This window comes from Brevundimonas halotolerans (assembly GCF_003730275.1).
GTDB lineage: Bacteria > Pseudomonadota > Alphaproteobacteria > Caulobacterales > Caulobacteraceae > Brevundimonas > Brevundimonas halotolerans.
The window spans coordinates 109,332-164,568 of record NZ_QTTA01000017.1 but is presented as its reverse complement, the minus strand read 5'-3'; the positions used below and the strand labels follow the sequence as shown (position 1 = coordinate 164,568).

At 67.5% G+C, this 55,237-nt stretch carries 55 protein-coding genes, 3 tRNA genes and 1 other RNA gene (2 of these 59 only partly in view); 40 read left to right on the top strand and 19 right to left on the bottom strand.

Annotation, left to right across the window (positions count from 1 at the left end):
• A protein-coding gene (locus tag EG854_RS08430; RefSeq protein ID WP_123287666.1) for a Crp/Fnr family transcriptional regulator crosses the window boundary here: on the top strand, positions 1-382 show its 3' portion. Its footprint begins 356 nt before the window's first position; only the last 382 of its 738 coding nucleotides appear in the window; its start codon lies off the left edge, out of view; its stop codon occupies positions 380-382.
• Here the strand turns inward: EG854_RS08430 and EG854_RS08425 are convergent.
• Positions 317-2,005 (bottom strand): amino acid ABC transporter ATP-binding/permease protein, encoded by a 1,689-nt coding sequence (locus EG854_RS08425; protein WP_241153185.1) that lies wholly within the window; start codon positions 2,003-2,005, stop codon positions 317-319. The genes EG854_RS08430 and EG854_RS08425 overlap by 66 nt on opposite strands.
• The gene (gene cydD, locus EG854_RS08420; protein ID WP_241153184.1) at positions 2,002-3,597 is read right to left on the bottom strand and encodes a thiol reductant ABC exporter subunit CydD; all 1,596 of its coding nucleotides are present in this window, start codon (positions 3,595-3,597) and stop codon (positions 2,002-2,004) included. Before cydD ends, EG854_RS08425 begins: the two co-directional genes overlap by 4 nt.
• A 137-nt stretch (positions 3,598-3,734) precedes the next feature.
• Here cydD and EG854_RS08415 point away from each other — a divergent pair, with 137 nt between their 5' ends.
• The 3 genes from EG854_RS08415 to cydX are packed head-to-tail and all read left to right on the top strand — an operon-like array spanning position 3,735 to position 6,630.
• Complete coding sequence (locus EG854_RS08415; protein ID WP_123287761.1) at positions 3,735-5,309, top strand: cytochrome ubiquinol oxidase subunit I; 1,575 nt, start codon at positions 3,735-3,737, stop codon at positions 5,307-5,309.
• 23 nt (positions 5,310-5,332) lie between these two features.
• The gene (gene cydB, locus EG854_RS08410; protein WP_123287664.1) at positions 5,333-6,481 is read left to right on the top strand and encodes a cytochrome d ubiquinol oxidase subunit II; all 1,149 of its coding nucleotides are present in this window, start codon (positions 5,333-5,335) and stop codon (positions 6,479-6,481) included.
• 17 nt (positions 6,482-6,498) lie between these two features.
• On the top strand, positions 6,499-6,630 hold the full coding sequence (gene cydX / locus EG854_RS08405) for a cytochrome bd-I oxidase subunit CydX (protein WP_123287663.1): 132 nt from the start codon (positions 6,499-6,501) through the stop codon (positions 6,628-6,630).
• 67 nt (positions 6,631-6,697) lie between these two features.
• Here the strand turns inward: cydX and EG854_RS08400 are convergent.
• Both EG854_RS08400 and cpdR read right to left on the bottom strand, forming a co-directional pair.
• Positions 6,698-6,772, bottom strand: a tRNA-Val gene (locus tag EG854_RS08400).
• 99 nt (positions 6,773-6,871) lie between these two features.
• On the bottom strand, positions 6,872-7,228 hold the full coding sequence (cpdR, locus tag EG854_RS08395; RefSeq protein WP_123287662.1) for a cell cycle two-component system response regulator CpdR: 357 nt from the start codon (positions 7,226-7,228) through the stop codon (positions 6,872-6,874).
• A gap of 141 nt (positions 7,229-7,369) precedes the next feature.
• On the opposite strand from cpdR, the gene EG854_RS08390 reads away from it, so the two are divergent.
• Positions 7,370-8,251, top strand: coding sequence for an N-formylglutamate amidohydrolase (locus EG854_RS08390; protein ID WP_123287661.1), 882 nt, complete (start codon positions 7,370-7,372; stop codon positions 8,249-8,251).
• A gap of 240 nt (positions 8,252-8,491) precedes the next feature.
• On the opposite strand, the gene EG854_RS08385 is transcribed toward EG854_RS08390, so the two are convergent.
• On the bottom strand, positions 8,492-9,202 hold the full coding sequence (locus tag EG854_RS08385) for a DUF599 domain-containing protein (RefSeq protein WP_123287660.1): 711 nt from the start codon (positions 9,200-9,202) through the stop codon (positions 8,492-8,494).
• Between the two features lie 128 nt (positions 9,203-9,330).
• Between EG854_RS08385 and ppa the strand changes: the two genes are divergently transcribed.
• Both ppa and cobT read left to right on the top strand, forming a co-directional pair.
• On the top strand, positions 9,331-9,882 hold the full coding sequence (gene ppa / locus EG854_RS08380; RefSeq protein ID WP_123287659.1) for an inorganic diphosphatase: 552 nt from the start codon (positions 9,331-9,333) through the stop codon (positions 9,880-9,882).
• Positions 9,883-10,343: 461 nt separating this feature from the next.
• A complete protein-coding gene (cobT, locus tag EG854_RS08375; protein ID WP_123287658.1) occupies positions 10,344-12,224 on the top strand; it encodes a cobaltochelatase subunit CobT in 1,881 nt (626 codons plus the stop codon).
• Here cobT and EG854_RS08370 read toward each other — a convergent pair.
• Together EG854_RS08370 and EG854_RS08365 are read right to left on the bottom strand one after the other, a co-directional pair.
• The gene (locus EG854_RS08370; protein WP_241153191.1) at positions 12,221-12,745 is read right to left on the bottom strand and encodes a demethoxyubiquinone hydroxylase family protein; all 525 of its coding nucleotides are present in this window, start codon (positions 12,743-12,745) and stop codon (positions 12,221-12,223) included. The two genes, cobT and EG854_RS08370, sit on opposite strands and share 4 nt — an antisense overlap.
• A gap of 85 nt (positions 12,746-12,830) precedes the next feature.
• Positions 12,831-13,367, bottom strand: coding sequence for a disulfide bond formation protein B (locus tag EG854_RS08365; RefSeq protein ID WP_123287656.1), 537 nt, complete (start codon positions 13,365-13,367; stop codon positions 12,831-12,833).
• Positions 13,368-13,455: 88 nt separating this feature from the next.
• Between EG854_RS08365 and EG854_RS08360 the strand changes: the two genes are divergently transcribed.
• The 11 genes from EG854_RS08360 to EG854_RS08310 all read left to right on the top strand — a co-directional run bounded on the left by EG854_RS08360 (position 13,456) and on the right by EG854_RS08310 (position 21,055).
• Positions 13,456-14,121, top strand: coding sequence for an exopolysaccharide biosynthesis protein (locus tag EG854_RS08360; protein WP_123287655.1), 666 nt, complete (start codon positions 13,456-13,458; stop codon positions 14,119-14,121).
• Positions 14,122-14,242: 121 nt separating this feature from the next.
• Positions 14,243-15,346, top strand: coding sequence for a 4-hydroxyphenylpyruvate dioxygenase (hppD, locus tag EG854_RS08355; RefSeq protein WP_123287654.1), 1,104 nt, complete (start codon positions 14,243-14,245; stop codon positions 15,344-15,346).
• Positions 15,339-15,512, top strand: coding sequence for a hypothetical protein (locus EG854_RS13145; RefSeq protein WP_164461968.1), 174 nt, complete (start codon positions 15,339-15,341; stop codon positions 15,510-15,512). Before hppD ends, EG854_RS13145 begins: the two co-directional genes overlap by 8 nt.
• 23 nt (positions 15,513-15,535) lie before the next feature.
• Positions 15,536-16,693 carry an isoaspartyl peptidase/L-asparaginase family protein gene (locus EG854_RS08350; RefSeq protein ID WP_123287653.1) on the top strand — a complete coding sequence of 386 codons (1,158 nt, stop codon included), beginning with the start codon at positions 15,536-15,538 and terminating at the stop codon, positions 16,691-16,693.
• A gap of 3 nt (positions 16,694-16,696) precedes the next feature.
• The gene (locus tag EG854_RS08345) at positions 16,697-17,191 is read left to right on the top strand and encodes a methyltransferase family protein (protein WP_241153183.1); all 495 of its coding nucleotides are present in this window, start codon (positions 16,697-16,699) and stop codon (positions 17,189-17,191) included.
• The gene (locus EG854_RS08340) at positions 17,188-17,457 is read left to right on the top strand and encodes a hypothetical protein (protein ID WP_241153182.1); all 270 of its coding nucleotides are present in this window, start codon (positions 17,188-17,190) and stop codon (positions 17,455-17,457) included. Before EG854_RS08345 ends, EG854_RS08340 begins: the two co-directional genes overlap by 4 nt.
• Positions 17,458-17,530: 73 nt before the next feature.
• A complete protein-coding gene (locus tag EG854_RS08335; RefSeq protein ID WP_164461967.1) occupies positions 17,531-18,235 on the top strand; it encodes a hypothetical protein in 705 nt (234 codons plus the stop codon).
• Positions 18,236-18,297: 62 nt separating this feature from the next.
• Positions 18,298-19,308: a fumarylacetoacetate hydrolase family protein gene (locus EG854_RS08330; protein WP_123287651.1), complete on the top strand. Its 1,011-nt coding sequence runs from the start codon at positions 18,298-18,300 to the stop codon at positions 19,306-19,308.
• On the top strand, positions 19,305-20,045 hold the full coding sequence (locus tag EG854_RS08325) for a hypothetical protein (RefSeq protein ID WP_123287650.1): 741 nt from the start codon (positions 19,305-19,307) through the stop codon (positions 20,043-20,045). The genes EG854_RS08330 and EG854_RS08325 overlap by 4 nt, the downstream gene beginning before the upstream one ends.
• 3 nt (positions 20,046-20,048) lie before the next feature.
• Positions 20,049-20,876 carry an energy transducer TonB gene (locus tag EG854_RS08315; protein WP_164461966.1) on the top strand — a complete coding sequence of 276 codons (828 nt, stop codon included), beginning with the start codon at positions 20,049-20,051 and terminating at the stop codon, positions 20,874-20,876.
• A 94-nt stretch (positions 20,877-20,970) separates the two neighbouring features.
• Positions 20,971-21,055: transfer RNA gene (locus EG854_RS08310), tRNA-Leu, on the top strand.
• A 6-nt stretch (positions 21,056-21,061) separates the two neighbouring features.
• On the opposite strand, the gene EG854_RS13140 is transcribed toward EG854_RS08310, so the two are convergent.
• The gene (locus EG854_RS13140) at positions 21,062-22,006 is read right to left on the bottom strand and encodes a class I SAM-dependent methyltransferase (protein WP_164461964.1); all 945 of its coding nucleotides are present in this window, start codon (positions 22,004-22,006) and stop codon (positions 21,062-21,064) included.
• Positions 22,007-22,156: 150 nt separating this feature from the next.
• Between EG854_RS13140 and EG854_RS08300 the strand changes: the two genes are divergently transcribed.
• The 3 genes from EG854_RS08300 to EG854_RS08290 all read left to right on the top strand — a co-directional run bounded on the left by EG854_RS08300 (position 22,157) and on the right by EG854_RS08290 (position 26,240).
• Positions 22,157-23,392, top strand: a complete 1,236-nt coding sequence (locus EG854_RS08300; protein ID WP_311716953.1) for a multidrug effflux MFS transporter — start codon at positions 22,157-22,159, stop codon at positions 23,390-23,392.
• A 99-nt stretch (positions 23,393-23,491) separates the two neighbouring features.
• Positions 23,492-25,456, top strand: coding sequence for a M1 family metallopeptidase (locus EG854_RS08295; protein WP_123287646.1), 1,965 nt, complete (start codon positions 23,492-23,494; stop codon positions 25,454-25,456).
• A 262-nt stretch (positions 25,457-25,718) separates the two neighbouring features.
• Complete coding sequence (locus EG854_RS08290; RefSeq protein ID WP_123287645.1) at positions 25,719-26,240, top strand: porin family protein; 522 nt, start codon at positions 25,719-25,721, stop codon at positions 26,238-26,240.
• A 70-nt stretch (positions 26,241-26,310) separates the two neighbouring features.
• On the opposite strand, the gene EG854_RS08285 is transcribed toward EG854_RS08290, so the two are convergent.
• The 6 genes from EG854_RS08285 to EG854_RS08260 form a co-directional block, all read right to left on the bottom strand.
• Complete coding sequence (locus EG854_RS08285; protein WP_123287644.1) at positions 26,311-26,592, bottom strand: hypothetical protein; 282 nt, start codon at positions 26,590-26,592, stop codon at positions 26,311-26,313.
• 103 nt (positions 26,593-26,695) lie between these two features.
• Complete coding sequence (locus EG854_RS08280; RefSeq protein WP_164461962.1) at positions 26,696-27,829, bottom strand: beta-ketoacyl-ACP synthase III; 1,134 nt, start codon at positions 27,827-27,829, stop codon at positions 26,696-26,698.
• Between the two features lie 29 nt (positions 27,830-27,858).
• The gene (locus tag EG854_RS08275) at positions 27,859-29,898 is read right to left on the bottom strand and encodes a capsular polysaccharide biosynthesis protein (RefSeq protein WP_123287642.1); all 2,040 of its coding nucleotides are present in this window, start codon (positions 29,896-29,898) and stop codon (positions 27,859-27,861) included.
• Entirely contained in the window at positions 29,895-30,752 is an 858-nt protein-coding gene (locus tag EG854_RS08270) for an HpcH/HpaI aldolase/citrate lyase family protein (protein WP_123287641.1), read from the bottom strand. The genes EG854_RS08275 and EG854_RS08270 overlap by 4 nt, the downstream gene beginning before the upstream one ends.
• 5 nt (positions 30,753-30,757) lie before the next feature.
• Positions 30,758-31,438 carry an SDR family NAD(P)-dependent oxidoreductase gene (locus tag EG854_RS08265; RefSeq protein ID WP_123287640.1) on the bottom strand — a complete coding sequence of 227 codons (681 nt, stop codon included), beginning with the start codon at positions 31,436-31,438 and terminating at the stop codon, positions 30,758-30,760.
• A 66-nt stretch (positions 31,439-31,504) separates the two neighbouring features.
• Positions 31,505-32,011, bottom strand: coding sequence for a GAF domain-containing protein (locus tag EG854_RS08260; protein WP_123287639.1), 507 nt, complete (start codon positions 32,009-32,011; stop codon positions 31,505-31,507).
• Between the two features lie 292 nt (positions 32,012-32,303).
• Here EG854_RS08260 and EG854_RS08255 point away from each other — a divergent pair, with 292 nt between their 5' ends.
• Complete coding sequence (locus tag EG854_RS08255; protein WP_241153181.1) at positions 32,304-33,725, top strand: tetratricopeptide repeat protein; 1,422 nt, start codon at positions 32,304-32,306, stop codon at positions 33,723-33,725.
• A 15-nt stretch (positions 33,726-33,740) separates the two neighbouring features.
• Positions 33,741-35,249, top strand: coding sequence for a right-handed parallel beta-helix repeat-containing protein (locus tag EG854_RS08250; protein ID WP_123287637.1), 1,509 nt, complete (start codon positions 33,741-33,743; stop codon positions 35,247-35,249).
• Here EG854_RS08250 and EG854_RS08245 read toward each other — a convergent pair.
• A tRNA-Ile gene (locus EG854_RS08245) sits at positions 35,244-35,319 on the bottom strand. The genes EG854_RS08250 and EG854_RS08245 overlap by 6 nt on opposite strands.
• A 934-nt stretch (positions 35,320-36,253) precedes the next feature.
• On the opposite strand from EG854_RS08245, the gene EG854_RS08240 reads away from it, so the two are divergent.
• Positions 36,254-37,003: an SIMPL domain-containing protein gene (locus EG854_RS08240; protein ID WP_123287636.1), complete on the top strand. Its 750-nt coding sequence runs from the start codon at positions 36,254-36,256 to the stop codon at positions 37,001-37,003.
• A 164-nt stretch (positions 37,004-37,167) separates the two neighbouring features.
• Here the strand turns inward: EG854_RS08240 and panD are convergent, their stop codons facing one another.
• Complete coding sequence (gene panD, locus EG854_RS08235; RefSeq protein WP_123287635.1) at positions 37,168-37,524, bottom strand: aspartate 1-decarboxylase; 357 nt, start codon at positions 37,522-37,524, stop codon at positions 37,168-37,170.
• 216 nt (positions 37,525-37,740) lie between these two features.
• Here panD and sppA point away from each other — a divergent pair, with 216 nt between their 5' ends.
• From sppA to murG, 15 genes are all read left to right on the top strand, one after another.
• Positions 37,741-39,522, top strand: coding sequence for a signal peptide peptidase SppA (sppA, locus tag EG854_RS08230; protein ID WP_123287634.1), 1,782 nt, complete (start codon positions 37,741-37,743; stop codon positions 39,520-39,522).
• A gap of 117 nt (positions 39,523-39,639) precedes the next feature.
• Positions 39,640-39,987 carry a hypothetical protein gene (locus EG854_RS08225; RefSeq protein WP_241153180.1) on the top strand — a complete coding sequence of 116 codons (348 nt, stop codon included), beginning with the start codon at positions 39,640-39,642 and terminating at the stop codon, positions 39,985-39,987.
• A gap of 6 nt (positions 39,988-39,993) precedes the next feature.
• Positions 39,994-40,755: an N-acetylmuramoyl-L-alanine amidase gene (locus tag EG854_RS08220; RefSeq protein WP_277424049.1), complete on the top strand. Its 762-nt coding sequence runs from the start codon at positions 39,994-39,996 to the stop codon at positions 40,753-40,755.
• Positions 40,756-40,758: 3 nt separating this feature from the next.
• Positions 40,759-41,241 carry a DUF6678 family protein gene (locus EG854_RS08215; RefSeq protein ID WP_123287633.1) on the top strand — a complete coding sequence of 161 codons (483 nt, stop codon included), beginning with the start codon at positions 40,759-40,761 and terminating at the stop codon, positions 41,239-41,241.
• Between the two features lie 38 nt (positions 41,242-41,279).
• An RNA gene (gene rnpB / locus EG854_RS08210) (RNase P RNA component class A) lies at positions 41,280-41,658 on the top strand.
• A gap of 409 nt (positions 41,659-42,067) precedes the next feature.
• Entirely contained in the window at positions 42,068-42,544 is a 477-nt protein-coding gene (locus EG854_RS08205) for a division/cell wall cluster transcriptional repressor MraZ (protein WP_123287632.1), read from the top strand.
• Entirely contained in the window at positions 42,541-43,497 is a 957-nt protein-coding gene (rsmH, locus tag EG854_RS08200; protein ID WP_123287631.1) for a 16S rRNA (cytosine(1402)-N(4))-methyltransferase RsmH, read from the top strand. The genes EG854_RS08205 and rsmH overlap by 4 nt, the downstream gene beginning before the upstream one ends.
• Positions 43,494-43,856, top strand: coding sequence for a cell division protein FtsL (gene ftsL / locus EG854_RS08195; RefSeq protein ID WP_123287630.1), 363 nt, complete (start codon positions 43,494-43,496; stop codon positions 43,854-43,856). Before rsmH ends, ftsL begins: the two co-directional genes overlap by 4 nt.
• Positions 43,853-45,586: a peptidoglycan D,D-transpeptidase FtsI family protein gene (locus EG854_RS08190; protein ID WP_123287629.1), complete on the top strand. Its 1,734-nt coding sequence runs from the start codon at positions 43,853-43,855 to the stop codon at positions 45,584-45,586. The genes ftsL and EG854_RS08190 overlap by 4 nt, the downstream gene beginning before the upstream one ends.
• On the top strand, positions 45,586-47,049 hold the full coding sequence (locus tag EG854_RS08185) for a UDP-N-acetylmuramoyl-L-alanyl-D-glutamate--2,6-diaminopimelate ligase (protein ID WP_123287628.1): 1,464 nt from the start codon (positions 45,586-45,588) through the stop codon (positions 47,047-47,049). Before EG854_RS08190 ends, EG854_RS08185 begins: the two co-directional genes overlap by 1 nt.
• Entirely contained in the window at positions 47,042-48,454 is a 1,413-nt protein-coding gene (locus tag EG854_RS08180; protein ID WP_123287627.1) for a UDP-N-acetylmuramoyl-tripeptide--D-alanyl-D-alanine ligase, read from the top strand. Before EG854_RS08185 ends, EG854_RS08180 begins: the two co-directional genes overlap by 8 nt.
• A 12-nt stretch (positions 48,455-48,466) precedes the next feature.
• On the top strand, positions 48,467-49,573 hold the full coding sequence (gene mraY / locus EG854_RS08175; protein ID WP_123287626.1) for a phospho-N-acetylmuramoyl-pentapeptide-transferase: 1,107 nt from the start codon (positions 48,467-48,469) through the stop codon (positions 49,571-49,573).
• A 3-nt stretch (positions 49,574-49,576) separates the two neighbouring features.
• Positions 49,577-50,941 (top strand): UDP-N-acetylmuramoyl-L-alanine--D-glutamate ligase, encoded by a 1,365-nt coding sequence (murD, locus tag EG854_RS08170; RefSeq protein WP_123287625.1) that lies wholly within the window; start codon positions 49,577-49,579, stop codon positions 50,939-50,941.
• Positions 50,938-52,125, top strand: a complete 1,188-nt coding sequence (ftsW, locus tag EG854_RS08165; RefSeq protein ID WP_123287624.1) for a putative lipid II flippase FtsW — start codon at positions 50,938-50,940, stop codon at positions 52,123-52,125. The genes murD and ftsW overlap by 4 nt, the downstream gene beginning before the upstream one ends.
• Positions 52,126-52,133: 8 nt before the next feature.
• Entirely contained in the window at positions 52,134-53,219 is a 1,086-nt protein-coding gene (murG, locus tag EG854_RS08160) for an undecaprenyldiphospho-muramoylpentapeptide beta-N-acetylglucosaminyltransferase (protein ID WP_123287623.1), read from the top strand.
• A 6-nt stretch (positions 53,220-53,225) separates the two neighbouring features.
• Here the strand turns inward: murG and EG854_RS08155 are convergent, their stop codons facing one another.
• The 3 genes from EG854_RS08155 to EG854_RS08145 all read right to left on the bottom strand — a co-directional run bounded on the left by EG854_RS08155 (position 53,226) and on the right by EG854_RS08145 (position 54,678).
• Positions 53,226-53,618: a hypothetical protein gene (locus tag EG854_RS08155; RefSeq protein ID WP_123287622.1), complete on the bottom strand. Its 393-nt coding sequence runs from the start codon at positions 53,616-53,618 to the stop codon at positions 53,226-53,228.
• Between the two features lie 93 nt (positions 53,619-53,711).
• On the bottom strand, positions 53,712-54,101 hold the full coding sequence (locus EG854_RS08150; protein WP_123287621.1) for a hypothetical protein: 390 nt from the start codon (positions 54,099-54,101) through the stop codon (positions 53,712-53,714).
• 109 nt (positions 54,102-54,210) lie between these two features.
• Positions 54,211-54,678: a surface-adhesin E family protein gene (locus tag EG854_RS08145; protein WP_123287620.1), complete on the bottom strand. Its 468-nt coding sequence runs from the start codon at positions 54,676-54,678 to the stop codon at positions 54,211-54,213.
• 65 nt (positions 54,679-54,743) lie between these two features.
• On the opposite strand from EG854_RS08145, the gene EG854_RS08140 reads away from it, so the two are divergent.
• Positions 54,744-55,237 carry the 5' portion of a WecB/TagA/CpsF family glycosyltransferase gene (locus tag EG854_RS08140; RefSeq protein ID WP_241153179.1) on the top strand. It continues 343 nt past the right edge of the window, so 494 of the gene's 837 nt are visible here — the first part of the coding sequence; the start codon lies at positions 54,744-54,746; the stop codon falls past the right edge of the window.

Genomic DNA, 55,237 nt, shown 5'->3' with positions numbered 1-55,237 from the left:
CCGGTTCGCCATCGGGGACTATCGCACCCTGGTTCGTCAGTCCCCGAAGCTGGAGGCGGTCCTGCTGGAGCGCGCGGGCCATGAACTGACCGAGGCCCGGGCCCAGATCCTGCTGCTGGGTCGCAAGACGGCCGAAGAAAAACTGGCCTCCTTCCTGCTCAATCTCGCAGACCGGGATCCCATGCGTCCGCACGCCGAGGGTCAGTTGCGCCTGCCCATGAGCCGCACCGAAATCGCCGACTATCTGGGCCTGACCATCGAGACCGTCAGCCGCGTCCTGGGGCGCTTCAAGACCGCCGGCATCGTGCAGCTGGTGTCAGTCTCCGAGCTGCGCATCTTGCGACCGGAACGTCTGACCCAGCTCGCAGACGGGGAGAGCTGACGCCGCGGCTTCAGCCCCACCGTCAACCTCAAGGACCACATCGCACAGGGCCACACCGGCCGGGCGATGACTGATCATCACCAATCCTTGACCCGTGCGGTCCAGTCGGGCTCTCAACCGGTGCAGGACCTTCTGTTCGGTTCGCGCATCCAGCCCTTCGGTCGGTTCATCCAGCACCAGCCACGGCGCCGTCCGCAGATACGCCCGCGCCAGCGTCAGCCGCCGCCGCTCACCCCCGGACAGAAACGCCCCGCCCGGCCCGATCGGCATGTTCAGCCCCTTGGGCGCGGTGGCGACCCGCTCGGCCAGCGCCGCCTCTTCCAGAACCTCCCACAGTCGGGCCTCGGGCGCCTTCGGGTCGGCCAGCCTCAGGTTTTGGGCCACCGTCCCGTCCAGCAGTGACACCTCCTGCGCCGCATAGGCGAACAGGCCCCTGACATCGACATCGCTCCGGGCGGGGTCCAGCCCGCCGGCCGACATGCGGCCCTCCACATCGACCCTCAGCCCCATCAGCTGCTCGATCAGGGTGGTCTTTCCGATCCCCGACGGACCACTCAGCCGCACCCGGGCCCCGCCCGGAATCTCCGGTCGATCCGGAAACAGGCCCAGCGCGGTCCCGGCGGGGGTCTGCATGCGGGCCGCCTCGACCTCACCCATCAGGGGCTCCAGACGCGCGCTAGCCGCGCGGGCGGCTCCGGCATCGCGCAGGGCGACCACCAGGGCCAGCGCCGCTTCCATACCCGCCGCAGTCGCCAGCGCCGCCACGGCCATCAGGGGCGTTGCGGGCGGCACCGGCGACAGGATCAGGGGCAGACCCACGACCCCGGCCAGCGTCAATCCCGTCACCGCGCCCGCCCAGCTCATCAGGGAGCCAGCCCGCCGGGCCAGCGTCACAGCGGCAGCGTCTGCCGCATCGGCCACCCGGGCGACCTCAGCGGTGGCCCAGCCTTCCAGAGACCAGGCCTTCAGCTCGGGCGTCGCGGCCTCCAGCTCAGCTAGCCGGGCCTTCAACTGCCCCTGTGCGGCCTGTCGGTCCCCCGCTGCGGGCCGTACCCACCGCTCGGAGATCCAGCGGCTGCCCAGCACCAGCACGGCCGCACCGACGACAAGCGCGACTGCCGAAGCGACATGGGCCAGTGCCGCCATCCCGGCCGAGACCAGCAGTCCTGCGCCCAGCGCCCAGGGCGCCGACAGGCGGATAAACCGCGTCTGAATGGCGTCCACATCTTCGATCAGCCGCGATGAGGCCTCACCTGCCGCCAGCGTCTTCACGGCCCCCCGACCCTCGGCCAGCCGGGCATAGAGGCGCGGTCTGAGCCGCCCCAGTCCCTGCAGGGCAGCCTCGTGCCCTGCGACCCGTTCGACGTAGCGCGAGCCGGTCCGCACAATCGCCAGCAGCCGGATCAAGGCGCTGGGGATCATATAGTTGAAGGCATGGGCGACCGCCGGTCCGGCCAGTCCGGCCAGCGCCGCTGCTGTGATAAACCAGCCGGACAGGCCCAGCAGCAGCGCCGCCCCGCAGGTCACGCCGATGGCCGCGATCGTCGCAACCATCAGGCGCGGACGCTGCGCCCGCACCTCGGCCCGGATCAACTGCTCAAGAGGAGACAGGGACCGGCTCACAGCGCCACCACCCGGTCGGCCAGCGCCATCACGGCGCGGGAGTGGGTGGCGATCAGACAGGTCCGCCCCTTGATGGCGGCAGCCAGCGCCGGGATCAGCGCCGCTTCGGCATCGGCATCCAGATGGGCGGTCGGCTCATCCAGTAACAGCAGGGGGGCCTGTTTCAGCATGGCGCGCGCCAGCGCCAGCCTGCGCCGCTCGCCGCCCGACAGACCCCCGCCGCGTTCGTCGATCCGGCGATCGAGGTCCAGCGTCAGGCCTGCCTGTTCTGCGGTCGCGCGGATCAGGTCGCGCGAGGCGTCCGGCTGCGACAGGGCGATGTTGTCGGCCAGGGTGCCCGGCACGACCACGGTGGACTGTCCCATCCAGCCGATCTGTCCGCACCAGTCCCCGTGTCGCGACAGGGGATGGCCATCGACCTCGACCTCGCCTGCCGACAGCGGCGACAGGCCGAGGAACAGGTGCAGCAGGCTGCTCTTGCCCGTACCGCTGGCGCCCGTCAGGGCGATGACCTGACCGGGGCGAATTTTCAGATCGAACCCGGAGACGACAGGCGGCGCGTCGCCATAGGCAATGTCGACACCCCGAAAGCTCACGGTCGGGCTCTTGCCGAGACGCGGCGCGGGCAGGAGGGTCGGGGCGTCACGGCGTTCCAGGGTCGGCACCACGGCCTCGGCAGCCTGCCGGTCGTGATAGGCGGCGGCCATCCGGCGCAGCGGCGCATAGACTTCGGGTGCCAGCACCAGGGCGAACACGGCCCGGCCCAGATCCAGTGGTTCGGGGATCGGTACCGGCATCAGGCCCAGCAGCTGAAAGCCGCAATAGACGGCGACCAGCGCCACCGCGAGCGCCGAGAAAAACTCCAGTATGCCCGAGGACAGGAAGGCGATCCTCAACACCCGGGCCGTGCGTTTGGCCAGGGCGTCTGACGCGCGTTCAACCTCCGATGCCACCGTGTCCGAGGCCTGAAAGGCCGCAACGGCCGGCAGGGCCCGGATGCGATCCAGAAACAGTCCTGACAACCGCTCCAGCGCCTGAAACTGGTTGCGACTTTCGGCCGCCGCCGCCGTGCCCGCGAGCCACAGGCTCAGGCCAAAGGGGATCAGGGTCAGGGCCAGAATCAACGCCGACACCGGACTGGCCGTAGCAATGGCGATCAGCACCAGCACCGGGGCGGCGACCGCTGCCATTCGCGCGGGCTCGAACCGGGCATAGTGGCCCTCCAGCCGGTCCACACCCTCGACCGCAGCGATCAGCCCACCTCCGGAGGGACGTAGCCCCGCGAACAGGTCGGCCACGACACCGCGACGCACCTGCCCCTTGATCCCCGCAGCCGCCCGCGCGCCGACGTCGGCCGCCCGCTGCGACACCAGGCCACGCACCACAAACGCCGCTGTCATCAGCAGAATTCCGGTCACGATCGCGCCCGACCGGTTCGGCCACGCCGTCAGGGTCAGGGCCAGTCCCGCCGCGAACCCTGTGGCCGGCAGCACATCAGCGGTGGTCATCAGGGCCGCGAGACCCAGGCCCCGCCTCTGCGGGCGGCCGGCTTCGCGCAACCAGTGTCGCAGGGTCAGGGGGGAGGGGGGCACGGCGGTCACCCGGGCCTTATACGGGTTTTCGATCCGTCGAGCCCTTGATCCAGATCAAGGCGCGACTCGCCCCATGGTTTAGGGCGGCATCACATCCGGCCAATCCGGCCATGACCAAGGGAGTGTTCGGTTCCATGATCGATCTGGCGGTCGTTGACCTGTCCCGCCTTCAGTTCGCGCTGACGGCCCTCTACCACTTCCTGTTCGTGCCCCTCACGCTGGGCCTCGCCTTCATGCTGGTCATCATGGAGTCGATCTATGTGATGACCCGCCGCCCCATCTGGCGGACCATCACCAAATTCTGGGGCACGCTGTTCGGCATCAACTTCGTGCTGGGGGTCGCCACCGGCCTGACCATGGAATTCCAGTTCGGTATGAACTGGAGCTATTACAGCCACTACGTCGGCGACATCTTTGGGGCCCCTCTGGCGATCGAGGGTTTGATGGCCTTCTTCCTCGAGGCCACCTTCGTCGGGCTGATGTTCTTTGGCTGGGACAAGCTGAAGCCTGTGACCCACCTGTTCGTCACCTTCCTCGTGGCGTTGGGCACCAATCTGTCGGCCCTGTGGATCCTGATCGCCAACGGCTGGATGCAGAACCCGGTCGGCTCGACCTTCAACCCGGACACCATGCGGATGGAGGTCACGGACTTCATGGCCGTGCTGTTCAACCCGGTGGCCCAGGCCAAGTTCGTGCACACCGTTTCGGCCGGGTATGTCATCGCCGCCGTCTTCGTCCTGGGCATCTCCGCCTTTTATCTGCTCAAGGGCCGCCACAAGGGCTTTGCCAAGCGGTCGATGACCGTGGCCGCCGCCTTCGGCCTGGCCTCCTCCCTGTCGGTCGTCGTGCTGGGTGACGAGAGCGGCTATGCCCTGACCGACAACCAGAAAATGAAGCTGGCCGCTATCGAGGCCATGTGGGAGACCGAGCCCGCCCCCGCCGGCCTGACCGCCGTCGGCCTGCCGAACATGGTCGACCACCGCACCGACTATGAGATCAAGATCCCGTATGTTCTGGGCCTGATCTCGACCCGCAGTCTGGACGGCCAGGTCGAGGGCATCCTGCCCCTCGTCGCCGTGGCCGAGACCCGGATCGAATCCGGCATGCTGGCCTATGACGCGCTCGAGCGGATCAAGGCTGATCCGGAGGACGTCACGGCCCGCGGCGACTTCGAACTGCGCCGCAACGACCTGGGCTATGGTCTGATGCTGCGCCGCTTCGTGGGCGACCCGCGTGAGGCCACCCCCGAACAGGTCCGTGCCGCCGCCTGGGCGACGGTGCCCAATGTCCCGGTCATGTTCTGGTCGTTCCGCATCATGGCGGGCATCGGCTTTTTGATGATCGGTCTGTTCGCCACGGCCTTCATCCTGTGCACCCTGCGCAAGCATGAGACGAAGTGGTTCCTGCGCCTCGCGGTGCTGGCCATTCCCCTGCCGTGGATCGCGGCCGAACTGGGCTGGATCGTGGCCGAGGTCGGTCGTCAGCCCTGGGCCGTCGAAGGGGTCCTGCCGACCTTCCTCGGCGCCTCCAGCCTGACCGTGCCGCAGCTGTGGGGCACCATCATCGGCTTCACCGTCCTGTATGGCGCGCTGGCCGTGGTCGAGGTCGGCCTGATCCTGCGCACCATCAAGAAGGGGCCCTTCGCCGGACATGGCGATTCAGACTCCGAACCGGGATCGCCCTCAGGCGAGACCGAACCCGCCACCGCCTGACCCGACAGACCCGGAGATCCGTCATGGAACTGCCTCTCGATTTCGCCACCCTCCGTGTCATCTGGTGGGGCCTGCTGGGCGTGCTGCTGATCGCCTTTGCCCTGACCGATGGCTTTGACCTCGGCGTCGGCGCCCTGCTGCCGTTCGTCGCCAGGACCGACGAGGAACGCCGTATGGTGATCAACACCATCGGCGCCACCTGGGAGGGCAACCAGGTGTGGTTCATCCTCGGCGGGGGGGCCATCTTCGCCGCCTGGCCGTTCGTCTATGCGGTCAGCTTCTCGGGCTTTTACCTCGCCATGTTCCTGGTGCTGTCCGCCCTGATCCTCAGACCCGTGGCCTTCAAATACCGGTCCAAGCGGCCCTCGCCCAAATGGCGCAGCTTCTGGGACTGGTGCCTGTTCATCGGCGGCTTTGTGCCTGCCCTGGTGTTCGGTGTCGCCGTCGGCAATGTGTTGATCGGCGCCCCCTTCCGGCTCGATAGTGACCTGCGCTCCTTCTATGAGGGCGCCCTGCTGGGCCTGTTCACCCCGTTCGCCCTGCTGTGCGGCCTGCTGTCGGTCACCATGCTGGTCCTGCACGGCGCCACCTGGCTGGGGCTCAAGGCCGAGCGCGGTCCGGTGCAGAAACGCGCCTTTGCCATCGGCACCGTCGCGGGCCTGCTCAGCCTCGTGCTGTTCGCGGCGGGCGGTGCCTGGGTGGCGTTCGGTGACCTCGGCTTCCGCATCGTCAGCGAGGTTGACCCCAACGGCTTCTCCAACCCCCTGCGCTCGACGGTCGAGGCCGCCGGCGGGGCATGGATGGACAACTATGCGACCTACCCGTGGATGCTGATCGCCCCGGCGCTGGGCTTCCTCGGCACCGCCGCGGCCTTGCTGGGCCTGTGGCGCAAGTCCGAGCCCGTGGCCTTCATCGGCTCCTCGGCGGCGACAGTCGGCATCATCTCGACCGTTGGCCTGTCGATGTTCCCCTTCATCCTGCCCAGCTCGATTGATCCGGGCTCCAGCCTGACGGTCTGGAATGCCTCGTCCAGCCATCTGACGCTGTTCATCATGCTGGGGGTGACGGTGGTCTTCCTGCCGCTGATCCTGATTTACACTGCCTGGGTCTACAAGGTGCTGTGGGGTCGTTCGACCACCGCCGCGCTCAAGACCAACCCCGACCTCTACTGACCGGAAAGAGCTGCGCCATGTGGTATTTCGCCTGGATCCTCGGCCTCGGCCTCGCCGTCGCGTTCGGCATCCTCAACGGCCTCTGGCACGAGTTCCGCCTGTTCGACGAAGGCGACACCGGCGAGTCCGTGCCCGACCCGGAGGAGTGACCCCCACGATATAAACCCGCTCGGTCACCCGGGCGGGTTTTGTGATTGCGCATTGTCTGGAAAGGAATGGTGGACGCGACAGGGATTGAACCTGTGACCCCCTCGATGTCAACGAGGTGCTCTCCCGCTGAGCTACGCGTCCGCCGGGGCGGGGCCGGCAGGTGCCGGTCCGGGAAGGCGCGGGGTATAACCCGTCTCCGCGCGAGACTGCAAGCCCCTCACGGCCTTGTCAGAACGCTTATCAGGCGGCGATCATCTTCTCGACTTCGCCGACCAGGTCGCGCAGGTGCACAGGCTTGGCCAACACCTTGGCCTGGGGGGTGCTCTGGGCGGCGGTCAGAGCCACGGCGGCAAAGCCGGTGATGAACATGATGCGCAGGCCCGGCTGGCGGGCGGCGGCCACGCGGGCCACCTCGATGCCGTCGGCACCCGGCATGACGATATCGGTCAGCAGCAGGTCATAGGGGCCGTCCTCAAGCGCATCGATGGCGTCATCGCCATTCTCGCAGTCGACGACCTCGTGACCGGCCCGCTCCAGCGCCCGGGTCAGAAAGCCCCGCAGTGATCCATCGTCTTCTGCCAGAAGAATGCGTGCCATCGATTGGTCCCCAAAGCCGTCAGCCCGAACGGCCGTTTTACTCACTTGTGGAAAAGGTTAAGGCGACAAGCGTAAACCGGCCATGAAAATCAGTGATCCGTGTCCACAGGGATTCGACGGGCGGGCCAAAGGGGAGGGCGTATGTCGGGTGAAGACGGGGATCTGCAGGCCCAGGCCCCGTTTCGCCTGCTGTCCCCTGTCGGGGAGGCCACCAGCCCGCTGGTGTTCGCCTCGCCGCACTCGGGCCGCCTCTACCCGAAGTCGGCGGGCTTTGACCCGGACCTGTCCGAGCTGTCGCTGCGCAGCGCCGAGGATGCCCTGGTCGACCGCCTGATCGAGGGCGCGCCCGGGCACGGCATCCCGCTGCTGCTGGCGACCCATGGCCGGGCCTGGCTCGACCTGAACCGGGCCCCGACCGACCTCGATCCCACCCTCATCGACGACCTGCCGACAGGATCGGAGGGCGGGCCACGGGCCCAATCGGGCTATGGCGTGGTGCCGCGCTTGACCGGCGACGGGCGCCCCCTCTACCGCGATCGCATCAGCCTCGCCGAGGTCACCGGCCGCATCAAGGAAGCCCATGGTCCTTATCACGCGACGCTGGACACCCTGATGGAGCAGACCCGCGCCCGGCACGGTGTAGCCGTTCTGATCGACTGGCACTCCATGCCCGGGCCGCGCGCCAGCCCGCCAGCCAAACGCCCGGTCGCCACCTTCCCCCAGATCGTACTTGGCGACCGCCACGGCGTGGCCTGCGCGACCGCCATGACCCGGCGCGTGGCGGCCCTCCTGCGCGGCGAAGGGCTCAGGGTGGCGCTGAACCAGCCCTATGCCGGGGGCTGGACGACCGAGCGCTGGGGCCACCCGGGCGAGGGCTTCCACGCCCTCCAGATCGAGATTTCCCGGGCGCTATATCTGGATGAGGCGCTTATGCAGCCGGGCCCGGGCTGGGCGCGCTGCCAAGGCATCATCACCCGCCTGATCGACAGCCTGGCGCGGGAGGCGAGCGACCTCGTACCCTGACCCCTCGGACAGAAAAAATGCCGCGCCCGGAGGCGCGGCATGAAAGTCTATAGGGAGGAAACGCCCAGGAAGGGCAAGACGCCCGAAGGCGTCAAGGTCAAGTTAGGTTGCAGTGCACAAATCGTCAAGCAGGTATTTTTCACCCGTCGTCACGCATTGTAACACTCAAGCGGTATTTTTGGCCGATGTAACCGTTTCAACGTCAAAAAATATCCCATTAAGGGCCGCAACTGCTCAGTATCAGGGCGCAGGCGGGCCCTTGCCCGACTCCGATTCCAGAACTGCCCGCACCTTGCGGATGGCCCGGGCTGCGGGCGACCCCTCCTGCCGCCAGATCAGCAGGGCGAAGGCCGCGATCACCCCCGCGCCCAGCCACAGCGGCCCCATCAGCCAGGCGGCCGCCGCGAGGGCGAAATAATAGGCTCGCACCCCCTGACTGAATGACGCCAGCGCCGGATTGATCAGATCGCCGGCCGCCCGGCCCAGCGCGGCCCGATCCAGCGCCTCGTCCTGCTCGGGCACCGAGCCGATCACCGCAAGGGTGTAGTTGAGCTGGCGAATCGACCAGATGAAATCCAGCAGGCCCCGCACCAGACACGCCAGAATCAGCGCCAGCTTGGCCTCCAGCAGCGGCAGGGGCACGGCCTCCGCCCCCACGGCGGCAAAGCCTCTCAGCGCTGCCTCTCCGCCGAACAATATGCCCGCCACCGCCGCGATCAGTAGCAGATTGGTCGAGGCAAAGAACGACGCCGAATTGATCGAATGACCCATCAGTTGGCTGTCGACCAGCCGGATCTCGCGCCGGGTCATCACCGACATCCACACCTGCCGGACCAGCTCCATGTCCTGATTCAGGGTGCCGAACCGTCGCGACAGCACGCGCAGGACCGGCTCATAGCCCAGCCAGCACAGGATGAAGAGAGCCACTGCGGCCCAGTCGAGGGAGCTCATGTGCGACGCCTCATGGAGAATGCCCTTGCCGCCCCATCCGTCGGGCCCTGCGCGGAACGCTTGCTACTGGTGCCGGGTTTGCCTATCACGCGCGCCTCCCCGTTTCGCAAGTGCACAATAGACCCGTCATGAACATTGATGCCATCCCCGTCGGCCCCAATCCTCCCTGGGACCTGAACGTCATCATCGAAATCCCGCAAGGGGGCCTGCCGGTGAAATATGAGATGGACAAGGCGTCGGGCGCCCTGTTCGTCGACCGCTTCCTGCATACGGCCATGTATTATCCCGCCAATTACGGCTTTGTGCCCCACACCCTGTCGGCCGATGGCGACCCCTGCGATGTGCTGGTGCTGAACCCGACGCCGGTGGTGCCCGGCTGCGTCATCCGCTCGCGCCCGATCGGCGTGCTGATCATGGAAGACGAAAAGGGCATGGACGAAAAAATCCTCGCCGTGCCCGTTGACGCGCTCCACCCCTATTACACCGACGTCGCCAGCTATCGTCAGCTGCCGGCCATCATGATCGACCAGATCCAGCACTTCTTCACCCGCTACAAGGACCTGGAGAAGAACAAGGAAACCGCCGTCAAGCGCTGGGGCGACGCCGGCGAGGCCGCCGAATTGATCGCCCAGGGCATCCGCGCCCACCAGGACAAGCTGAAAGCCGACAAGAAGGGCTGAGGGCCTCGACTATGATGGCTAACGCCTGAATTCCTCGACTTTTCAGCACCAGAACCCGTTCCCACAGCGTTCTGCCCGACCGGCCCGGCGCCTGACGCATACTGTCCGGTTGCCATTCCCACGGACAGCGGAGGTGCGAATTCAGACGGTTCAGACGGTTCAGACGGTTCAGACGGTATTTTTCTTCCCCTCTCCCGTGGCAGAGGGGGCAGGGGGTAAGGGGCTCAACGTATCCTTCGGCGTGATCCGTCGCACCGTCCCAGCCACGGCATTCGCCGACGCACACCGTCGACCTTCATCCGGCGCTCACGCGCCACCTTCTCCCATCGGGAGAAGGGGCGAGCTCCCACCAGCGGAACCCCATTTCAGACCATTCAGACTATTCAGACGGTGTTTTCTCACCGTCTCAATTCCCGGACGCGCCCCTTTCCCCGAGGCCCCGCCGGGGCTAGGTCAGGACCATGCCGCCGGACACACCGACAGAGACCTTCAAGCGCGCCCTCGCCCATGCCGCGCGGGCCCTCGCGGAGCAGGACGAGCTCGAGGTCGTGTTCGCCTCGGATGGGCCGCGCATGTCGAATGGCGTGCTAACCCTGCCGCACCCGCCGCGCGACCCTTCCGGCCCGGAAAGCGCCTCCCTGCGGGGACAGGCCGACCGCCTGGCCCTGCGGCTGGCCAATCATGACGACAGCCTGCACCGGACCCTGACCCCGCTGGACAGCCGCGCCGCCGAGGTGTTCGAGGCCGCCGAGCAAGCCCGGGTCGAGGCCGTGGGCGGCCGCGCCATGGCCGGGGTTCGCGCCAATCTGGAGGCCGCCCTCGTCACCCGCATGGAGCGCAGCGGCCTTACCCGCGTGACTGAGGCGGATCTGGTGCCGCTGGATCAGGCCGTGGGCCTGCTGCTGGCCGAACGACTGGGCGAGCGCCCCTTGCCCAAAGCCGCCGCCGCCACCCTCGATCTGGTGCGTGACGACCTGGTCGAGCGGGCCGGTCCGGCGCTCGACCGGCTGGTCGCGGCGCTGGACGACCAACAGGCCTATGGCCGCGAGATGCAGGCCGTGCTGAAGGCCCTCGACCTCGATCCCGGCAATGGCCAGGCCGACGAGGCCGACGAGGCCGACGACACCGAGGGCGAGGACGAGGCGGCGGACGACGCCCCTTCCGAGACCGAGGACGACAGCGAAGACCCCGACCCCGGCGACAGCGAGGACAATTCACCCGAGGGCCGCAGCGAGGACTCCGGCTCGGAAGGCGAGCGCGACAGCCGTCCGGACGGCGCTCCGGCCGAGGCCGACGGGCAAGAGTCGGATCAGGCCTCCGACACCGAAGAGGGCATGCGCCCCGGCCGCACCGAGGGCGAAGGCGGCAATGACCCCTCCGTCTATCGCGCCTTCACCACCGCCTTTGACGAGGTCATCGCCGCCGAGGAGCTGTGCGACCCGGTCGAGCTGGACCGCCTGCGCGCCCTGCTGGACCAGCAGCTGACCCAGCTGTCCAGCGTGGTCGCCCGCCTAGCCAACAAGCTGCAACGCCGCCTTCTGGCGCAGCAGAACCGCAGCTGGATGTTCGATCTGGAGGAGGGCGTGCTGGATACGGCCCGCCTGACGCGCGTCATCACCGACCCGACCGCGCCCCTGTCGTTCAAGGCCGAGAGCGAGAGCCCGTTTCGCGATACGGTCGTCACCCTGCTGCTCGACAACTCGGGCTCAATGCGCGGACGGCCGATCATGGTGGCCGCCGTCTGTGCCGACATCCTCGCCCGCACGCTGGAGCGCTGCGGCGTCAAGGTCGAGATCCTCGGCTTCACCACCCGGGCGTGGAAGGGCGGCCAGCCACGCGAGGCCTGGATCACTGCCGGTCGTCCCGCCAACCCCGGCCGCCTGAACGAGCTGCGCCACATCATCTACAAGACCGCCGACGCCCCCTGGCGCCGGTCCAAGCGCAACCTCGGCCTGATGATGCGCGAGGGTCTGCTCAAGGAGAACATCGACGGCGAGGCGCTGGCGTGGGCGCACGAGCGCATGCTGGCCCGCACCGAGGCCCGGCGCATCCTGATGGTGATCTCGGACGGCGCGCCCGTCGATGACACGACCCAGACCGCCAATCCGGTCCACTATCTGGAACGCCACCTCCGGCAGGTGATCGGCCAGATCGAGGACAGGTCCGACGTCGAACTGCTGGCCATCGGCATCGGCCACGACGTGACCCGCTTTTACCGCCGCGCCCTGATGATCACTGACGTCGACCAGCTGGCCGGCGCCATGATCGAGAAGCTGGCCGAACTGTTCGACGCCAAGCCAAAGACGGAACGCACCGGCCGCCGACTCAGGCGGGCCGCCTAGACCCGCTCGCTGACCTTGATGGCGGCGCGGCAGCCGGTCTTGATCACCGAGGACAGCAGGCGATAGGCGGGCGCCTCGCGGCTGCCGTGTTCGACGGCGTGGTCGTGGTGGGCCATTTCCTCGGCCCGGAACTGGGCCAGCTCGCGGGCCAGCTCGGGGTCACGGTCGGCCAGTTCTGCGATCTGGTCGGCATAGTGCTGCTCGATCACCGATTCGACCGCCTCGGTGCATGCGTGGGCCGCCTTCTCGCCCAGCAGGGCCGTGCCGGCTCCCAAGGCCTGGGCGGCCAGATGCCACAGGGGCAGGGCGGCGGTCGGGGCGACCCGGTTCTGGTTCAGCAGGGTCTCGAACCGCGACAGGTGCACCTGCTCGTGCCCCTCCATCCCGGTCAGGTCGTCGGCGATGGCATCCTTGCCCTTCCGCCCCTCAAAGACGGCGCGCTGGGCGCGGTAGATCTGAACGGCGGCATACTCGCCCGCATGGTCGACCCGCAGGATCTCGGCCCTCCGCGCCCGGCTCATGCCCGCGCCGGGCCGGGGCAGGGGGATGGCGCGCGAGCCCTTGCGGCCCGTGATCTCCGGGTCGTTCAGCGGGTCGGTGGAGGGATCAACCTCTGGGGGCACGGGCATCCTTGGGACGTTTCGCGGCCAGCAGGCTGAAGATCGCGAGGGCCGCAGCAATCAGGGTATTCCACGCTGCCATGGACAGGCCCAGGAAGCGCCATGTCACGGCGTCGCACGCCACGATGGGCTCGACCTCGGCGGTGCCCATGGCAAGCGCCGCCAGCCGCTCCAGATTGATCTCGCCCGCCCCGCCCGAGCACACGGCGGGCAGTTCCCACCAGCCAGCCTCACCCCCGGCATGGAACCCGGCGGTGATCGCTCCGGTCAGAAAGACGATGAACAGCAGGAAGGCGGCGACCCGCGGCGTGCCCCGGCTGGCCCGGCTGACGAGGGCCCACAGGCTGGCGGTCAGGGCGATGGCGACCGCGACCCAATAGACCTCGCGCTGCTTGAGACACAGGTTGCACGGGGCCAGTCCGCCGAACCGCTCAAAGGCGTGGGCGGCAGCGAGGAGGCTCAGGGACGCCGCAAGGGCGAACACCGTCCACCAGCGGGTCAGGACACGATAGGCCGACATCATGCTGCGATGCTTAGCGCGGTCCTGCGGGAACGTCGATCCATCATCGTCGGCGGCTGGACCTGACACACCGGGATGCTAGACGAGCGTCATGACGACCGAACCCGCGCCCCTCCCGCCGTCCTCCGAACAGGACGACGTCCGCCAGAATCTGGCGCGCCTGCTACGGCGGCTGGCCGATGACGGGGCCGAAAACGGTCTGACCCTGCACCAGATCCGCGACCGGCTGGACGAGCGGGCCTACGGCCTGCTGATCCTCATCCTGGCCATCCCCTGTCTGGTGCCGGGCCTGTACGGTGTCCCGCAGGTGGTCGGCATCGTGATCGTGATCCTCGCGGCGCAGCTGCTGGTCGGGCGCGAGGAACCCTGGTTGCCCCGCTGGGTCCTCGGACTGCGTGCCAAGGCCGGCTGGCTGAAGGCCATGGCCGATTTCGCTGAGCAGCGGCTGGGCTGGATCGACCGCTTCTCGCGGCCGCGGCTGTCGGCCTTTGCCTCGGGTGCGGGCGAAAAGCTGGCGGCCCTGTTCATGATTCTCGCGACCCTGACCATCGTCCTGCCCATGACCAACACCATCCCGTCGGTGGCGCTGTCGCTTCTGGCCGTGGGCCTGATCCAGCGCGACGGCCTGTTCGTCATCGGGGGAGCGATCGTGGCCACCGCCTGGATCGGCCTGCTGACGACGCTCGCCGTCGCCTTCCTGCTGGGCGCGGACTGGGCGATGCGGCTGGTCACGGACCATGTTCCGGGGCTGGGCTGAGGCCGGCTCGCCAGAAGGTGAAGCCACCTCGCTTGGCTTGAGCGGTCCGGATGACTAGGTTCCGGCCTCAAAGGCGGTCGTGCGTGCCGCCGTGAACCCTTCAGGATCAGGAGACGCGACCATGGACGACGCGACCCAAACCCCCACCGCCCAGCAGATCAATGCCGCAAACCCGCTCGGCGTCGACGGCTTTGAGTTTGTCGAGTTCACCGGTCCCGAGCCCAAGGCCATGATCGCGCGGCTGGAGCTGATGGGCTTCACCCAGACCCATGTGAATCCGGCCAATGGCGTGGTCCGGATGAAGCAGGGCGACATCACCATGCTGGTCAACCGCACGCCCAAGGGTCAGGCCGCCGAGTTCGCGACCGACCACGGCCCCTCGGCCAATGGCATGGCCTTCCGGGTCAATGACGCCAAGGCCGCCTTCGAGGGCGCGGTGTCGCGCGGCGCCAAGCCGGCCGAAGGTCACGACGGCGGCGCCCTGGGCGGCGGCTATTCCTACGTGCTCCAGGGCATTGGCGGCTCGCTGCTCTATATCGTCGACAAATACGGCGAGGCCGGCTCGCTCTATGACGGCTGGGACGAGATCGAGGGCTGGGAAGAGGCCGAGCGCAAGAACAGCGTCGGCCTGTATTGCCTCGACCACCTGACCCACAATGTGCGTCGCGGCCAGATGCGCACCTGGTCGGGCTTCTACGGCGACGTCTTCGCCTTCGAGGAGCAGAAATATTTCAACATCAAGGGCAAGGCGACCGGCCTGCTGTCCCAGGCCATGATCGCGCCGGACCGCGCCATCCGCATCCCGCTGAACGAGAGCCAGGACGACAACTCCCAGATCGAGGAGTTCCTGAAGCGCTACAACGGCGAGGGCATCCAGCACATCGCCCTGCACACCGACAACATCTTCGAGACCGTCGAGGAGATGAAGCGGCGCGGCATCCCCTTCCAGGACACCATCGAGACCTATTTCGACCTGATCGACAAGCGCCTGCCCGGGCACGGCGAGGACGTGGCGCGCATGCGCGAGAACCGCATCCTGATCGACGGCTCGGACGAGGACGGCATCCTGCTGCAGATCTTCACCCAGGACACCTTCGGCCCGATCTTCTTCGAGATCATCCAGCGCAAGGGCAATCAGGCCTTTGGCGAAGGCAATTTCCAGGCCCTGTTCGACTCCATCGAGCTGGACCAGATCCGGCGCGGCGTGATCAAGGTGGATGCCTAAGCCTCCGGCCTGGATCCCATTTACGGGACCGGTCGCAGCGGGGGTGACGGCGGGGCTGGCCGCGCCGCACCTCGGTTTCTGGCCCTTGGTGATCGCCGCCACCCTGATGGGGCTGGTGCCGGTGATCGGCTATCAGTTGTGGAAACGGGCGCATCACGAGCGATGACGCCCAATCGGGGAGGCGGACCAATGAAGACCTGGCTTGCGGCGCTTGCGAGCGCTCTGACTGTAACACTGGCCTCGCCGGTCCTTGCCCAGGACGGCGGGTGGTCGCTGGCCATCCACGGCGGGGCCGGGGTGATCGAGCGCGGCAGTCTGACCCCCGAACAGGACGCCGCCTATCGCGCCGCCCTGGACAGCGCGCTTCAGGTCGGGGCCGGGGTGCTGGACAATGGCGGCTCGGCGCTGGATGCGGTCGAGGCCGTCATTCAGGTGCTCGAGGATGATCCCCTGTTCAATGCCGGGCGCGGGGCGGTCTTCACCGCCGACGGCCGGATCGAGCACGACGCCGCCATCATGGATGGCACGACCCTGGACGCCGGGGCGGTCGCCGGCCTGACCCGCACCCGCCACCCGATCAGCGCCGCCCGTGCAGTGATGGAGGACTCGCCGCATGTCTTCTTGATCGGTCAGGGGGCCGAGACCTTTGCCCGGTCGCAGGGACTGGAGGAGGTCGACCCGGCCTTCTTCTTCACCGAGCGGCGCTGGCGCGGGCTGGTGCGGCAGCTGGAGCGCGAGGGCCTGCCTGTGCCCGTCCGCCCCGAAGGCGCGCCGGCTGAAGGCGCCATGGCCGCGGTCACCCCGCCGCTGGATGAGCGCAAATTCGGCACAGTCGGCGTGGTCGCCCTGGACCGTGAGGGGCGGCTGGCGGCAGGCACCTCGACCGGCGGCATGTCCGGCAAACGCTGGGGCCGGGTCGGCGATGTGCCGGTGATCGGCGCGGGCACCTATGCCTCGAACGTCGAGGGCTGCGCCGTCTCGGCCACCGGCTCGGGCGAATATTTCATCCGGGCCACGGTCGCCCGGGACATCTGCGCGCGGTACGCGTGGGAGACCACCTACCCTGAAGTCGAGGAAAACCGGGTCACAGCCATCCTGGACTCATGCCCTCCGGAAATGATCTGCTCGGCCCACATGCGACGCCCCGTCTATATCGCGGCGAGCGCCGAGATTCGGGAAGTCGGTGAACTCGGCGGCGAGGGCGGCGTCATCGTGATGACCCGCTCGGGCGAAGCCTGGTTCGAGATGAACACCTCGGGCATGTATCGGGGCGCCGCTTCATCGACGGAACCGGCGTGGGTAGCGATCTATGCCGATGATCCCGAATACTCTGCCGAGGAAGACTGAGCCGTGACCACCCGCGATCATCCCAATGTGGCGGTGCCGCCGCCGCTGATCTATTTCGCCTTCCTTGGACTCGGCTGGGCGCTGGATCGTTATGGCGTCCAGATCGGCCTGCCGTCGGGCGAGGACATCAGCCTCGGCCTCGGGACCGAGCTGCGGCGCGGACTGGCGCTCGCCCTGATCCTCGGCGGGCTGTTGCTGGACGGGATGGCGGCGGGGCTGTTCCGGCGGCTGGGCACGGCGGTCGAGCCGTGGAAGCCGTCGACGGCGCTGGCGACCGACGGGCCTTACAGGTTCAGCCGCAATCCGATCTACGTCGGGTTCGCCCTCACCTATGCCGGGCTGGCCATTGCCATGGACTCGCCCATCGCCCTGCTGATGCTGATCCCCTGTCTGGTGGTCATCGACTGGGCCATCATCCGCAAGGAAGAGGCCTATCTGGCCCGCACCTTCGGCGCCGAATACGAGGCCTATCGCAACCGGGTGAGGCGCTGGCTGTGAGCACAGAACACCCCGACGACCTGTCCGCCCTGGCCATCGAGGAGCTGGACGCCGCCTGTGCACTCAGCTGGGCCGAGATGAAGCGCATCACCCCGTGGGGCGACACCTATGAGGGGCTGACGGCCGGCGGGCTCGAGGTCGAGGTCGAGCGCCGCTATATCTGGGCCCACCAGCCCGAGGGCAGCATCGCCATCGAGGTCGAGGTGCGGTTGCCCGGCATGCGGCAGGGGGCCGAGGCCCGCGCCGTGATCGAACCGTCACGCTGACGCACCGCCGTTAACCTTTCCCGTTGCCAAGCGGGCGGACCCTGCCATCATGGGAGCGTTCAGGGAGGGGATCGTGGCCGTTTATCCGACCGAGTTTCAGGCGCCCGCCGCCTATGAGGCCGTGGACTCACCTGTGTTCCTGGGTGTGGATCCGATGTTGCTAGCGCTGCTGGTCGCCTTCGTGGCCATGGCGGCTTTTGTTGGCTGGTACCTCGGTCGGCTGTATGCCCCGGACCGGCACGCCGAGGAGGCTGCCGAGGCCATTCACAAGGCTATACTGAAAGCGACCGAGGCGGCCCTGTCGGCCAGCAGCCGGGACCTGTACGCCAAGGCCGAGGCCCTGCGAGATCGCATCAGGGACTTGCTTGGCCCCGTCATGGTCCTGGGCAAGGGGGTCGCCTCGCCGTTTGGTGCGTTGGAAGCGGCCCTCGCTGGCAAGCCCGGGGCCGCCTCGCCGACGCCCGCGCCCACCCCCGCTGCTCCGGCCCCCTCGACCCCCGGGTCATCGTGTGACTGCGGGGCGAAGGGCGATTCGGCGCGTTGCAAATGCGGGGCCGCCGCCGCCGTAAGCCAGGTTACCATCATCAACGGCCCGATACCGCCCGCGCCTACTCCTCCTCCGCCTCCGCCTCCCTCTCCGCCGTCGGTAATGACACGCGAAGAGCAGATCGACGCCCTGTCCCGCGCGGTTCGGGTCTTTCACGACTATTGGTCACACAAAGACGCCCGTATCGAGGAGATGCGGAAAGCCCGGGAGGCCTTGGGCCGGCACCCCTGATCGGGCACCCGGTCCGACAGCGACGGTTTTCCTGCCGGAGTGTTTGCGTCTAGAGAGGTGGGATGAAACTCGCATCCCTGAAACATGGCCGTGACGGCCGCCTCGTCGTGGTGTCGGAAGACCTGAACTGGTTCACCGACGCCTTTCTGATCGCCCCGACCCTGCAGGCGGCTCTGGATGACTGGGACCGGTGCGAACCGCGCCTGCGTGCCCTGGCTGAAAGCCTGGAACATGAAGCCGTGCCGCGCGGCCGCTTTCATGAGCGGGAGGCCTCGGCGCCCCTGCCGCGCGCCTATCAGTGGGCCGACGGCTCGGCCTATGTGAACCACGTCGCGCTGGTCCGGCAGGCCCGCGGCGCCGAAATGCCCGAGAGCTTCTGGACCGATCCGCTGATGTATCAGGGCGGGTCCGATGGCTTCCTCGGCCCGCGCGATCCCATTCCGCTGGCCGATCCCGCTTGGGGCTGTGATCTCGAGGCCGAGGTCGTGGTCGTCACCGGCGATGTGCCCCAAGGCGTGTCCCCCGACGAGGCGCTGGGCCACATCCGGCTGGTCGGACTGGTCAACGACGTGTCCCTGCGCAATCTGATCCCGGCCGAACTGGGCAAGGGCTTTGGCTTCGTCCAGTCCAAGCCCGCCAGCGCCTTTACCCCCGTGTTCGTCACGCCCGACTCGCTTGGCGATCGCTGGAAAGACGGCAAGCTGCACGGCGCCCTGACCGTCACCCTGAATGGCAAGCCGTTTGGTCAGGCCGACGCCGGCGACGACATGACCTTCGACTTCGGCACCCTGATCGCGCATCTGGCCAAGACCCGGTCGCTGGTGGCGGGGTCGATCATCGGCTCGGGCACTGTGTCCAACCGCGACGCCGACGGCGGTCCGGGCAAGCCGGTCAGCGAAGGCGGGCTGGGCTATTCCTGCATCGCCGAGGTCCGCACCGTCGAGACCATCCAGCACGGCAAGGCCGAGACCCCCTTCCTTCAACATGGCGACACCGTCCGCATCGAAATGCTGGACGAAAAGCACCACTCGATCTTCGGGACGATCGAACAGACGGTGGAGCCTGTGGGATGAAAGCGGTCGCCGGTGCCCTGATTGCCGCCCTCGCCGCCGGTCCGGTTCTGGCGCAGCAGCCAGAGGCCTGGACGGCCCAGACTGCGGATGACCTCACCCTGGCCTATGCGGTCTTCCCCGAGGGTATCGCGGTGATCGCGCGCTGTCAGGCCGGCACGCCCGAGCTACTGATTCAGGGGCTTCAGATTCGCATGCCGACCATCGAAGTCGCCGCGCGGTTCGGGGACGGCCGGGTCCACTGGGGGGCGTGGATGCCCTCCGAGAACGGGCGATACCTGATTGCCGAGCGGCCGACCCAGCTGATGCGGGGCTTCGTCAATACCCGCACGGCCATGCTGCAGTTTGGCGAAGGGGACGGGGCAGTCCAGTTCACTGTGACCCCGCCCGCCGATACCTCCGGGATGGAGGGCGTACTGACGGCCTGTGGCCAGCCCCTGTTCCACGAAAGGGATGAGGCCGAGCCGCTCCGCCTGTCTGCAGGGGGCGATGATTTTCTCCGCGAAGGCCGGGTGATCATTCCGCCGCGCGCCGCCCGCGACCGTGTGTCAGGCTGGGCCTATGTCACCTGCATGACGGCCGAGGGCGGTCGCCTGACCGACTGCGAGGCCGAGGCTGAAAGCCCTGCTGGCTATGGCTATGGCGAAGCCAGTGTCCGCTCGCTGGAAGAGTCCCGGATCCGCGGCGAGGTTCCGCCCGGACGCCTGGTTTCGATCCGCCTGACGACGATGGTGGAGTGACCGATGCGCGCGCCGATCCGTCGGCCATGCACGGCAGCCCTGGCGCTTGTCCTCGGGCTGGCGCAGGCCACGCCCGGTCTCACGCAGGACCCCGGTGACGACTGGGACATCGTCCGGGACCGCCGCAACAAACAGGTGATGGCCTATCTCCAGTTCAGCAATGGACTGGGCATCACGGTCCGGTGCCTGGACGGTTCGCTTGATGCGGTGATCGGGGGCCTGCCCCCGCCCGTCAATCCGGAACCCAGCAGCATCGGCATTTCATACCGCCCCCTCTACATGACCTTCCGGGATGATGAGGAGTATGGGGGGCGCTGGGTGATCGCCGTCAACGACACCATGGCGGTGGGCCTGTTCCCGGCGCCCTTCGCTCGCAGATTGCGCGAAGGCGGGGCACTGCAGATTCGCGTGCCGGATGGGGGCGGTGAAGGCCGGTCGCTGTCCTACCGGATCGAGCTTCCGCGCTCCGCCCGTCACATCGATGAGGTGTTGACCACCTGCGATCGCCCGCTGGATGACCCGCGCGATGATGTGCTTGGACGGGATGAAAATCCCGGCTTGCCCGCGTCGATCATCTGGGAAAGGGCGCCACGACCGACTTTCCCCAACAACTCCACCTACGCCTCGGGCTTTGCGGTCATCAGCTGCAACACACGGCCCGACGGCAGTCTCGAAGATTGCATCGCGGAGTCACAGCATCCGGCGGACTCAAGGTTCGGCCGCGAGGCCCTCAATGCCACACGCCGGGCCCGTCTGCAGGTCGCCGAGGACGCCGACGCCCCTGTGCCGGTGCGTCGGGTGTTCTTTACGGTAACCTTTCGTTTGATGTGAGGGACGGCGGGATGCAGGGCGATGCGATCGCCCGGCCGATCTCAATAAGCCGTGGCATCACACCACATGATCCGCTAAATCCCCCGGACCTCACGCGGGTGTGGTGGAATTGGTAGACGCGCCGGACTCAAAATCCGGTTCCGAAAGGAGTGTCGGTTCGAGTCCGACCACCCGCACCATCGCCCTCAGGGCTGGCCGGCCTTCTGGATGATCAGGCCGACCGAGGTCGTCACGAACCCGGCCACGGACAGCCGCAAATGCGGGTCATTCCGGTAGGGCGGGATATCGATGTAGCGGTCGACCGGTCCGTTCCCGGCGCTCAGGTCCAGCGGCATCACCCTGTGCCCGCCAGCCTGGTGCCCGACCAGCGCGTGGAGGTCACGAGGCCGATACAGCACGGTTCCCCCCTCCGACAGCGTCTCGATGTCTGAGGTGAGGTTCAACTCCGTCGTGTGAACCGCCACGCCGCCGGGCGCGAGTGTGCCGAGGGAGCGCTCGATGAAGTCCATGCCGGCTTTCAGCGACCCCAGATGCTCAAGGGCGCAGGCAGACCAGCAGAAATCGAAGTCGACGAGGTCGTCGGGAATGGCGTTCATATCGACAGCCCTGAATTCGACCGAGCGATCAAACACGTCCGTGGGACACAGGTCAGGCCTCATCAGTGCAGCCTTGCCGACAGCATGCTGACCGGAGTCGGCCCAACCCGTGTCGACCGCCTCATCGGCGGCCTGATCGGTCGCGGTGATGTGACAGCCGCGCGCGGCAAAACAGGCAGAAAGCGGCTCGCGCCCCACACCAAATCCCAGCCCTCGCGCCCCTCGTCTGAGCAGCTTTCGCTCATGCAGCGCCTGACAGATAAGCACCAGCTCCCACAATTTCCTGTGATAGCCGGGGTACGCGCCCAGTTGCTCACACCAGTATGAGAACCAGCCGGTATCGAAATGGCTCTGGCGACACGCAGGCGAGGTTCGAAACACCCCGCGTCCCGGCTTTCGATCAGACCTGACCGGAGGGCCGCCGCGCCAGTGGCGTTCATCGGGCAGGTGCAGGGCGGCCAGCGCTTCGACCTGGCGCTCCAGAAGCGCGACCCGGTTTCCGAGAGCGGCCAGCGCGATATCGCGGTCGTCCATGAGGGGCTCCTGCAGCAGGGTTGAAACCGAACCATCTTCAGCCATAGCAGGGGCCCAAGGCGAGCTCGACCCGTGTGACGAAAATCTGCGGCCCTCGCAGTTGCAAAAAGCGAGAGCGGGTCGCATTTGCATCGGATGCAAACACCCGACGTGTCTCTTCCCAAGCCCGAGCGCGGCCCGGGCTTTCCCGAGTTCGTCGCCCTGATCGCCACGATGATGGCGCTGAACGCCCTGGCGATCGACATGATGCTGCCGGCGCTACCCGCCATCGGCGACGCCCTCGACGTGGCGTCCGAGAACGCGCGGCAATGGGTGATCACCGCCTACCTCCTCGGGTTTGGCATGGCCCAGTTGATCTACGGCCCACTGGCGGACCGCTATGGCCGCAAGCCGGTGCTGATGGCAGGGCTCAGCCTGTACGTCCTGTTCAGTGTGGTCGCCGCCTTCACGACGACCTTCGAGGCCCTGATTCTCGCGCGGCTGGGCACCGGACTGGGGGCTGCGGCCCTGCGCGTGCTGGCGGTATCGATCGTGCGGGATCGCTATTCCGGGCGGACCATGGCCCGGGTCATGTCGCTGAGCTTTCTCGTCTTCCTTGGCGTGCCCATCCTGGCGCCGACGCTGGGGCAACTGGTGCTGTTCGTCGCCCCGTGGCGCTGGATATTCGGCGTCCTGGCTCTCGCGGGCTCGGGATTCATGATCTGGGCCCTGATCCGCCTGCCCGAGACCCTGGCCGCAGAGAATCGCCTGCCGATCCGCTTTGGCCGGATCGCCGAAGCCTTCCGCGCCGTTGTCAGCGACCGGCTCTCGGTCGGCTATACGCTGGCGATGACGGCGATCACCGGATCGCTGTTTGCCTTCATCAATTCCAGCCAGCAGATCTTTTTCGATGTGTTCCAGCAGCCGACCCTGTTCACGACCGTCTTCGGCCTCATGGCGGCCGGGATCGCCGTGGCGTCCCTGACCAATGCGCGACTGGTCGAGCGGCTGGGATCGCGGCGCCTGTCGCATCTGGCCCTGATCGGCTTCATCACCTCAGCGGCCGTCCACGCCGGCGTGACCCTGACCGGCCACGAAAGCCTGATCAGCTTCGCCCTGCTGCAGGGGCTGACCATGTTCTGCTTCGGCTTCATCGCGGGCAATTTCGGCGCCCTGGCCATGAACAATATGGGCCGGATCGCGGGGACAGCCTCGTCTGTGCAGGGGTTCGTCTCGACGACGTTCGGCTCGCTGACCGGCTTCCTGATCGGCCAAAGCTTCGACGGCACGGCGGCGCCCATGACCATCGGTATCACCGGATGCGGCGTGCTGGCGCTCGTCGCGGTGCTGGTGGCCGAGCGGGGCAAGCTGTTCAGCACGGTCGAGACTGAAAGCCGACCGGCCTGAGCTTGACCTGGCGCGGCGGGGCTGGTCGGGTGACCGGAACGAAGGTGCCTCCGGATTCATTTCCGGCGGGCGCGACTCCGACACCATGAGGAAACCCCGATGGCCTTCAAGCTCGCTTCCGTCTCCACGCTTGCCCTTACTGCCGCTCTGGGCATGACGATGGCGGCCTGTACCTCCATGCCGGGGTGGGGCGGAGCGGGGACCAATCCGGCCGCCCAGGCGCCCGCCGAAGTACAGTGGGTCCGCGACGTCCACTCCCATGCCCGGCCCGAGGTCGCCCGCGTAGGCCACGTCGATCTGGACCTGACCGCCGACTTCGACCGCAAGGTCCTGTCCGGCACGGCGACGCTGGACATCAGCGGGCGCGCGGGCGCCGACCAGATCATTCTGGATGTCCGCAATCTGGACATCGAGTCGGTGAGCGACGGCGCCGGTCGCGCCATGACCTGGCGACTGGGCGCCAGCGATCCAATCCTGGGGCAGGCGCTGGAGATCGACCTGCCGCCCCTCAGCGCCGGTGAAACCCGCAAGCTTGTCATCAACTACGCCACCCGGCCCGATGCCGCGGCCCTGCAGTGGCTGAACCCGTCCCAGACGGCGGGCGGTGAGCAGCCCTATCTGTTCAGCCAGGGCCAGGCGATCCTGACCCGGACCTGGATCCCGACCCAGGACAGCCCCGGCATCCGCCAGTCCTACTCCGCCCGCATCGTGGTGCCCGAGGACCTCAAGGCGGTCATGAGCGCCGAGATGCTGACGCCCGAAGGTGAGCCGGCGGGGCCCGGCCAGCGGGCGTACCGCTTCCGGTTGAGGAACCCCGTTCCGCCCTATCTGATCGCGATCGGCGTGGGTGACATCGCCTTTGCCTCGCTGGGTGAGCGGACCGGCGTCTACACGGAGCCGTCCATGCTGGAGGCGGCGCGCGCCGAATTCCCCGCCGTCGAGTCGATGGTCGAGGAGGCCGAGGCCCTCTACGGGCCCTATTTGTGGGGCCGCTACGACCTGCTGGTGCTGCCGCCCAGCTTCCCGTTCGGTGGCATGGAAAATCCGCGCCTGACCTTCGCCACCCCGACCATCGTCGCCGGGGACCAGTCGCTGGTCGCCCTGGTCGCCCACGAACTGGCGCACAGCTGGTCCGGCAATCTGGTGACCAATGCCACCTGGGACGACTTCTGGCTCAATGAAGGTTTCACCGTCTATTTCGAGAACCGGATCATGGAGGCGGTTTATGGCCGCGACCGCGCCATGCAGGAGCAGGTGCTGGGCTGGGAGGACCTTCAGGGCGAACTGGCCGACCTGCCGCCCGAGGACACCCGCCTGAAGCTGGACCTCGCCGGGCGCGATCCGGACGAGGGCATGACCAACATCGCCTATGAAAAGGGCGCCTTCTTCCTGCGGACGATCGAGCGGATCGTCGGGCGCGACCGGTTCGATGGCTGGCTGAAGGGCTATTTCGAGAGGAATGCCTATCGGCCCATGACGACGACGATGTTCCTTGAGGATATCCGCACTTACCTGATCCGGGGCGACGCCGCGCTGGAAGAGGCTCTGATGATGGACGCCTGGGTCTATCAACCTGGCCTGCCGTCCAATGCCATGGCCCCCGTGTCGCAGGCCTTTGATCCGGTCGATGCGGCGGCCCGCAGCGTCTTCCTCGAAGGCGGCGCACCGCCGCAATCCCTGTGGCAGGGCTGGAACACCCAGCAACGCCAGCGTTTCCTCGCCTGGCGGCCCGAGGGGCATCAGGCCGGTCAGGACTGGCTAAGCGATGCGCAACTCAAGGCACTGGACGAAGGTCTCGGCCTGTCGGCGGCCGGCAATTCCGAAGTGCTGTTTGCCTGGCTGCAGATTGCCATGACCCATCGCTATGAACCTGCGGTGGCGCCGACCGAAGCCTTCCTGACCGGGATGGGGCGCCGCAAATTCGTCCTGCCGCTGTTCCAGACCCTCTGGGGCGAGGGCGAATGGGGCCGCGACCTGGCGCGGCGCATCTATGCCGAGGCGCGCCCCCTTTATCACCCGGTAACCAGTAACTCGGTTGACGCCGTGGTGGGTGTGCCGAACTAAAGCTGACGCTTTGCGATGAAATGTGGCGGTCGTCCCAGCGGGCGGCCGCCGCTTTCATGACCCCGGCGCCATGATTGTGGCGGTCCAGGCTTCAAGTATACACAATTATGTCGCATTTAGCGGAACGCGGTATGTGGCAACAATCGCACGGTTACGGCCATGTAATCGTTCGGCCTTGGAACTGCCCGAACCCGTACATACTTGATCCTCTGCCAGTCGGGATGGCTGGTAACTGATCAACGATAAAAAAGGAACTACACGCATGCGTAGTCTCGTACTCTCTGCCGCCGCCCTGGCCCTGATGGCCTCGCCCGCCCTGGCCCAGGATCCGGCTTCCAACGTCTATGGCACCATCGGCTACAGCCAGCTGGACGCTGACGGCGTTGACCTCGGTGCTGTCACCGCACGCCTCGGCACCCGCTTCACCCCGAACTTCGGCATCGAAGGCGAAGCCTCCTTCGGCGTGAAGGACGAAGACTTCACCGTCGGCGCGACGACCGTTACCGCCGAGCTGGAATATGACGCCGCCATCTACGGCGTCGGCTATGTGCCGCTTAGCCCGAACTTCGAACTGTTCGGCCGCGTCGGCTACGGCACCAGCGAAGTGAAGCTGTCCAGCGGTGCCGTCTCGGCCTCGGCTGACGGTGAAAGCTGGAATTACGGCGTGGGCGCCCAGTACTCGCTGGACGGACAGAACGGCATCCGTGCCGACTGGACCCGCCGCGACTTCGGTGACGACGGCGACGCCGACGTCTGGTCGCTGAACTTCGTCCGCAAGTTCTAGGGCTGTCGCCAGACAGAACAACGGCGCGTCACCCTGCGGTGGCGCGCCGTTTCTGTGTCCGAGCCGTGGATCAGGCCAGTTCGGGATTCAGGGCCCAGCGCATGGAGCCCTCGCCGAAGGGACGAAAGAACAGGTCGCGATAGCGTTCAAAGACGTCGACGATCTTCTGGGCCAGATCCTGGGCGACCGTCTCGCCCCGCTGTCGCTTGAGAGCGGCCACACATTGCACCACCTGTGCCTGATGGCAGGACCCGCCCATGCTCTTCAGCACAGTGGCCACATCGCGGACCAGGGGTTCGTCAATCCGGGCCATCCAGGGACCGGAAAACTCAGGGGCAGCATACTGGGTCATGGACTGGGGCTCCCGTCAGGTCTCCAGGACTTGAGGTACCCGTTCGCAAAAACGCCTGCCGCGTGCAAGCGGCGCCGTAAAAAGTGATCGAAAGGCGAGCCGATCAGCCGCGCTTGCGCACGAACACCGTTCCCGCCGAATAGCCCGCGCCGAAGCTGCAGATCAGGCCCACATCGCCCGCGGCCATATCCTCCTGATGCAGGTGGAAGGCGATGACCGACCCGGCGGAGGAGGTGTTGGCATAGTCGTCCAGGATGATGACGTTCTCGGACGGCTCCGGATCGCGGCCCAGCACCTTGCGGCCGATCATCTCGTTCATGTTGATATTGGCCTGGTGGAGCCACAGCCGCTTCAGCCCGGACGGCTCCAGGCCGAGATCACTCGCGTGGCTGACGATCATCTCGGACACCATGGGCACGACGTCCTTGAACACCTTGCGCCCCTGCTGAACGAACAGCTTGTCCGGCTTGCCGATGCCCTCGGGCGCCGCATTGTTCAGGAAGCCGAAATTATTGCGGATGTTGTTCGAGAAGACGGTCTTCAGCCGCGTGCCCAGAATGTCCCAGCCACCCGACCCCGCCTGGTCGCCGGACTCGACGATCACGGCGGTGGCTACGTCGCCGAAGATGAAGTGGCTGTCGCGGTCCTTGAAGTTCAGATGGGCGGAGCAGACCTCGGGGTTGACCATCAGCACGGCCTTGACCGAGCCCGAGGCGATGAAGTCGGCGGCGGTCTTGAGGCCAAAGGTCGCCGAGGAGCAGGCGACATTCATGTCAAAGGCAAAGCCCTCAATCCCCAGCGCCTGCTGCACCTCGATGGCCATGGCGGGATAGGGGCGCTGCATGTTCGAGGCGGCGCACAGCACGGCGCCGATCTCGCTGACGGGTTTGCCCCAGGCAGCGATAGCCTCCTGCGCCGCCTTGACCGCCATTTCGGCCAGAATCGACAGCTCTTCGTTGGAGCGTTCGGGCAGATGCGGGACCATGCGCTCGGGGTCCAGAACCCCGGTCTTGTCCAGCACGAACCGGCTCTTGATGCCCGAGGCCTTTTCAATGAACTCGACCGAGGACGGGGTCAGGGCCTCGCGGGTGCCGGCGGCGATGTCATCGGCGTTGCGGGCGTTCTCCAGCTCGGCCCACGCGTTGTAGGCCCGGACCAGTTCGGCGTTGGAGATGGACTGTTCCGGCGTGAACAGGCCGGTGGCGGCGATGACGGCAGTCGGAGAAGAGGCGCTCACTAAGGGTATCCGTGTTCTGATGCTGGTCTTCAATAGGCCGGTGGATCGCTTCGGTCGAGGCTGGCGATCAGGCCGCGTCCCCAGCGGCGCAACCCGCCGGAGCGACCGGTGTCGGTCGAAGGCCCCGGCTGGCCCAGTTGCTGGGCCACATCCTCGGCCTCGCAGGGGTATCCGTCGGGGGTCACATACAGCGGATAACGGATCAGGGCTTCGGCGATCAGCGTGTCCAGATCGACCCGGCGGGTACGGCGCGGAAAGCTCAGCGTATCCTCGGTCAGCCCCCAGCCGGCATAGAAGGGCCGCCCGCAGGTCATCACCCGCTTCCCGCGCAGCAGGGCTTCGAACCCGGTCAGTGAGGTCATCGTGGCCAGCCCGTCGCAGGCGTCCAGACAGGCGGTGATGTCCAGGCCCTCGGCGCGCGCATCCACCAGCCCTGCGGTGTCAGCGTCCAGCCGGCCCGGCCGGTTGCCCGCCACCGTATCGGGATGGTCGCGATAGATCAGGAAGGCATCCGGCAAGCGAGCGCGGACCGCCCGGACCAGGCCGGCATTGGTGCGGATGTCCTCGCACCCCAGAAGGATGGACCGGTCATTCTCGACCTGACCGACGATCAACACGCGATCACGGTCGGTCGGCCAGTCCGGCGGGGGCGTCGCCCCGCCCAGATTGTATTTGCTCAGCCCTCGCTCGACGAGGGCCTGACGCAGGGCGCGGGCCCGGACGAGGTCTGCGGCCGGGGTCTGTCCGGCCTCCAGGGCCTGTTCCAGCGCGGACGGCCGCGATCCGTCGAAATGGATACCGGTCGGGTCCAGCACGGCCGACAGGGCCGCACGGAAGTCCGACCCCAGGCCCCGCGAGCGCAGGAAGCCGTCCTCCATCCGCCAGAGGGGCAGGGTCGCGGCTTCGGCTGCGGGGGCCACATCGGGTGACTCTTTCCCTGCCCACACGACCAGCCGGCCGCCGCGCTGCCTCGCCGCCGTCACGGCTGCTGCCGTCGAGGTGAAGAAGGCCGTCTCGCCGAGCGGGCTGTTCATCAGGCGCCGAACCGCGCCCCGCTTGGCCGGGGAAAAGCCGACACAGGCCGAATAGCCCGCCAGCCTGCGGGCCCGGTCTCGTTGCTGCAACAGTCGCGACACGGCGGCCTCGGGTGTCGAGGGAGTTTGCGTCACGGGATCGACATAGCGGGCCTGAACGATCAGGGCCGCCGCCACCAGCACCTCGAGCGAGCGGGTCATGCCCGGACGCGGGCAGGCGAGGTGATCGGTGGTGAGACCCCAGCCGGCATGGAAGGGCAGGCCGAAACAGTGGACCGGCAGACCCCGGATCAGGGCCTCGAACCCCAGTCCGCTGGACACGGTGAAGACGGCGTCGACCTGCGGCAGCAGCACATCCAGCGCGACGTCATCGACCGGAATAGCGCCCGTCAGTGCCTCGGATGCCAGACATCCGCGTTTGAGCCCCGCAACGGTGGCCGGGTGCCGACGCACCAGCAACTGACCTGATCCGGTCGCGAACCGGGCAGCCTCCAGCATCCGGGCGAAACTGTCCCGGTCGGCCAGTCCCCCGGCAATAGAGGCGTCGCCCGCCGTCTGGTCGACGACCAGAATGCGCGGGCCGCATGCGGGCGGCAGGTCGAGGTCGGTGCGGCCCATGCTGGTCTTGCTCGGGCCGGCGTCGCGCAGGGTCTGGATCAGGGCGCGGGCCCGGGTCTCCATGGCGGTATCGAACCACGGCTCTGGCTCGCGGATCAGGCTTTCCAGTCGCGACGGGCGCCGCGCGTCATGGTGCACCCCCAGATCGTCGATCAGCAGGCTGTGGGGTGCGGCCCCGGCCTCGCCCAGTCCGACCGATCGCAGGAAGCCGTCCTCGAGCGCCAGATACGGCACCCGGGTCTGCTCCGCCCAGGTGCGGCCGACCAGCGACGTGCCCTTTCGGCCCCATCCGACGACGGCCCGTGTGGCCGGTGTTGGGACGCCCTGCAGCCGGTAGTCGGACAGGAAGGCCGCCAGCCCCCGGATCTTCCAGAGCCCCGGCGCCGAAACCCAGGCATGGGGCCTGTCGTCGCTCATTCGCGCGACTGGGCCTCCACCAGGGCGTCGTGGCTCGCCAGCAGGCGCTTGGCCTGCTCCAGATGCAGCCGCTCGACCATCCGGTCGTCGATCCGCACCACGCCGAGAGCCTCGGCGTCGGGCGAGGAAAAGGCCTCGACGATCTCGCGCGCGTGGGCCACGGCGGCGGCATCGGGCGCGAAGGCGGCATTGGCGGTGTCGATCTGTGATGGGTGGATCAGGCTCTTGCCGTCAAAGCCGAAGGCGGCGCCCTGGGCACATTCGGTCGCAAGGCCGTCGAGGTTGTCGATGCTGTTGTAGACGCCGTCGATGGCAAGGTTGTTCGACACGCGCGCCGCCGCGACAATCATGGCCAGCCAGGATTTGATCGGTTCGCGGTCCGGACCCAGCTTAGCGCCCAGCGCCACGGCCAGGTCGTTGACCCCCGGCATCAGGGCATCGATCGGCGCCTCGCACTGGGCGATCTCCTCCAGATTGAACAGGGCGCGGGGCGTCTCGATCATCGCCCAAAGCGATGTGTGGCCGCCCATCGCGCGCGAGACGGCCTTGATCTGCGTGGCCCGCTCGACCTTGGGCAACACGATCAATCTGGGCTCGACCTCGGCCAGGGCACGGGTGTCGGCTTCCCCCCAGTCACTGTCGTGGGAATTGATCCGCACCCCGACCATGGCTCGAAATCCGCCCGCTTGAACAGCCGCACAGGCAGCGTCGCGCGCGGCCTCCTTGGCATCGGGGGCCACGGCGTCCTCCAGATCCAGAATGACGACATCGCAGTTCAGCCCCTTGGCCTTGGCTACGGCGCGCGGGTTCGAGGCGGGCACGAACAGCACGCTTCGGCAGGGGTGGGGCGTCATGCCTCTCAGACCCGACCGGTGACGGGCACCAGCGCCCCGGTCATGGCACGCGAGGCCGGCGAGGCGAGGAACAGCATGACCTCGGCCAGATCCTCGACCCTGACCCAGGTGGCGGGATCGGCGTCGGGCATGTCCTTGCGATTCTCCGGCGTGTCGAGAATGGACGGCAGGACCGCATTGACCGTCACCGAGCTGGATTTGGTCTCCTCCGCCAGGCTCTCGGTCAGACGGTGCACGGCCGATTTCGACGCCGCATAGGCGCCCATGCCCATGCCGCTCTTCAGCGCGCCGGCGGCGCCGACATTGACGATCCGGCCCTCGGCCGAGGCCTTGAGGTGGGGCAGGGCGGCACGGCTGGTGTTCAGGGCGGTGACCAGGTTCAGGCGATACATCCGGTCCCAGGCGGGCTCGGCGTCGTCGACGGTCTGCCAGACAAAGCCGCCGGCGATGTTCAGCACGGCATCCAGTCGCCCGAAATGGACCTGGGCCCGGTCGACGGCCTTCTTGGCCGCCGCCGCGTCGGTCAGGTCGACGCCGCCGATCTCGAGACAGGCCTGCGAGTCGAACGGGTCCACCGCCGAATGGTCGATGGCGGCGACCTTGAGCCCCCGGGCCAGCGCCGCCGTGATCACGGCCCGGCCCAGCTGGCCCTGACCGCCGGTGATGACCAATACCCTGTCGCTCATGCCTCATGTCTCCCGCTGTTCATTCGGCGGACCATAGGCGGCTACGCCCATGGATCAAACCGGGGATCACACCGCGAAGGCCCGGCTCAGCAGGTCTTCCAGCGCCGCCTGGTCGACGCGGTCAAAGGCGGCCTTGTCCGTCGAGTCGACATCGAACACGGCGAGCAGTCGGCCCTCTACATCCCGGACCGGCACCACGATCTCGCTGGCCGAGCGGCTGTCACAGGCAATATGACCGGGGAAGGCATGAACGTCGTCGATCAATTGGGTCTCGCCCGTCACCGCAGCCGCTCCGCACACGCCACGTCCGAAGGGAATCCGCAGACAGCCAAGGGTGCCTTGATAGGGCCCGACCACGAGCTCGTCGGTGCCGGCGGCGCGCTTGTCCTCATCGACGACATAGAAGCCGGTCCAGAAGAAGGTCTCGAAGGCGTCGTGCAGCATGGAGGCGACGGTCGCCATGCGGGCCGTGCGATTCGGCTCGCCTTCCAGAACCGCCATGATTTCCTCGGCGACCTCGGCATAGCGTGCAGCCTTGTCCTCGGGGCGGTCGTCTCGGGCGATATAGGCCATCGGGGCAGAAATCCTGGGCTCGTGTCAGATTGGCCATATGGGCCCGGATTGGCGCAGCGGAAGGGGTAAACCCCTCGCCCCGCAGGTGAATTCGCAAGCAACCATCTGGGGAAAAGTCTAGCTCGGACACAATGTGGTCACTGTGCGGCAACGGTATGGCACCGGTCGCGTTAACCATATCGCGATGTTCACTGGACCGATCGGCAAGATTGGGAAAAGGTTAACGTCGTGCGGCCTTTGAGTGCGGCAAGGGGTGTGGGGGATTATGAGCGACAACGGCAGGAACAGGGGCATGCGGGGCGGCACCGGCCCGATCGCCATCGCGGCTGTGGCCGTGCTGTTGATTCTGGCCCTGCTGTCGATGGCGGCTTGCGGCGAGCGGACCCCGACCTTCTTCCAGCGCTCTGAAACCGCGAACCCGTGCCCCCGTCCAGCGAATCTGACCGGGTCCGAGTTCAACGCCCAGGAAACCGGCGTCCGCGCCCTGCGCCGGGCGGCGTTCCGGGGCGACTTCTTCGCGCAGCTGGAGCTGGGGGGGCGTTACGCGGCGCTTCGGGCCACCGACAAGAATCTGGAAGACCCGATCGAAAGCTCGGTCTGGCTGGCCATGGCGCTGGCCAACGAGGATGGATTCGCCCCGATCAACCGGGTCGAGCGCGGCATGTTCGGCGGCTGGCGGCCGCTGTCCAAATATGACGACTGCCGGGCCTGGGAGCGCCAGAACGCCTATCAACGCCTCAATACCCAGCTGTCGCGCATGACCCTGACCGAACAGGAAGAGGTGCGCGACCGCGTCATCTATGTCCTGTCGACCCAGGGCGCCGACGGCTATCGCACCCTGGCGCGCCTGCACGATGCCCTGTACGGCGCCTTCGGCGAGCCCCAGGACAATCCGCAGGCCCGCGAGGCCATCGGCCGCGGATCGGGTCGCGACCGCCGCCGCGGGGGCTATCCCGCCGCGCTGAACCTGTTCCAGCGCAATGAGGTGGACGCCTATCTCTACAATTATCTGGCGGTGCAGACGGGCGACGTCGGGGCCTTTGTCCTGATGAAGGACTTCGAGAGCTCCTCGCCCGGCCGGGCCCAGTACAGCGGCTTTGTCGAGGCCAAGGCCCGTCAGTGGGTGCCGCCGTTCGAATTCTATCCCAACGCAGCGCCGGCGTCGGGCGTGCCCTTCTCGGACGAGAGCCGTCCGCGGGGCGACGCCTATGAGTACGCCCTGTCGCGGGTGACCGAACTGCCCTTTGTCCATGTGGGTCGGGCGATCCGCTATCTGGGCATTGCCGACAAGGCCGCCGCCCGCCCCGAGGACCTGTCCAAGCGCGAGGTCGAATCGCTCGAGGCCGTGCTGGGCCACCCGATCGAGGGACGACTGTCCTATCAGGAGCGGGTCCGGGCCATTCAGCTGGCGGCGGTCAACGGTTCGTCCGAGGCGCAGTTGGTTCTGGCGGTCATGTATTCCGAGGGCATCGGGGTGCCGCCCGACTATGCCCGCGCCTATTTCTGGTACGAGGAAGCGGCCCGTCAGGGCAGCCCTGAGGCCAAGTTCGCACTGTCGACCTTCTTTGCCCTGGGCGTTTCCGGGGTTGCTGATCAGGACAAGGCCGAGGCCGTGGTGATGCGCATCGACTCGGCGCTGGCCGGGTTTGCCCCCTCGGTCGCGCGCCTGCAGGCCGTCCTGTCCCAGGTCTCCCGTTCCCAGCAGCGCCGTTAAGGAGGGCGTTGACACATGATCACGTTCCGCACCCCCCTCCGCTTCCGCTCCCTGATCGCGCCCGCGCTGGGCCTCGCGGTCGCGGCGACCGCGATGTCGCTGGCCCCGCAGGCGAACGCCCAGGAGGCCGCGCGCGTCGAAAGCGAGACCCGGCCGAACTTTGGTGTCCTGCTGGACCCGCCGGCGCCGCGTCGCAGCCGCGCGACCACGCATCGGCGCTGGACCAGCCGTGATCATCGCCGCGACTACTACCCCGGCCCCGGCCCCGGGCCCCATGACGGGCGGCCCTATCCGGCGGGCGGCGAGCAGGTCGTGCTGGTCGACTGCGGCGGCAATCCCGGATCGGGCGCCATTGAGGACGCGGTGCGCCGGGTCGCTCCGGGCGGCACCCTCATCCTGAGGGCGCGGGGCGGACCCTGCGTCGGCTGGCTCAACATCAACACGCCCCTGACCATCATCGGCGAGGGCGGGTTCGACCCGCGCGACTGGAACCGCCAGCCCACGGCCACCCTGCAGGCCCCCGACGGCCTGCCCTGCATGACCGTGGCCCAGGGGGTTAGGGTGGATGTGCGCGACGTGGTCTTTTCGTCGCAGCGGGCCGGCGATGCCGCCTGCATCATCGGCTATGGCGCCGAGATCCTGATGAACCGGGTCGGCTTCCGCCATGTCGGCGACGAGGCGGCCATCTATATGGACGGCGGCCTGCTGGATATCCGCAACGCCGTGCTGGAGACCCAGACGGTGGCTCCGGCCATCGTTGCCGATGGTGCCTCGCTGACGGCCTATGAAGTGGTGGTGACCGGCGCCCATGTCGGCATGGAGCTGATCCCCGGGCCCGGTCAGACGGCCCGGATCGACTCGACGACTCTGAAGGGCATCGGCGCGCCGAACAGCTTTGGCCCCCGCTCGATTGGCATGATCATCCGCTCGGGCCGCGATTACGGCCGGGTCGAGATCACCAACACCGCCATCTGCGGCTTCGTCGAGGGCGTGGCCGTCGAAGGTGCCTCGGTCGACATCCAGGGCAGCCGCGTCTGTCGCTCGGACAAGGGCGTGGTCGTCTACAACGGCGAGCTGACCCTGACCGACACCCGCATCCGGGCCGAGAGCGTCGGCGTGGCCGTGGCGTCGGGCCGGGCCGTGATCACCAACAATGTCTTCTCGGGCGTGCGCGAGGTCATCTATGGCGAGAACCGCGCCAGTATCGAGGCCAGCGGCAACCGCGTCTGGTCGCGCCATGTCTGCCGGGCCCGGTTCCGCGAACGCACCCGGGGCCGGTATGAACCCTACTGGTCCGGCGGCCAGGGCTGGGAGTGCGTCTACGGCGCCTATCCGCGTGATTGGTGGGCGGAAGAGGACGGTCTGCTGGGCCTCGACTACTATGACGACGGCTATTCCCTGCAGGGCTATGACACCTATCAGGACGGCTACGGCTGGTACGACCGCGAGGGGCGCTACATACAAGACCGCGACTATTACGGCGACGACCGCTGGGTCGAACCGCGCCGTCGCGGCTTCTGGTAGGCCCGGAGGGACTCGAACCCCCAACCAGACCGTTATGAGCGGTCGGCTCTAACCATTGAGCTACGGGCCCCCGGAGGCGACGCCCCGGGCCTAGCAGGCGCATGGGATGTTGCAAAGAGGGCGGCGGGGGCGGTGCTCCTTTCCCGATGGAGGAGATGAGCCAAAGCTCCCGTCCGTGTTTGCGGCGGGTTGGAGGGCAGGCGGAGCGCCGGGCCTTCGCCCGGATGAGAACAAGAAATACCGTTTCGACGAAGACAGACGCTCCGCGCGGACGGTTTTCCGGGAGCTTGCGTCGGGTGGCCGTGTTCGGGCCTTACCGCAGCGCCCCCGGCGGGCGGGGGTGTCCTGCGACACCTCCCGGAACGACTGAGTATCCCCCTCAGCCCTTGGCCCGATCACGCACCCGGAGGCGGTGATGGGGGTGTTCGGACCCTGAGGCCCGACCCCGCTCCATCCGCTCCCGCCGCTCACAAGGTCGCAGGCCTTACGAGCCCTCCGTGCAACGGGACGGGAGGAGTGTGGCACACGGCTGGACCTGGTCGGGCAGAACGGTCCGGGAAACGGTGGAGGTGTTGAAAGGGTTGGGGAATTAGGTGGCGGTTATCCTATCTGAGTGCGTCAGCTCAGCATTCCTTCTCCCCTTGTGGGAGAAGGTGCCCCCTGAGAAGGGGGCGGATGAGGGGTTACGCTGCGGTTGGATGTTCATCGGCCGGGATAAAGCGAACTCTTCGTCAAACCTCTGAGAGACCCCTCATCCGAGCCGCTCACGCGGCCCACCTTCTCCCGCAAGGGGAGAAGGGCACGAACCTGCTTGGCTGCTACGGGCCGCCCGGGTCGTAGGGAGGGAGCCCGTCAGTCTTCCGTCTCCCGATGGGAGAAGGTGATCGTCCCGCCCCGATGAACGGAACCTGACCCCGGGGCGCGAACGTTCATTCAGGCGGTATGGTCCAGGTTGGACTGACAGGGTGCGCGGGTGGCGCGTGCCCGAACCTCAGGAGACTTTCATGACCCGTTCCCCCTTCCGGCTGCTGATGCCGATGGCCGCAGCCGTGGCCCTGGCCGGTGTGTCAGCGCCGGCGCTGGCGCAGTCGATGTCGGAGCCTGCGGGCCATCATATGGTGGCGCCGCCCCATCTGAGTCTGGCGGCCTATGGTGAGGTCAAGGTCGCGCCGGATATGGCGACGATCAATTTCGGCGTCATGACCGAGGCGGCGACCGCCGAGGAGGCGATGCGCCAGAACGCCCAATATATGGAGCGGGTCATGGCGGCCCTGCGCCGGGCCGGGATTGCCGAGCGCGATATCCAGACCTCGGGCCTGAACCTGTCGGCCCAGTATGATTATCAGCAGGACCAACCGCCGCGTCTGCGGGGCTATCAGGCGACCAACCGGGTCACAGTGACGGTGCGCGATCTGAGCCGGGTCGGCACGACGGCGGATGCGGTGGTCAGCGCGGGCGTCAACCAGATCGACGGCATCAGCTTTGGCCTGACGGACCGGACGGCGGCCGAGGATCAGGCGCGGCGTCTGGCCGTGCGGGATTTGCAGCGCAAGGCCGGCCTGTATGCCGAAGCGCTGGGTGTGCAGCTGGGCGGTATCCGTAGCCTGAGCGAAGGCACGTCGATGAGCGCCCCGCCGCCCATGCCCTATGCCCGGTCCATGGCCATGGAATCCGCCGATGCCTCGACCTCGGTGTCGCCGGGTCAACTGACGGTGCGGGTGCATATCAGCGGCGTCTATGACCTGATCCGGTAGGACTTCCCCGTCCGCTCATCCCCGCGAAAGCGGGGGCCCAGCCCCTTCTGCCAGTCCGGGTGTCCGGGACATGCGTCAGCGCATCATCGGGCAGGCCGGATCGTCCAAAGTACTGGGTCCCGGCTTTCGCCGGGATGAGCGGAATTGTTGGATTACGCGGTCGGTCAGGCGGCGCGCTTGATGTGGTTGGCGTCGTCCAGCAGCACGACGGTCGGGGAATAGTTGCGGGCTTCCTCGGCGGGAAGCTGGCCATAGGTGACGATGATCACCTTGTCGTTTTTCTGGACCAGACGGGCGGCGGCGCCGTTGACGCCGATCACGCGCGAGCCGCGCGGCGCCTCGATGGCGTAGGTGGTGAAGCGCGCGCCGGTGGTGATGTTCAGAACATCGACCTGTTCATTCGGAAAGATGTCGGCCGCGTCCAGCAGGTCGCGGTCAATGGCGATCGACCCCTCATAGTCGAGGTCGGCCTGGGTCACCGTCGCACGGTGCAGCTTGGATTTCATCAGGGTGACCAGCATGGGGAGTGCGGTCTCCGGTTCGGCGCGGGGAACAGCCCCCGCTGAGGGATGCCTCATATAGGGGCTTCCCCGACGGGCATCAATCGCGATGCTGCAATGCAACACTGCCCGGTACGACAGGTTCGCGTGTTACGGGACGTTCATTTGACGGTGACGGCTTGCCCTCTATGGTCGATCCTCCGCCGCATTCGGGCCTCGACGGGACTTCCAACCGATATGAAACAGTTTTTCCTGACCGTGCTGGGGGTCTTTACCGGCCTTGTGCTGTTTGTGGTCGTGGTGCCGATCGTGCTGATCACCATGGCGGCGGCCAGCTCGTCGGGCCCTGACGTTCCCCGCAATGCGGTGCTGGAACTGGATCTGCGCGCCGGCCTGAGCGATCAGCCACCGGCCTCGCCCTTTGCCTTGTTCGGGGGCGGGGGCCTGTCGGTCATGCAGGTGGTCGATACCCTGTCCCAGGCCGAGGATGACGCCAACGTCAAGGTGCTGCTGATCCGTCTGCCGGAGACCGGCATGACGCCGGCTGCGGCCGATGAAGTGCGTCAGGCGATCCGCCGCTTCCGCGCCTCGGGCAAGCCGGTCATCGCCCATTCGCAGGGTTTCCTGCCCGCGGGGGCCGTCATGTCCAGCTACATGGTGGGGGCGTCGGCGTCGGAACTGTGGATGCAGAACACCGCCAGCTTCCAGGCGACGGGATTCAGCGCCGAAGAAATCTTCCTGGGCCGGGCGTTCGAGAAATATGGCGTCGAGCCCGAGTTCGAGCAGCGCTATGAGTACAAGAACGCGGTCAACATCTATACGCAGAACGACTTCACCGGCCCGCACCGCGAGGCGATGCTGGCGTGGATGGGGTCGATCTATGACACCTCGGTCGCCCAGGCGGCGCAGGATCGCAAGATCGCGCCGGCCGCGCTGAAGGCCAGTATCGAGGCCGGCCCGTGGACCGCCGAAGAGGCGCTGGAGCGCAATCTGATCGACAAGGTCGGCCACGTCGAGGAGGCCGAGGACGAGGCCCTGCGCCGTGCCGGTCGGGGATCGCGGATCATCCCGTTCGACGAATATTCCAGCGCCATGGGTCCGGACAACGGCTCGGGCCGTGACGTCATCGCCGTGATTGGTGGCGAGGGCGCGATCATCACCGGATCGGGCGGCAATGCCGATCCGTTTGGTGGCGGGTCGTCGATCCATTCGGACGTGATGGCCGAGGCCATCTATGACGCCATCAAGGACAAGGACGTGCAGGCCATTGTGCTGCGCGTGTCCTCGCCCGGCGGTTCGCCGGAAGCGTCTGAGCAGATTGCCGCAGCGGTGCGCGCGGCCAAGGCGGCGGGCAAGCCGGTGGTGGTGTCCATGGGCACCTATGCGGCGTCCGGCGGCTACTGGATCAGTGCCGAGGCCGACCATATCGTGGCCCAGCCCTCGACCCTGACGGGGTCGATCGGGGTGTTCGGTGGCAAGATGGTGCTGCGCGATGCGCTGGCGCGGTTCGGCGTCGATGTGCGCGGCCTGTCGGTCGGCGGCGACTATGCCGACGCCTATGCCATCAGCGACGAGTTTACGCCGTCGCAGCGCGAGGCCTTCGCCGGTTCGATGGACCGGATCTATGGCGACTTCATCACCCTGGTGGCGCGCGGCCGTGACCTGACGCCTGCGCGGGTTGGAGAAATCGCAAAGGGCCGGGTCTGGACGGGTGCCCAGGCGCTGGAACTGGGTCTGGTCGATGAGCTGGGCGGCATGAATGAGGCCATTGCCAAGGCCAAGGAACTGGCCGGGATCGACGCCGATGCCTCGGTCCGCATCAAGCGCTTCCCCGAGCAGCAGTCGCCGTTCGAGGCCCTCGCCAATGCCTTTGGCGTGTCGGGCGAGGCGGCGCGGGCGCTGATCCTGATCGGCGGCGCCGTCGAGGACCCGCAGGCCCAGGCGGTGATGCGCCGGATCGAGGCCGACCGCATGCGTCGCGAGGGGGCTGTGGTGCTGGCGGATCGGCCTTTGGGTTAACGGGCGGCGGGTTTGCCGCACCCCCCGGTTGCTTGACCCCAAGGCAGGATGGACCGACATTGAGGGTTCGGCGTTAAGGGTGGGCTGGCCCCGATCCGGAGCCGACAAGGAGTAGGCATGAGTTCGACTGGACCGCGTTTTGACAGTCTGGGTGCCGCGACGGCGAGCGTCGGAGGCCCGGGCGGTTTCCTGCGACCGCTGATGTGGCTGGGCGGGCTGATCGCGGCGGGCTGTGCCATGGCGGTCGGGGCCCTGCTGGCCGTGTTCACCGCCATTGCCGTGGCCGTGATTGCCGTGGTCGCCGGGGTGGTGATGTTCCTGATGGGCATGTCCAGCCGGGCGCGCCGCAAGACGGGCGGGGCGCGCAAGGGCCGCCGCCGCACCGATGACGATGACACGGTCATCGAGGCGCACAAGGTGGATGGCACCTGGGTCGCCTATGGCTGGGAACGGTCGGGCCGGTAGTCGGTCGTGACGCTGCAGTTCCAGACCGCGCCCTCTCCCAATTTCGATGCCCGGCGCGGCCCGCCCGATATGCTGGTGCTGCACTATACGGGTATGCAGACGGCCGAGGAGGCCATCGCCCGCCTGTGCGATGCCGAGGCGCGGGTCTCGGCCCACTATGTCGTCGATGAGGACGGAACCCTCTATGCCCTGGTCCCCGAGGAACGCCGCGCCTGGCACGCGGGCAAGGGCGTCTGGCAGGGCGAGACCGACTGCAATGCCGCCTCGATCGGGATCGAGATCGTCAATCCGGGGCATGAGTGGGGCTATCGCGACTTTCCCGATGTCCAGATCGATGCGGTGATCGCCCTGATCGCCGACATCCGCAGCCGCTGGACCATTCCCGACGACCGCATCATCGGCCATTCCGACCTGGCGCCGGATCGCAAGGAGGACCCGGGCGAGCGCTTTCCGTGGAAGCGGCTGGCGGGGGAGGGGCACGGCCTGTGGTTCGAGCCGGCGCCGGAGCGGGTGGCGGCGCTGGGTGAGCCCCTGCGGCCCGGGGATGCGGGGCTGGGCGCGACGGTGCTGAGCGCCGGCCTGCACAAGCTGGGCTATGGCGTCGAGCCGCGCGGCGAGTTCGATGAGCCGCTGAGGCTGGCGGTCACGGCGTTCCAGCGGCACTGGCGGCCGGGGCGGGTGGACGGCGTGGCCGACGGCGAGACCCGCGCGCGGCTGGTCGGGCTGTTGCAGCTGGCGCGGCTGACGGCCGTCGATGGCATGGCCTAGCCCATGGCTCAGAAGCCGGATCGCGACGAACTGGTGCGCCGCGACGCGGAGGCGCGAGAGACCTGTCGCCAGCGCGTGCGAGAGGCGGTGCAGCGACGCGGCCTCGCCTCGGTCATGAACCAGACGCGCTGGGAAAAGCTCGTCGCAGCGATCCAGCGGCTGCCCTTTGCGCCGGCCTATTATGTTCAGGACGTGCTGGGCCCCCGCGAGGCGCTCTTGTGGGACTTTAAGTCGACGAGCACGGGTTGCTGGTGCGCCGAATGCCTGGGGCCGTTTCATGCCATTGAGTGGATGTGGATCATTCCGCGGCTCTGGCGACAGGACGGGGCCCTGTTAGCGCCTACCTTGGTCGTAGACTGCAGCATCGCCCTGCGGAGCGAACTGAACCGTGCCCATGTGCCCTATTTTGAAGACGCGCGGGGGTTCTGGATCCAGGGCTATTCGGGAGGCGATCCGACACTGGGGCCGCCGGAGCAGGCCGCCTGACATTGACGGCATGTGCGGCAAGGCGCATTTGTCCCTCGCCAGACGGTCGGACGGTCGCGGCAGGTTTCGGCCTGTCGAGGAAAGTCCGGGCTCCACGGTGAAAAGGCGGCGGGTAACGCCCGCCCGGGGTGACCCGAGGGACAGTGCCACAGAAAGCAAACCGCCGGCCTTTCGAGGCCGGTAAGGGTGAAAGGGTGGGGTAAGAGCCCACCGCGTCGACGGCAACGGAGACGGCACGGTAAACCCCGCCTGGAGCAAGACCGAATAGGGATGTCGCGCAGGCTCGCCTGCGGGGGTCACCGCCCCAGATGTCCGGGTAGGTTGCTGGAGCCGGTCGGCAACGATCGGCCAAGAGGAATGACCGTCCATGCTCCCTCGGGGGCGGGACAGAACCCGGCTTACAGACCGTCTGGCAATTTCTCTGTGCGCCTAACGCTCGCGACGCGGTCGCTCGCTGCTAGAGGCGGGGTCTTTGCCTACCGCTCGTGACGCGGTCACTCGCTGCTTGAGGCGGGGTCTTTGCCTACCGCTCGTGACGCGGTCACTCGCTGCTTGAGGCGGGTTGGGGCCTGTTAACCCCTTGGCCGCAAAGGTGGCACACACTGAGTCCACAGGCTGTTAATACTTTCTATGTTCGCTGTATGTTCTGATCTTTACAGTCCTGATGACAAGAGTTGTCCCGGTTCATGGTTAAGGATCGTCAACTAATCCCATTGAGACCCATTTCATCCCATGCTATCCCAGTCACATGATTTGGGGTGCCTGACGTCGCCTGGACGTCGTGACAAGAGCCAAGGGGCGGGCCGGAAGGTCCGAATGGGACGGGGTGTTTCTCTCGACGGTCGAGAAACAATTGGATGCGAAGCGGCGACTGCTGATCCCGCAGGACTTCCGCACCTCCGAAAACGGGGCCGAGCACGCCATCTTCGTCTTTCCGTCGATCGAGGCCGACTGCCTAGAGGCCGGCGGCGACCCCCTGTTTGCCACCTATGTCGAAATGATCCGGTCGCTGCCGTTCGGCTCTGAGCAGCGCTCGGCGCTGGAATGGCAGGTGCTGGGCGAGCAGACGCGGCTGACGTTTGACGGCGGCGGCCGGGTGACCCTGCCGGAAAGCCTGATCCAGGATGCCGGTCTGGGCGAGACGGTCGTGATCGTGGGGCTGGGCGACCGGTTCCAGATCTGGAACCGCGAGGCCTGGGTGGCGCGCCGGGCCGAACGCCGGCAGATGGCGCGGTCGGGTGTTGCTGAACTGGGCGCCCTGCGGCTGGCGGCCCAGCTGAAGGTTGAAGGGGGCGGGTCATGACCGACGCGCCCCGTCCGCATATCCCCGTATTGCTGGAGGCTGTGATCAAGGCCGTGCGGCCCGCCCCGGGCCAGCGGGTGGTGGATGCCACTTTTGGCGCCGGCGGCTATTCGCGTGCGTTTCTGGAGGCCGGGGCCGAGGTGATCGCGCTGGACCGCGATCCGACAGTCCAGCCCTATGCCGATGCGCTGGGTCGTGACTATCCCGAGCGGTTCCGCCTGATCCGGGCGGCCTTTTCCGAGCTGGCCGAGGTGCTGGCGGATGAGGCGCCGGTCGATGCGGTGGTGTTCGACATCGGCGTGTCGTCGATGCAGCTGGACCAGGCCGAGCGCGGCTTTTCCTTCATGAAGGACGGGCCCCTGGACATGCGGATGTCGCGAGAGGGCGAAAGCGCCGCCGACATCGTCAACAGCTGGGAACACGGGCCGCTGGCGCACATCTTCAAACTGTACGGGGATGAGCGTCAGTCCGGCCGGATCGCCACGGCCATCCTGCGCCGGCGGGTCGAGCGCCCGTTCGAGCGGACGCTGGATCTGGCCGATGTGGTCGAGGCGGCGCTGGGCGGCAGGCGCGGTGCGCCGACCCATCCGGCCACCCGCGTGTTCCAGGCGCTGCGGATCGCGGTCAATGACGAACTGGGCGAGCTGGCGCGCGGTCTGGAAGGCGCCGAGGCGGTGCTGCCCGAAGGCGGGCGGCTGGCGGTGGTGACCTTCCACTCGCTGGAAGACCGGATGGTCAAGAATTTCCTGACCGAGCGCACCGGCAATACGCCCGGCGGATCGCGCCACGCGCCGCAGGTGATCGAGACGCGCAAGCCCAGCTTTGACCTGCAGTTCAAGGGCTCGGTCGACGCGACGGATGAGGAGCTGGCGGTCAATCCCAGGGCGCGCTCGGCCCGGCTGCGGGCGGCGGTGCGGACCGATGCCCCGGCTTGGGGAAGGCTGGCGGCATGAGCGCTCTGAAACGCCTGTTCGACTGGAAGGTGCGCGGGATCCGCTGGGTCGAGATCTTCGGCATCCTGTGCGTCGCGGCCATGCTGCTGTCGGTCTATCTGACCAAGGCGGCGGCGGCGCGCCAGTCGAACCGCATCGCCGAGCTGGAGCGCGAGATCGACCAGTCCTCGATGCGCGTGCGCATGCTGCGGGCCGAGGTGGCGCGGCTGGAGAGCCCGGCGCGGCTGGAGGCCCTGTCGCTGCAAGCCGGTCTGGCCCCGATCGGCCAGCCGCCGGTGGTCGAGGCGCCGGTCGCCGAAGAGCCGCCGGTGGACGATGAGGCGGTTGAGCCCGCTCCGGTCGAGGAGGGGGCGCAATGAGCGTGCAGCCGCATCCGTCGTCCGTGCGTCGTCCGGTCGGGCGACGGCCCAGACTCCAGACTCCGTCGTGGCGCTGGCTGGCCGAGGGCGTGTGGTGGGTCGAGCACAGCTTTGAACGCGCCCGCGCCCATGCCCGCCCCGAAGAGGACAGCCGGGTTCGCATCTTTCTGGTGCTGGCGGCCTTCGGGCTGGTGTTCGCCGGTCTGGGGCTGAAGGCCGGGTATGCGGCGCTGTTCGAGCCGGTGGACGTCGGCTATCGCGGCGCGGCCTCGGATCGCAGTCGGGCCGATCTGGTGGATCGGAACGGGCGGCTGCTGGCCACCGATGTCATCTTCTATGCCATGTTCATCGACCCCTCGCAGGTCTGGGACCGGGATGTGGCCTATCGCGAAATCCGCCGGGTCATGCCGGGGCTGGATGCGGACCGGCTGAAGGGCGCGATCTGGGGCGAGCGCCCGGTCATCGTGGCCAGCGGCCTGACGCCCGACGCGCGCGCGCGGGTGCATGATCTGGGGCTGGGCGGCGTGACCTTCGCCATGGAGGACGGCCGCGTCTATCCGCTGGAGGGCGAGGCCAAACACCTGATCGGGGCAACCGATACGGGCGGGCAGGGTATCTCCGGCGTCGAACTGGCCTTCGACAAGGAACTGCGGGCCGAGGGCGCTGCGGGCGAGCCGTTCGAGCTGTCGATCGACCTGAGGATTCAGGGGGTCGTCGAGAGCGAACTGGCCACCACCATGGCCGAGACCGGGGCCAAGGCCGGGGTGGCGATCGTCACCAATGTCCAGACCGGCGAGGTCCTGGCCATGGCCAGCTGGCCGGAGTCAGGCTCGCGCAATCTGGCGACCTCGGGCCACTATGAAATGGGCTCGGTGTTCAAGAGCTTTGCGGTGGCGGCCGGACTGGATACCGGGGCGGCCGATATGACCACCCTGTTCGATGCGTCCGAGCCCTTCATGATCGGCAAGCGCCGGATCACGGACTTCCACGCCCAGAACCGCGTCATGACGCTGGAGGAGGTCTATCTGCACTCGTCCAACATCGGCACCTCGCGACTGGCGGTGCAGATGGGTCCGGTGGTGATGAAGGACTATTTCGGGCGGCTGGGCCTGCTGGACCGAGCGCCCATCGAGCTGCGGGAGTCGGCGGCGCCCAAGTTGCCCGACGACTGGACCCCCTCGACGCTGGCATCGCTGTCTTTCGGCTACGGCATCATGGTGACGCCGGTGCAGGTGATTGCGGCGGTCGGCTCGCTGAGCAATGGCGGGCGCTATGTGCCGCTGAGCCTGCGCAAGGGCGGTGCTGTCGGTGTTGAGCCGAGGGCGGTGGTCACGCCGCAGACCAGCCTGAACATGCTGGACCTGATGCGCCGTAATGTGGTGCGCGGCTCGGGTGGACGGGCCAATGCGCCGGGCCTGCGCGTCGGCGGCAAGACCGGCTCGGCCAACAAATGGACCGGCAGCGGCTATGATCCGGCGGTGGCGGTGGGCACCTTCATCGGCGTCTTCCCTGCGGACGGGCCGCTGGATGCGCCGCGCTATGCCATTCTGGTGCTGGTCGATGAGCCGGGCCAGTATCCGCGCACCGGCGGCTTTGTCGCCGCGCCCGCCGTGGGACGGATCGCCGACCGCATCGCCCCGTTCGTTGGCGTTGAACGCGCCGATGACCGCTGGCAGCTGGCCGATGGTCGCCCGAACCCGACGCTCAAGGACATGGAGGCCTCGCTGTGATGCACAGCCAGCGCCTGTCCGATCTGCTGAAGCGGGATGTGCCGTCCGATCCGATGATCACCGGCGTGACCGCCGACAGTCGCCGGGTCGATGCCGGTAGTCTGTTCGTCGCCCTGCCCGGAACGGTACAGGACGGGCGCGCCTTCATCCCGCAGGCACTGGCCCGGGGTGCGGCCGCTGTGCTGGCTCCGACTGACACGCCGGTCGGCACGGCGCCTGTGCTGGTGACGGCCGGCGATGTGCGCCGCGCCTATGCGCTGGCTGCGCGGGGATTTTACGGCGCCCAGCCGAAGACCAGCGTGGCGGTGACGGGCACCAACGGCAAGACCTCGGTCGCCACCTTCTGTCGCCAGATCTGGGCCCGCATGGGTCTGGTCTCGGCCAGCCTCGGCACACTGGGCGCGACGGTCCAGCGGGGCGCGGAGGTCAGCGCCCTGACCGGTCCCGGCCTGACCAGTCCGGATGCCGCCGAGGCCGCGCGCCTGCTGGCCGAAATGGCGGCGGGGGGTGTGACCCATCTGGCGCTGGAAGCCTCGTCGCACGGGATCGACCAGCGGCGGCTGGACGGGGTGAGCCTGAAGGCGGCGGCTTTCACCAATCTGACCCAGGATCATCTGGACTATCACGGCGACATGGACGCCTATCGCGCGGCCAAGCTGCGCCTGTTCGAGACCCTGCTGCCCCGGGGGCGGACGGCGGTTCTGAATGCCGACTCTGAGGCCTATTCGCGTTTTGCGGCCGCCGGGATCATGTCGGGGCTGGACATTCTGGGCGTCGGCGAGCGAGGCCGTGACCTGACGCTGATGGGCCGAGAGGCCCGGCCGGAAGGCCAGAAGCTGGTGCTGGAATATCGCGGCGAGAGCCATGAGGTGCTGCTGCCGCTGGCCGGCGCGTTCCAGGCGTCGAACGCCCTGGTGGCGGCCGGTCTGTGCATCGCGGGCGGCGCGGCGGTCGGCGACGTTCTGGCGGCGCTGGAACATATCGAGGGCGCCCGGGGGCGGCTGGAGCGCGTCCGGGCGGGTGAGGCCGGGGGCGGCGCAGAGGTCTATGTCGACTATGCCCATACGCCGGACGGGCTGGAGACGGTTCTGAAGGCGCTGCGACCCCATGTGCGCGGGCGGTTGATCGTGGTGTTCGGGGCCGGCGGCGACCGGGACCGGGCCAAGCGGCCCCTGATGGGACAGGTGGCGGCCGAGCTGGCGGACCTTGCGATCGTCACAGACGACAATCCGCGATCCGAGGACCCGGCGACCATCCGGGCCGAGGTGCGGAACGGCTGTCCCGACGCCGAGGAGATCGGCGACCGGCGTCTGGCCATCCAGTCTGCCATCGACCAGGCGCGCGACGGGGATGTGGTGCTGATCGCCGGAAAGGGGCATGAGCAGGGACAGATTGTCGGCGCAACGGTGCATCCATTCGACGATGTGACCGTCGCCAGTGAGGCCCTGAGCGTTCATGCCTGAGACCCCCGTTTCGCCCCTCTGGACCGCCGACGAAATCGCCCGTGCGACGGGTGGCCAGCGCCATGGTGCGGACTTTGCCGTCGACGGGGTCGCTTTCGACAGCCGCGAGATCGACGCTGGCAAGCTGTTTGTGGCGCTGCGCGGGGTGCGCGACGGTCATGACTTTGCGGGGACGGCGTTCGAGGCGGGCGCGTCGGGCGCGCTGGTCGAACGCGTCGTGGATGGCGGGCCGTGCGTCACGGTGGCCGACACGCTGAGGGCGCTGGAGGCATTGGGACAGGCCGCGCGCGACCGGTCGTCGGCGCGGCGGGCGGCGGTGACCGGCAGTGTCGGCAAGACCAGCGTCACCCAGGCGATCAAGGCCGGGCTCGATCTGGCGGGCCCGGCCCATGCCTCGGTCAAGAGCTACAACAATCACATCGGCGTGCCGCTGACGCTGGCGCGTATGCCACGAGAGACGGCGCGCGCCGTGTTCGAGATCGGCATGAATGCGCCGGGCGAGATTGCGCCCCTGTCGCAAATGGTGCGGCCGCACGTGGCCTGTGTGACCACGGTCGGGCCGGTGCATATCGAGGCCTTTGCTGACGGCGAGGCCGGAGTGGCGCGCGAGAAGGCGGGTGTGTTCGAGGGCCTTGAGCCGGGCGGCATCGCGGTGATCAACGGCGACAATCCCTGGACGCGGTTACTGGCCGAGGTGGCGCGCGAGCACGGGGCGGAGGTGCGGCTGTTCGGCAGCGCAGCGGATCATGATGCGCGCCTGCTGGACTTTCAGCCGGATGCCGAGGGGGCCACGGTCTCGGCGACCTTTGACGGGCAGGCGCTGGAGTTTCGCCTGCGCCAAACGGGCTATCACTGGGGGCTGAACAGTCTGGCGGTGCTGACGGTGCTGCGGGCCATGGACGTGCCGCTGGATACGGCGCTGGAGGCCCTGGCCGGGTTCTCGCCGCTGGCGGGTCGCGGACAGGTGCGGCAGGTCCGGCTGGCGTCCGGCGGGACCTTCACCCTGATCGACGAAAGCTATAACGCCAATCCGCTGTCGATGACGGCCGGGTTCAGAAGCCTGGGCGCGCGCATCGTGCCGGAGGGCGGACGCCGGGTGGTGTTCCTGACCGACATGCTGGAACTGGGCGATCAAGCCGAGGCGATGCATGCCGGACTGGCCGAGCCGCTGGATGCGGCAAAGGTCGATGTCGTTCATACTGCGGGCGCGATGATGCGCCACCTGCATGACGCCCTGCCGCCTGTGCGGCGTGGGGACTGGCGCGAGACAGCGGCGCAGCTGTCGAACGAGGTCGCGGGTCTGGTCCGCGACGGAGATACGGTCATGGTCAAGGGATCGAACGGCTCTCGCGCCGGGCAGATCGCGACCGCCCTGGCTGGCTTGCATTCTGACGATGGGGCTTAAGGAGGCCGTCCGGTGTTTTACCTGCTCTATCTCTACTATGCGGATGTCGCTCAGGATTATCCGCTTCTGAACCTGGTCCAGTACCAGACGGTGCGCGTGGCGCTGGCGTTGGCCACCGCCATGATCGTGGCCGTGGCCATGGGCAGCCGCTTCATTTCCTGGATGCGCAAGAAGCAGGGCAAGGGCCAGCCGATCCGCGAGGACGGGCCGGTCTCGCACCTGTCGAAGGTGGGCACGCCGACCATGGGCGGGCTGATGATCCTGGCCGGGATCGCGGCGGGCGTGTTCCTGTGGGCCGATCTGACCAACCCCTATATCTGGATCGTGTCGCTTGTGACGGCGGCCTTTGCCGTGCTGGGCTTTGTCGATGACTACGCCAAGGTCTCAAAGCAGACCTCGGCCGGGTTGACCTCGAAGCAGAAGCTGATCGCCCAGACCATTGTGGCGGTGATCGCGGGTGTGCTGACCGTGCTGTGGATGACGCCCTCGACCTCGGCCGGGCTGGAAACGTCCATTGCCTTCCCGTTCTTCAAGGATGTGCTGCTGAACATCGGCTGGTTCTATGTGGCGTTCGCCGCCTTCACCATCGTCGGCTTTTCCAATGCGGTGAACCTGACCGACGGGCTGGATGGGCTGGCCATTGTGCCGGTGATGATGGCCTCGGCGGCGTTCGGCATGATCGCCTATCTGGCGGGCAATTTCGTCTTCTCGGAATATCTGCAGATCCACCATGTGCCGGGGTCGGGCGAACTGGCGGTGTTCCTCGCGGCCATCATTGGCGGCGGCACGGGCTTCCTCTGGTACAATGCGCCGCCGGCCAAGATCTTCATGGGCGACACGGGATCGCTGGCGCTGGGCGGGGCCCTGGGCGCGGTGGCGGTGACCACCAAGCACGAGCTGGTGCTGGGTATCGTCGGTGGCCTGTTCGTGCTGGAGGCGCTCTCGGTCATGATCCAGGTCGGCTATTTCAAGGCGACCAAGAAGCGCGTCTTCCTGATGGCGCCGATCCACCATCATTTCGAGAAGATGGGCTGGCCCGAGTCGACCGTGGTGATCCGGTTCTGGATCGTGTCGGCGATGCTGGCGCTGGCGGGTCTGGCGACCCTGAAGCTGAGATAGACGATGATCCGGGTCCCGGGCTTTGAGGGCAGGCGGGTCGCGGTCTTCGGCCTTGGACGGTCGGGGCTAACGGCGGCGCGTGCGCTGAAGGCCGGGGGTGTAGAGCCCGTGCTGTGGGATGACGGCATCAGCAGCCGGATGCAGGCCGAGGCCGAGGGGTTTGCGGTCGAGGACCTGACGACCTCGGACTGGTCGGGCTTTGCCGCCCTGGTGCTGGCGCCGGGCGTGCCGCTGACCCACCCCGTGCCGCACTGGACGGTCGAGAAGGCGCAGGAGGCCGGGGTCGAGATCATCGGGGACCTTGAGCTGTTCGCGCGGGCGCTGGCGGGGCTGCCCGAGGGCGAGTGGCCGCAGGTGGTGGCGATCACGGGGACGAACGGCAAGTCGACGACCACGGCGCTGATCGCCTGGGTGCTGAAGCAGGCCGGGCTGACGGTGCATATGGGCGGCAACATCGGCATCGGCGTGCTGGCCCTGCCGGAGCCTGTGCCCGGCGCGGTCTATGTGATTGAGTGCTCGTCTTATCAGCTGGACCTGACCACCCGCTTTGCGCCGGATGTGGCCATCCTGACCAACATCAGTCCGGACCATCTGGATCGCCATGGGGGGATGGACGGGTATGTGGCGGCCAAGGCGCGGATCTTTGCGCACAGGGGCCCGGGGGCAGTGGCCCTGATCGGTGTGGATGAGCGCTGGGGTGCAGAGCTGGCAGCCGAGGTTGAAGGTGCGGTCTCTGTCGGGGTCGGGGGAGAGTACCGACCCTCGGCGGGTCAGCTGGAGACTCCTTCGGATGCCATCGACCTGTCCGGCGCGCGCTCGCTGGCGGGCCGTCACAATGCGCAGAACGCGGCTTTTGCCTATGCCGCGGCGCGGGCGCTGGGGGTGGATCATGAGGCTGCGGTCGAAGGCCTGCTGTCCTTCCCCGGGCTGGCGCATCGGATGGAACCGGTCGGCCAAATTGGCCAAGTGAAGTTCGTCAATGACTCCAAGGCGACCAATGCCGATGCGACGCGGCAGGCGCTGGCGGCCTATGAGCGGGTGTTCTGGATTGCCGGCGGGCGGGCCAAGGCGGGCGGGATCGACGATCTGGCCGAGCTGTTCCCCCGGGTGGTCGAGGCCTTTCTGATCGGCGAGGCGGCGGGCCCGTTCGCGGCGGCGCTGGGCGACACCCCCCACCGGATCAGCGGCGACATGGCCAGCGCGGTCCAGCAGGCTTACGAGGCGGCCTCGCGCACAGGCCGCGAGGAGGTGGTGCTGCTGAGCCCCGCCGCCGCCAGCTTTGACCAGTTTCCCGATTTCGAGGTGCGGGGCGAGGCGTTCCGCGCCGCTGCCCTGGCCCTTGGTGCCCAGTCTGAAGGGGCGGCATGACCCAGACCTATGTGCCGCCCTTTTCCCGCAGCGACCAGAGCCTGCTGGCCAGGTGGTTCTGGACGGTGGACCGCGGGCTGGTGATCGCCGCCATGGTTCTGATGGGCATCGGCGTGGCCCTGTCGTTCGCCTCAAGCCCCGCAGCCATTCTGGCCGACGAGGGACTGTCCAACCCGTTCCACTATTCGATCCGCATGATCGCGTTCGTGGCGGCGGGGGTCGGGGTGATGCTGGGGGCGTCGCTGCTGTCGCCGCGGGGTGTGCGACGGGTGGCGGCCTTTGCGCTGGTGGGGGCGCTGCTGGTCATGGCGGTCCTGCCGATCCTGGGCAATGAGGCCAAGGGCGCGACCCGGTGGATCCTGATTGGACCGTTCAGCCTGCAGCCGTCCGAGTTCGCCAAGCCGGCGCTGATCGTGCTGGCGGCCTGGATGTTCGCCGAGGGGCAGAAGGGTCAGGGCGTGCCGGGCGTGTCGATCGCCTTTGCTTTCTATGCCGTGACGGTTGGCCTGTTGCTGATCCAGCCAGACATCGGCCAGACGCTGTTGATCACGACGACCTTCATGGCGGTCTTCTTCATGGCGGGCGTGCCGTTGAAGTGGATGGCGGTGCTCGGCGGGCTGGTCATGTCGGGCATCTTCTCGCTGTATTTCCTGTTCGATCACGTGCGGGAACGGGTGGCCAAATTCCTCGCGCCCGGTCAGGAGGACACCCACCAGATCGACCGCGCCTCCGAGGCGATCCGGGCCGGGGGCCTGTTCGGGCGCGGCGTCGGCGAGGGCGTGATGAAGCGCCATGTGCCGGACCTGCATACCGACTTCATCTATTCGGTCGGGGCGGAAGAGTTCGGCCTGATCCTGTCGCTGGTGATCATCAGCCTTTATGCCTTCATCGTGCTGCGAGGTCTGTCGCGGGCCATGCGGTTGAACGACCCGTTTGAACAGACGGCGGCGGCGGGGCTGTTCATGCTGATCGGTCTGCAGGCGGCGATCAATATGGCGGTGAATCTGAACCTGATCCCGACCAAGGGGATGACCCTGCCCTTCATCAGCTATGGCGGGTCGTCGATGGTGGCCATGGGGCTGACCATGGGGCTGGCCCTGGCCTTGACCCGCAGGCGAGCGGGGGCCTACGAGCCCGGTACCGGTCGACGCCCGGCGCCCAAGCTGGGCCGCATTCTTCCATAGGGACATCCATGACCAAGGTCTGTGTCGTTGCTGCCGGAGGAACCGGCGGGCATCTGTTTCCGGCCCAGGCGCTGGCCGAGGAGATGGCGCGGCGCGGCTGGCGGATCGTGCTGGCCACGGATCGGCGGGGTCAGGCCTTTGCCGAGCATTTCCCGGCGGACGAGCGACTGGCGCTCGACTCGGCGACGGGCAGCGGGCCGATCGGCCTGCTTAAGGCCGGGGTCAAGATTGCCATAGGCGTGGCCCAGGCGCGCAAGGCGTTTCGGCGGCTGGAGGCCTCGGTGGTGGTGGGCTTTGGCGGCTATCCGTCGGCCCCGTCGCTGCTGGCGGCGATGAGCATGGGCCTGCCGACGCTGATCCATGAGCAGAATGCGGTGCTGGGGCGCACCAACCGGCTGCTGGCCGGACGGGTCGGGACAGTGGCCTCGGCCTTTCCCACGCTGGGGCGTCTGCCCGACGGGCTGAAGGACCGGCTGGAGGTGGTCGGCAATCCGGTTCGTCCGCCGATCGCGGCGCTGGCGGGCAAGGCCTATCGTGCACCGGGTGCCGGGGGCGACATCCACCTGTTGGTGACGGGCGGCAGTCAGGGCGCGCGGATCCTGTCGGACACCGTGCCGCGCGCGGTGGCGGCCCTGCCCGAGGCGCTGCGCAAGCGGCTGAAGGTGGTGCAGCAGGCACGGCCGGAGTTTCTGGACGCCGCCGCCGCCATCTATGCCGGGGCGGGCGTCGCGGCCGAGGTCGCGCCCTTCTTTTCTGACATGGCGTCGCGGCTTGCCGAGGCGAATCTGGCCATCGGCAGGGCCGGGGCCTCGACCTGCACCGAGCTGGCGGTGGTCGGCCTGCCGTCGGTTCTGGTGCCGCTGAAGATCGCCACCGATGACCACCAGCGGTTTAATGCGCGGGGTCTGGTCGAAGCGGGCGGGGCGGTGCTGATCCTCGAGGATGATCTCACCGTCGAAGGTTTGACCGCGACCCTGTCGGGCATTCTGGGAGAGCCGGGCCGTCTGGCAGCCATGGCGGAAGGGGCGAGCGCGGTGGCTCTGCCGGATGCGGCGGCGCGGCTGGCCGATCTGGTCGAGGCCTCCGCCGGTTAAACGGCCTCAGGCGTCAGGGATCGGCACCTGACCGCCCGCGACGCACAGCTGTTCGACCTCGAACCAGTCCTCCAGCATGGACTCGCGAGCTTCGGGCGTTTCCTGGAGGGCCAGGATACGGGTCAGTTGGTCGGAAATACCCGCCGCGCGCTCAATCACGTTCTCGCGGGTCAGGCCCACACGACCGCCGAGGGCTTCCGCACGATCAAGGAAGACGACCGTCATGTCTTCATAGATCTGGACACCGTCCAGTGCTGCGATCTCGGGCTGACGCGAATGGGCGAAGAAGATGCCGGCGCAGGCGATGCTGTCGTCGAGGTCCAGTGGCTCGATGGCCGGATCCTGTGAGGGAGCACCAACGGAGGCCAGTGACAGGGCGATGAGGGAGGAGAGGATCATGACTATCTCGATGTTGGGAGAGGAAAGGCCAGAAAGACATCAGGCCCCGGCGTTGGCCGGGGCCTGATGCAGACTGATCAGGTCAGGAATCGACTATTCTTCTTCGAGTACGGCTTCGAGGCAGCGGTCCAGACCCGGACCCCAGCTGTAGATAACCTGCTGCTTGGCGGTCATCCCGGACTGGGCGTCGACCCGTTCCATGATCTGGACGGCCTCGGCGACGGCGGCCTCGATGACCTGGTCTTCCGACAGGCCACGGGCGGCCGGCAGGGCCTGGGCGCGGTTCAGCATGACGCCGGTGGCGGCTTCAAGGGCGCTGACGTCTTCCGGGTCGGCCTGGATCTTCGAGAAGGCGAAGAACATGGCCGAGCAGGTCAGATGTTGCTGATAGTTCAGCGGTGCGCTTTGGGCCGAAGCGGTGCCTGCGGCCAGCAGAGCGAGAGCAGCAATGCCGCCGGCGAGGGTATATTTGGTGGTCAGCATGATGATGTGCTCCTGTTGCGTGCACCTTTGGTACAGCAAGATCCTGTCAGGCCCCCCTGACTGTTCCTGACCATGGCGGATCAGCGAGGGCTTGCCTAGGGCCGGAAAGTCACATCAGAATGCGGCGATGGCATTCCTCGACGGCGGCCTCGACACTTCCAAGGACCGGCCCCTCAGGGGCTGTGCCTGTACAGGCCACGGTCAGCATTTCCTCGGCGTCACCGCCCGGTGATACGGGAAAGGGCGGCTGATCCTCTGGCACGGACGGACCTTCGACGCCGTCAGCCAGAACCGAGGCAAAATCCAGCCGGTCGGCGGTGCGCGCCTCGCAGTCAAAGGCCCACCAGGACCAGCCGCCCCAGAAGGGCTGACCCTCGACCTCGAACCCCGTTTCGGCCACCTGGAGGGTGCGCACTCGCACCTGACTGCCCGACATCTCGCGGGTCGACAGATCGACGAACACCGCAAACCGGCCGACCCCGCTGAGCACCAGTCGGGGCTCCTGTGCCTCGGCCGGTGCCGACGACAGAGCCGCGGCCGCCGCTCCGGCCAGCAGGCTAAGGAGAACAGGTTTCATTAACTTCATCCGATCATCCCGCTTTTAGAGGCCCGCTGTATCTTCCCACCATGTTTGACCAGCAGATGGCCCTTTCCAACGTGGTTGCCGCGCCGGACCGGCGGGTCCGGTCTCGTGTACCGCACCGGCTGACCAGGCGCGAGGGAGAACGCATCCGCCTGCTGGGCCAGTTGATGGACAAGGTGCGGCCCGAGGAGGTCATGCACCAGCTGGAGACCTGGGTCGAGGCCGAGGTCAAGGCGGTCATCGCCAATCACAATCTACACAGCCTGCATCTGGTCCGGACCGAGCCACGGCTGGCGGAATTCTATGCCTGCGCCGATCTGATCCAGATCGACTCCACGCCGCTGGTCGCCTTCGGGCGTCTGGTGGGGCGAGGCACGCGGGGGAAGCATCGCTCGACATATCTGGACTGGCGCGAGCATTTCTGGAGTCTGGCGGACCGCAAGGGCTGGCGGGTCATGTTCATCGGCGGGGCCGAGGGCGTGGCCGACATGGCGGCCGAGCGACTGAAGGCGCGGCACGGTCGTGTCGATCTGGCAGTTCGGTCTGGCTATTT

What these genes read in the sequence shown, in the direction of transcription:
- cydB (WP_123287664.1), top strand. Translation starts at nt 5,333, where the DNA reads ATGGAACTGCCTCTCGATTTCGCCACCCTCCGTGTCATCTGGTGGGGC.
- cydX (WP_123287663.1), top strand. Translation starts at nt 6,499, where the DNA reads ATGTGGTATTTCGCCTGGATCCTCGGCCTCGGCCTCGCCGTCGCGTTC.
- cpdR (WP_123287662.1), bottom strand. Translation starts at nt 7,228, where the DNA reads ATGGCACGCATTCTTCTGGCAGAAGACGATGGATCACTGCGGGGCTTT.
- EG854_RS08390 (WP_123287661.1), top strand. Translation starts at nt 7,370, where the DNA reads ATGTCGGGTGAAGACGGGGATCTGCAGGCCCAGGCCCCGTTTCGCCTG.
- EG854_RS08385 (WP_123287660.1), bottom strand. Translation starts at nt 9,202, where the DNA reads ATGAGCTCCCTCGACTGGGCCGCAGTGGCTCTCTTCATCCTGTGCTGG.
- ppa (WP_123287659.1), top strand. Translation starts at nt 9,331, where the DNA reads ATGAACATTGATGCCATCCCCGTCGGCCCCAATCCTCCCTGGGACCTG.
- cobT (WP_123287658.1), top strand. Translation starts at nt 10,344, where the DNA reads ATGCCGCCGGACACACCGACAGAGACCTTCAAGCGCGCCCTCGCCCAT.
- EG854_RS08370 (WP_241153191.1), bottom strand. Translation starts at nt 12,745, where the DNA reads ATGAGCCGGGCGCGGAGGGCCGAGATCCTGCGGGTCGACCATGCGGGC.
- EG854_RS08365 (WP_123287656.1), bottom strand. Translation starts at nt 13,367, where the DNA reads ATGATGTCGGCCTATCGTGTCCTGACCCGCTGGTGGACGGTGTTCGCC.
- EG854_RS08360 (WP_123287655.1), top strand. Translation starts at nt 13,456, where the DNA reads ATGACGACCGAACCCGCGCCCCTCCCGCCGTCCTCCGAACAGGACGAC.
- hppD (WP_123287654.1), top strand. Translation starts at nt 14,243, where the DNA reads ATGGACGACGCGACCCAAACCCCCACCGCCCAGCAGATCAATGCCGCA.
- EG854_RS13145 (WP_164461968.1), top strand. Translation starts at nt 15,339, where the DNA reads ATGCCTAAGCCTCCGGCCTGGATCCCATTTACGGGACCGGTCGCAGCG.
- EG854_RS08350 (WP_123287653.1), top strand. Translation starts at nt 15,536, where the DNA reads ATGAAGACCTGGCTTGCGGCGCTTGCGAGCGCTCTGACTGTAACACTG.
- EG854_RS08330 (WP_123287651.1), top strand. Translation starts at nt 18,298, where the DNA reads ATGAAACTCGCATCCCTGAAACATGGCCGTGACGGCCGCCTCGTCGTG.
- EG854_RS08325 (WP_123287650.1), top strand. Translation starts at nt 19,305, where the DNA reads ATGAAAGCGGTCGCCGGTGCCCTGATTGCCGCCCTCGCCGCCGGTCCG.
- EG854_RS08315 (WP_164461966.1), top strand. Translation starts at nt 20,049, where the DNA reads ATGCGCGCGCCGATCCGTCGGCCATGCACGGCAGCCCTGGCGCTTGTC.
- EG854_RS13140 (WP_164461964.1), bottom strand. Translation starts at nt 22,006, where the DNA reads ATGGACGACCGCGATATCGCGCTGGCCGCTCTCGGAAACCGGGTCGCG.
- EG854_RS08295 (WP_123287646.1), top strand. Translation starts at nt 23,492, where the DNA reads ATGGCCTTCAAGCTCGCTTCCGTCTCCACGCTTGCCCTTACTGCCGCT.
- EG854_RS08290 (WP_123287645.1), top strand. Translation starts at nt 25,719, where the DNA reads ATGCGTAGTCTCGTACTCTCTGCCGCCGCCCTGGCCCTGATGGCCTCG.
- EG854_RS08285 (WP_123287644.1), bottom strand. Translation starts at nt 26,592, where the DNA reads ATGACCCAGTATGCTGCCCCTGAGTTTTCCGGTCCCTGGATGGCCCGG.
- EG854_RS08275 (WP_123287642.1), bottom strand. Translation starts at nt 29,898, where the DNA reads ATGAGCGACGACAGGCCCCATGCCTGGGTTTCGGCGCCGGGGCTCTGG.
- EG854_RS08270 (WP_123287641.1), bottom strand. Translation starts at nt 30,752, where the DNA reads ATGACGCCCCACCCCTGCCGAAGCGTGCTGTTCGTGCCCGCCTCGAAC.
- EG854_RS08265 (WP_123287640.1), bottom strand. Translation starts at nt 31,438, where the DNA reads ATGAGCGACAGGGTATTGGTCATCACCGGCGGTCAGGGCCAGCTGGGC.
- EG854_RS08260 (WP_123287639.1), bottom strand. Translation starts at nt 32,011, where the DNA reads ATGGCCTATATCGCCCGAGACGACCGCCCCGAGGACAAGGCTGCACGC.
- EG854_RS08255 (WP_241153181.1), top strand. Translation starts at nt 32,304, where the DNA reads ATGCGGGGCGGCACCGGCCCGATCGCCATCGCGGCTGTGGCCGTGCTG.
- EG854_RS08250 (WP_123287637.1), top strand. Translation starts at nt 33,741, where the DNA reads ATGATCACGTTCCGCACCCCCCTCCGCTTCCGCTCCCTGATCGCGCCC.
- EG854_RS08240 (WP_123287636.1), top strand. Translation starts at nt 36,254, where the DNA reads ATGACCCGTTCCCCCTTCCGGCTGCTGATGCCGATGGCCGCAGCCGTG.
- panD (WP_123287635.1), bottom strand. Translation starts at nt 37,524, where the DNA reads ATGCTGGTCACCCTGATGAAATCCAAGCTGCACCGTGCGACGGTGACC.
- sppA (WP_123287634.1), top strand. Translation starts at nt 37,741, where the DNA reads ATGAAACAGTTTTTCCTGACCGTGCTGGGGGTCTTTACCGGCCTTGTG.
- EG854_RS08225 (WP_241153180.1), top strand. Translation starts at nt 39,640, where the DNA reads ATGAGTTCGACTGGACCGCGTTTTGACAGTCTGGGTGCCGCGACGGCG.
- EG854_RS08215 (WP_123287633.1), top strand. Translation starts at nt 40,759, where the DNA reads ATGGCTCAGAAGCCGGATCGCGACGAACTGGTGCGCCGCGACGCGGAG.
- rsmH (WP_123287631.1), top strand. Translation starts at nt 42,541, where the DNA reads ATGACCGACGCGCCCCGTCCGCATATCCCCGTATTGCTGGAGGCTGTG.
- ftsL (WP_123287630.1), top strand. Translation starts at nt 43,494, where the DNA reads ATGAGCGCTCTGAAACGCCTGTTCGACTGGAAGGTGCGCGGGATCCGC.
- EG854_RS08190 (WP_123287629.1), top strand. Translation starts at nt 43,853, where the DNA reads ATGAGCGTGCAGCCGCATCCGTCGTCCGTGCGTCGTCCGGTCGGGCGA.
- EG854_RS08185 (WP_123287628.1), top strand. Translation starts at nt 45,586, where the DNA reads ATGCACAGCCAGCGCCTGTCCGATCTGCTGAAGCGGGATGTGCCGTCC.
- EG854_RS08180 (WP_123287627.1), top strand. Translation starts at nt 47,042, where the DNA reads ATGCCTGAGACCCCCGTTTCGCCCCTCTGGACCGCCGACGAAATCGCC.
- murD (WP_123287625.1), top strand. Translation starts at nt 49,577, where the DNA reads ATGATCCGGGTCCCGGGCTTTGAGGGCAGGCGGGTCGCGGTCTTCGGC.
- ftsW (WP_123287624.1), top strand. Translation starts at nt 50,938, where the DNA reads ATGACCCAGACCTATGTGCCGCCCTTTTCCCGCAGCGACCAGAGCCTG.
- murG (WP_123287623.1), top strand. Translation starts at nt 52,134, where the DNA reads ATGACCAAGGTCTGTGTCGTTGCTGCCGGAGGAACCGGCGGGCATCTG.
- EG854_RS08155 (WP_123287622.1), bottom strand. Translation starts at nt 53,618, where the DNA reads ATGATCCTCTCCTCCCTCATCGCCCTGTCACTGGCCTCCGTTGGTGCT.
- EG854_RS08150 (WP_123287621.1), bottom strand. Translation starts at nt 54,101, where the DNA reads ATGCTGACCACCAAATATACCCTCGCCGGCGGCATTGCTGCTCTCGCT.
- EG854_RS08145 (WP_123287620.1), bottom strand. Translation starts at nt 54,678, where the DNA reads ATGAAACCTGTTCTCCTTAGCCTGCTGGCCGGAGCGGCGGCCGCGGCT.